Raw genomic sequence first — 45,952 nt, forward strand, 5'->3', positions numbered from 1 at the left:
AGGCCCAGCAGCACGGCGATGACCGACACCGAGGCCATGTAGGTGGCGGTGTTGCCCAGCGCCGTCCAGAAGCGTTCGTCAGCGAAGAGCTCGGCGTAGTTGCGCAGGCCGATCCAGTTGGGGGCGTCGGTGGCGTGGTAGTCCGTGAAGCTCAGCCAGGCCGAGCGCAGCACGGGCCAGACGCCGAACAGGCCGAACAGGGCGAAGAAGGGCGCGACGAGCAACATGTCACGGCCATGGCGGCGCCAGATCATGGCTGCGCTCCCAATGCGGCCAGTGCACGGTTCATGACATCGGCAGCGCGGCTCAGCTCCACCTGCGGGTCGCCGCCGGCCAGCACGACGCGCTGCACGGCGCGGGTGACGATGTAGTCCTGGCGCATCCATGCGGGGCAGGGCGGCGGGCCCTCGGCGTCGGCGAGCTGGGTCAGCAGGGCCTCGCGGTGGGGCAGGGGCAGGGTGGCGATCTGATCCTGCCGGCCGGAGGGCAGCCACATGCCGCCGTAGGCCAATGCGGCCTCGGCCATGCGGCGCGTGACCTCGGGCTGGTAGACGGTGCGCATGAAGTCCAATGCCAGCTCGCGATTGGGCGAGAAGCGTGTGATGGCCAGCACCGTGCCGCCCAGCACTGCGGTGCGCTTGCCCGTCGGGCCGATGGGCAGCGGCGCGGCGGCCCACCGCCCGACCAGGCCCTTGTGCACCATGTCCATGCGCGACAGCAGCCAGGTGCCGGACTGCATCAACCCGTAGGCGCCGCTTTCCAGGCCGYCGTCGGCGTCGGGCCAGCCATCGGTGGGTGCCTGCAGCTCGCGGTACAGGCGCGCGTAATAGGTCAGCGCGCGCACGGCCTCGGGGCTGTCGATGACGGCGTGTGCGCAGTTGGCGTCGTAGACCGCCCCGCCGGCCTGGCGCAGGTAGGGGTAGAAGCCCAGCCAGCTGGTATTGCCCCATTGCTGTGCAAAGCCGTGTCCCTGGGCGCGTTGCGTGCGGGCGACACGGATGAAGCTTTCCCAGTCTCCGGGTGCCTCGGCAGCCAAGTCGCTGCGGTAGTACTGCAGCTGCACATGCATGTCGAAGGGGGCGCCGTAGAGGCGGCCGTCCGGGCGGCGGATGGCGCGCAGCGCGCCGGGGTTGGCGTGCTGTTCGAGCTGGCGGGCGAGGTCGGGCGCAGCCTGGTTCAGGTCGACCAGCGCGCCCTTGGCGCCGAGCGCGATCGCGTAGGAGGTGCTGCCGGTGACGAGATCAGGCCCACGCCGGCTGGCCAGTGCCGCGGAGTACTTGGTCATCGCGTCAGCCCAGGGCACGTCGCGCACTTCCACGGCGACATCCGGATGGACGGCGCGGAAGGCGGCGACGGCCGGCTGCATGACCTGGGGCGTCTTGTCGTCGCCCACCATCCAGATGACCAGGCGGGCAGCGTGGGCGAGTGGCGCGCCGGCTGCGAGACCGAGAACCAGCGCCGCCTGGGTGAGCAGGGCTTTCATTGCGGGGGAAGCGCGTGGCCGGCTTGGCCACCTTGTCTCGTTGTTGTTTACTAAACGAACGGGATTATGTGCGGCAGTTGAGCGGCTGTGTTGACTGTCTCTTCCAGAAAACATCAGGAATATCCCCGAGTGCTAGCGTTGTCGTAGAGAAACAGAATGCGCAACAGAACAATGTTTAGCTTTGCTTGTGGCGAAGCAGGAGACAAGCCGCGGCCGCGTTGAGGCGCGGCGCAGAGGCTGAACGGCGAAGCGTGCCGTTCGGCTCGGGGTCTCCCGCCGCGGGCTGGTGTGCAACGCAACCGCAACGACTCCGACACGTGAGCCCTGAACGACTGATCGATCTGCACGACGGCTGGCTGCTGGCCGAGGCGCCCGAGGGCCTTGGCGGGCCGGCGCTGTCGGCTCTGCCCGCCGATGCCTGGCTGCCGGCCACTGTGCCCGGCACGGCCCATGGCGCGTTGCTGGCGGCCGGGCGCATTCCCGATCCCTTCTACGGCATGAACGAGGCCGAGGTGCGCTGGGTCGGCGAGCGCCGCTGGGCCTGGCGGCTGGGCTTCGAGGCCGGCGCGCTGGCCGACCACGAGGACCTGGTCTTCGAGGGTCTGGACACCTATTGCAGCGTCTGGCTCAACGGCGAGAAGCTGCTGGCATCGGACAACATGTTCGTGCCGCGCCGGGTCGACGTGCGCCGCCGCCTGCAGCCTGGGCGCAACGAACTGCTGCTGTGCTTCGAGCCGCCGCTGGGCCGTGCCCGCGAGGTGGAGGCCGTGCATGGCAAGCGTCAGCTTTGGAACGGCGACAGCGCCCGTCTGCATGCCCGCAAGGCGCAGTACCACTTTGGCTGGGACTGGGGTCCCGAGCTCCTCGTCAGCGGCCCTTGGCGCGCGGTGCGCCGGCACAGCTGGTCGGCGCGCCTGGACGATCTGCACTGCCGCAGCGAGGTTGACGTGGCCGGGCGGCGCGCGACGCTGCAGGTCTCGGCGCGGCCCGCCGGTGCCGCCGGCTTGCGCTGCGCCTTCGAGCTGCTGGACGCCGACGGCCGCAGCGTGGCCCGCCAGGTCGTGCCAGCCGATGCAGCGTGTGCGACGCTGAATGTCAGCGAGGCCCAGCTCTGGTGGCCCCGCGGCCTGGGCGGGCAACCGCTGTACACGCTGGTGGCCCACTTGCTGGACGGCGATCAGGTCGTGGCGCAGGACAGCCGCCGCATCGGCCTGCGCACGCTGCGCCTCGTGCAGGCCTCCGTGGAAGGCGAGGCGGGCAGCAGCTTCCATTTCGAGGTCAACGGCCAGGCCTTCTTTGCCGGTGGCGCGAACTGGATTCCCGACGACAACCTGCTGGAGCGCATCACGCCGGCGCGCTACCGCGAGCGCGTGGCCCAGGCGGCGGCGGCCAACATGAACATGCTGCGCGTCTGGGGCGGCGGCATCTATGAGCACGAGGCTTTCTATGAGGCCTGCGACGAGCTSGGCCTGCTGGTCTGGCAGGACTTCATGTTCGCCTGTGGTCTCTACCCCGCCAACGCCGACTACCTCGCCAGCGTGCGTGCGGAGGCTGAGAGCGCCGTGAAGCGTCTGCGCCACCACGCCTGCATGGCGCTCTGGTGCGGCAACAACGAGGACTACATGCTGGCCGAGTCCGTCGGCCTGGCCGGCCCGGGCGTGCCGGCCGAACGCTTCGAGGCGCGGGCGATCTACGAGGGCCTGCTGCCCGAGATCTGCGCGGCACTGGACCCGGACACCACCTACTGGCCGGGCAGCCCTTTCACCCCAGGCGACGGCGCCAAGTCCTCCGACGCGACCGTGGGCGACCGCCACAGCTGGGAGGTCTGGCACCAGCAGATGCTGCCCTACCAACGCTATGGCGACGTGCAGGCGCGCTTCGTCAGCGAATTCGGCATGCAGTCGCATCCCTCGCTGGCCTTGTTCGAATCGGTGCTGCCCAAAGCCGAGCGCTTCCCCGAGAGCCGCACGGTGCAGTGGCACAACAAGGCCGGCTCGGCGGCGGGGCCGGACGGGCATCGGCGCCTGTCGGTCTATCTGGCCGACAACCTGCGCGTGGGCGGCACGCTGGCGGATCACGTCTACGCGACGCAGTTCGTGCAGGCCGAGGCCATGCGGGTGGCCTACCAGGACTTCCGCCGCCGCTGGCAGCGGCCCGGCGCGCGCGCCGTGGGCGGTGCCCTGGTCTGGCAGCTCAACGATTGCTGGCCTGTGACGAGCTGGGCTCTCATCGACTCATCGGGCACCGTCAAGCCGGCCTGGCATGCCGTGCGCCGCGCCCTGGCGCCGCTGGCCGTAGCCGTGCGGCTGGAGGCAGGGCAGGCGCGGCTGTCCGTCATGAACGGCGAGGCTCAGGCCTGTGAACTGGCGTTGCAGCTGCGCCTGTTCGCGATGGATGGACGCCAGCTCGCCAGCACCCGCGTCTTGCAAGCGGTTCCAGCGTCGACCAGCGTCGAGACGACCCAGCCTCTGCCGGGCTTTGACGAGCCGGTCGTCGCCGAGTTGTGCGCCTTCGATGCGGACGGCCACGAGCTCGCGCGGGATTGCGCCTGGACCGAACCCTTCAAGTTCTACCGCCTGGCCGGCGCGCGCATCGCCATCCAGGCCGAGGGCCAGGCCTTGCGGCTGAGCTGCGATCGACCGGTCAAAGGCCTTTGGCTCCAGCACCCGGGCCTGGATCTGGCGGACAACTTCATCGATCTGGTGCCTGGCGCCGAGCGCCTCGTTGGCTCGAGGATAGCGCTACCAGAATCCCTGGAAACCGTGGCACTTGAGCTGCCAGCACAGCACATCCATCTGCGGAGAAAGGAGGGTTGAATGCAGGAGCCATGCGTATATCCCCTATCCCTAGTAGTCCGGATGTCCGATTGTTTGGACATTGTTAGCGTTACCAAATACCTGCGGCATAGAAACCAGCAGGACCGGCACGAGGCCCGCAAGGGCTGAGTGTTTCCCACCGAAGAGGAGCAAAGAGGATGAGACATTTCAAGAGGACAACGCTGTCCCTGGCGGCCGTACAGGCGCTGGTTTGGGCAGCCACACCGGCGCTGGCGCAGAACACGCCCGCGCCAGCTCCGGCGGCAGCACCCGCGGCTGACAAGGCGCCTCAGGCCCTGGAGACCGTCATTGTTTCTGGGCGCCGCGCCGCGCTTGCGTCGGCGCAGAAACTCAAACAGGAATCAGACGAGATCGTCGACTCGGTCGTCGCCGACGAGATCGGCAAGCTGCCCGACCGCTCGGTGTCCGAGGTGCTGCAGCGCATCGTCGGGGCCACGATGTCGCGGGTGTCGTCGTCCAACGACCCGGTGCACTTCTCGGTCGAAGGGTCGGGCGTCAACATCCGCGGCCTGACCTATGTCAGCTCAACGCTGAACGGCCGCGAGACCTTCAGCGCCAACCAGGGCCGCACGCTGGGCTTCGAGGACGTGCCGCCCGAGCTGATGGCCGGCGTGGACGTCTACAAGAATCCCTCGGCCGAGCAGATCGAGGGCGCCATCGGCGGCCTGGTGAACCTGCGCACGGCCCTGCCCTTCGACTTTCCCGGCTTCAAGGGCTCGATTTCGCTCGACGTCTCGCGCAACAGCCTGGCCAAGAAGAACAAGCCCAGCGTCTCGGGCCTGCTGTCCAACACCTGGAACACCGACGCGGGCAAGTTCGGCGCGCTGATCGACGTGGCGCATTCGCTCAGTTCCAACCGCACGGACGGCCTGGTGCTGGACCCGTTCTACAAGGCCACGCCGACCAGCCCGACCTGGTTCTCCCGCGACATGTCGTGGAAGCAGCAGTTCTACGACCGCACGCGCGACGGCATCTACGGCGCGCTGCAATGGAAGAAGGACGACGTCGAGTCCTCGCTGACCTTCTTCCGTTCCAAGTTCAAGTTCAACTGGAACGAGAACAACGTCAGCGCCCAGGTCGACCCCTACAACGTCGAGGTGCTGGACGGCACCTACGACGCCAACGGCGTGATGACCAAGGGCGTGCTGACCGGCAAGAAGGACGCCAACGGCAACTACACCGGCATCGAGGTCGAGAACCAGACGCGCTACTCCAAGCGCAACTCGCAGACCGATGAACTGGCCTGGAAGATTTCCGGCAAGGTCAACGAGCAGCTGACGCTGACGTCGGACTTCCAGTACATCCGCTCCAAGACCAACAACTTCGACTCCACGGTAGGCACCGCTGTGGCCCTGCCCAAGGAGACCGTGGACTACACCGGCTCGATGCCGCGCCTGGTGTTCGACGCCAGTGACATGGCCGTCCTCAACGACCCCAGCAAGTACTACTGGGCGATGATGATGGACCACCTGGACAAGGGCAAGGGCACGCAAAAAGCCTGGAAGGGTGATGCGCGCTGGGTCTTCCACGACAACAAGATCCTCAACGACCTGCGCGTGGGCGTGCGCATCGCCAAGCGCGACGCCGAGACCATCAACAGCAACCCGAGCTACAACTGGGCGACCATCACCCACGCCTGGCAGGTGGGCTGGAACATCGGCGACCTGGCCTACATCACCAAGGCGCCGGATATCCCCACCTACAAGAACAACTACGCCGACTTCATGGGCGGCGGCAAGGCCAACCTCCCGTCGCTGTATTTCCCGGCGGCTTCGGTGGCCTTCGACTGGCCCAACAGCTACAACAAGCTGCACCAGCTCTACCTGAACGAGTGCACGAACTTCAAGCCGGGCTGGGATGGTGCGGGCTGCCCGCAGCAGGCCAACAGCATCCAGGGCGGCGGCAAGTGGGCTCCTACTTCCTTCGGCACCGACCCGGCCGGCCGCAACACCCAGGCCGAGACCACCACGGCGGGGTATGCACAGCTGCGCTTTTCCTTCGATGAGGTGGGCCTGCCCATCGACGGCAACGTCGGCCTGCGCGCGGTCCACACCAAGAACCAGGCCGACGGCTACACCATCCTGACCACGCAGGCCGCGCCCCCCGGTGCGGTCGGCCTGGCCGTGCCGCAGCTGACGCCGTTCGCCAAGGAGCAGAACTTCAACCAGAGCTTCACGGACTACCTGCCCAGCCTGAACCTGAAGTGGAAGGCCACGGCGGACGGCGCGCTGCAGTTCCGCTTTGCTGCGTCCAAAGCCCTGGCGCGCCCGCAGTTCAGCCAGATGCAGGGTTTTCTGTCGATGTCGCAAACCATCGAGGTCGATGCGCAAAGCGTGCCGCCCAACGTCAAGAAGATCAACCTGACCGGCACGGCCAGCGGCAACCCCGAGCTCAAGCCCATCCGCTCCGACCAGGAGGACGTGACGGCCGAGTGGTACTTCGCGAAGAACGGCTCCGTGACTGCCGCCGTCTTCAACAAGAACCTCAAGGACATCATCGTCAACCAGGCCTTCAACCGCACGGTCAACGACGCCAACGGCAAGCCGGTCAACTTCGTGCTGAATGGCCCGGTCAACGGCGCCAAGGGTTATGCGCGGGGCTTCGAAGTGGCCTACCAGCAGTACTTCGAGGGGCTGCCCTCGCTGCTGCAGGGCATCGGCCTGCAGGCGAACTACACCTACGTGGACAGCAAGGTGAAGCGCTACAACGCGGTGTACACGGGCTATTGCTCGCCCGGTGCAGGCCAGGACAACCTGAACCTGTACATCAACGGTTGTGACACCGATGGTCGTTCCTTCGGCGACATGCCGCTGGACAACCTGTCGAAGAACACCTTCAACATCGCGCTGCTCTACGACCGTGGTCCGGTCTCTGCCCGCATTGCCTACAACTACCGCGGCAGATACCTCTACGGCGTGGCGCTGAACTCCGACAACACCGGCCCCAACCAGACCAATGCGCTGGACACCAACCCGGCGAGCGCCAACTTTGGTCAGCACAACCTGCCCGTGGGCCTGCCGCTATGGGCTGACGGCTATGGACAGGTCGACGCAGGTCTGCACCTGAAGATCGGCAACGATCTGTCCCTGGGTGTCGATGCCACCAACCTGACGAACAAGACATACAAGCAGATCATGCAGCAGCACATCGGCATGATCGGCCACAACTACTTCACGTCGGGCCGCGGCTATCGCGTCAGCATGCAGTACAGCTTCTGAGCTTGATGAAGGGCGGGCCGCCCGGCCCGCCCGCCACTCGCAAGACCCGGCACCGCGGTTGGCTCCGCGGTGCTTTTTTTATGCGCGTCGGCCACTGGGCCAGGATCAACGCGCCTGCTTCACCAGCATGGGCTCGCTTCTGAACCGTTCGCCGAAAAGCCGCTTCAGCGCCGCGATCTTGGGCAGGTCGTGGAACACGATGTAGGGGTCTCGCGGGTTGTCGACCAAGTAGTCCTGATGGAATTTCTCGGCGGGATAGAAGTTGCCCCTGTTCTCCACCTTGGTCACGATGGGCTTGCCGTAGAGCCCTGTCGCGTCCAATTGCGCGATGTAAGCCTGGGCCGTCTCGCGCTGCGCCGCGTCGGCGGGAAACAGGGCCGAGCGGTATTGGCGGCCGATGTCCGGTCCCTGGTGGTTCAGCTGCGTCGGGTTGTGTGCCACGGAGAAGAAGACCTGCAGCAAGGCGCCGTAGCTGACCTGCGATGGGTCGAACGTCACCTCGACCGCCTCTGCATGGCCGGTGCGGCCGCTGGTGACCTGCTTGTAGTTAGCCGTGCTCGCCGTGCCACCCGCGTAGCCGGAGACGGCCTGCTGTACGCCCTGCACATGCTGGAACACACCCTGTACGCCCCAGAAGCAACCACCGGCGAACACCGCGGTCTGCAGGCCGGTTGCCGTGGGTGCCGGATCCTGGGCCGGCGGCGGGATGCTCACCGACTCGCCGGCGGCAGCGCAGCCACCTGCCAGGCTGCCGAGCAGCAGCGCAGCGGTGAATCGGCGGCGGGACGGCAGTGAGGTCATGGCTTTCGATCCGAAGTGAAGCGGTTGGCTGGATGCGAAAGCGTAGGCCGACCCGGCGGGTTCAGGCAACCCGCCGTTCGGCCGTCACTTCCGGAACTTGCGGAGCAGGTCCTCGACGCAAGGCCCGTCGCTCCGACCTAAACGCCTCTTGCTGTCGTCCGGCGCGGCAGCCGTGGGTGGCGCTTCGTAGAGCGGGGCCAGTCCGTCGAGGCCGTCCGGGCGGTGCGGCGTGTTCTCGCACAGATAGTCGAACAGCCGCGAGTGGGCCGCCTGGAACGCCTCGGGCTGCTCCCGCTTCAACAGCGCCCCGAAGTACTCGCGGATCAGCGGGTGGGCGTCAATCGCGTCGGCCGAGACGGAGAGCAGTTCCACCTCACTCAGCCGTTTCGCGTGATCAGACTGGCATCGCTGGGCAGTAGCGCCGCACGAACTCCGCGTGATCGGGCATCACGGCCACGCATTGCGCGATGGTGTCGGACACGCCCTTGAAGTAGGCGGCCGTTTCCTCGACGCCTTGCAGCTCGGCGAGCGCCAGCCAGCCCTTGGGGCGCAGGTTCTGGCCTTCCATGACCTCCAGCCAACTCGGCTCGCGGAACAGGTCGCCGTCGACATTGGCCAGGCGGCCGCTGGAGGCATACAGCGCCATGCGCCAGCGCAGGGCCTCGGGAATGGCCATGGCCGCGCAGGCCTTCCAGAACTCGCTGTCGTCGCGCTGGTTCAGGTGATAGTGCAGCACGATGAAGTCGCGCACGTATTCGTAGCGCTCGCGGCTCTGGCGGTTGTACTCGGCGATCTCCAGGGCGTCGAAGCCACTGTGGGGGAAGGCCTCGATGAGCTTGGCCACACCCATCTGGATCAGGTGCAGGGCCGTCGACTCCAGCGGCTCGACGAAGCCGGCCGACATGCCGATGGCAACCACATTGCGCCGCCACGCCTCCTCACGCATGCCAGTGCGGAACTTGATGATCCGCGGGTCGGCGAGCGGCTGGCCATCGAGATTCTTCAGCAGCACGCCGGCCGCCTCGTCGTCGCTGACATGGCTGCTGGAATAGACATGGCCGTTGCCGACGCGGTGCTGCAACGGAATGCGCCATTGCCAGCCGGCCCGGTGCGCGGTCGAACGCGTATAGGGCAGCAGCGGGCTCGTGCTCTCGCTGGGCACCGCCACGGCGCGGTCGCAGGGCAGCCAGTGGCTCCAGTCCTCGAAACCGGTGCCGAGGGCCTTCTCGATCAGCAGGCTGGCAAAGCCGGAGCAGTCGAGGAAGAGGTCGCCCTCCACCAGTTCGCCGCTTTCCATCTGCACGGCGCGCACATGGCCTTCGGCTGGCCCCGGTTCTTCATTGAGCAGCACGCGCACGACCTTGCCTTCGGTGCGGCGCACGCCGCGCTGCTCGCTCAGGGCACGCAGGTGCTTCGCGTACAGCGACGCGTCGAAGTGATAGGCATAGCCGAGTGCGGCCATCGGCGAGTTCTGCATGTCCGGCCGCGGCAGCATGAAGCGATTCGCCTTGGCCGCCATGTTGGAGATGACGTAGGCGTCCAGCGGCAGCGCGCGGCCCAGCGCGCGCAGGCGCAGCCAGTATTGCGAGAAGTCCACCGGCCACAGCGCCTCGCGGCCGACGCCGCCGAAGCCGTGGAAATAGCGCTCGCCCTGGCGGCCCCAGTTGACGAATTCGATGCCGAGCTTGAACGTGCCTTGCGTGGCTTTGAGGAACTCCGCCTCGTCGATCTTGGCCAGGCCGTTGAACATGCGGATCGGCGGGATGGTCGCTTCGCCGACGCCGATGATGCCGATTTCGTCGGATTCGACGAGGCGGATTTCATACGGGGGCTTGAGCACCGCACTCAATGCGGCGGCCGACATCCAGCCGGCGGCGCCACCGCCGACGATCACGACCCGCCGCAGCGGCTTGTTCAGGTTTTCCATCGCGCCAGTCTAGGTAGGGGCTTCGGCTCTGAGCATGGGCGCTATCCCGCAGCACCGCTCAAGCGTGCACGCAGAAAGCTGTCGTGGTCAGGCATGCCGGCGGCCAGCGCGGCAATGGCCTGATGGCGCTCAGTGAGATAGCGGGCTGCCAACTCAGCCGGCATCTCGTCCGGCCAAGGGCTGCGGCGCCGCGGCCAGTCGCCCATGCCGGCGTGGATGGCCAGCCAGCTCGCCGTGTCGAAGGCCTCGTTGTCGTAGGCATGCAGGGTGCCGGTCTCGCGCCAGGCATGCAACTTGTAGTCCAGCGACTCGGGCAGCTCCATGCTCGTCAGCGTGCGCCAGAACTCGCTGTCGCGGCGCTCGCTCAGGGCGTAGTGCAGGATGATGAAGTCGCGGATGCGCTGGTACTGGCGCAGCTGCTGCACGTTGAAGCCGACCGCGGCCTGCGCATGGTCGGCCTCGCCGAGCAGCGGGATGAGGCGGCCCAGCGCGTTGTGCACCATGAAGATGGCGGTGGACTCCAGCGGCTCCAGGAAGCCGGCGGCCAGGCCGATGGCGACGACGTTCTTGACCCAGAAGCGCTCGCGGTGGCCGGTGCGAAAGCGCAGCAGCCGCGGCTCGGCCAGCATCGGCGCGTCGAGCTGGGCCAGCAGCTGTTCGCGCGCCCGTCCCTCGTCGATGAAGCGGCTGCTGAACACATGGCCGTTGCCGGTGCGGTCCTGCAGCGGGATGCGCCAGGCCCAGCCGGCCTCCAGCGCCGTCGAGCGCGTGAAGGGCGCGAGATCGCCCGGTGCGCGCTCGGTGGGCACGGCCCAGGCGCGGTCCACTGGCAGCCAGTGGCCGTAGTCAATGAAACGCTGCTCGAGCGTCTGGCCGATCAGCAGGGACGCCAGGCCCGAGCAGTCGATGAAGAGATCGCCCTCGACCTGGCGCCCGTCGGCCAGGTGCAGCGCACGCACGCGGCCGTCCTCGTGGCGCTCCACGCTGACGACGCGGCCTTCGGTACGCCGCGCGCCGCGGCTCTCGGCCAGGCGGCGCAGGAAGGCGGCGTAGAGCGTCGCGTCGAAGTGGTAGGCGTAGGTGTAGCGCGAGGCCAGGCTGTCCTCGCCTTCTGCAGGCCTGCAGAATCGGCCTTGGCGCGCCATCACCGTCGGCAGGCAGAACTCGCCCAGCGGCGTGCCGGGGCCTGTCTGCAGGCGGCGCAGTTGGCCCCACAACRCCATCGGGCCGTCCAGTGGGCCGAAGTCACCGAAGGTGTGGAAGTAGTGCTCGCCGCGCTGCTTCCAGTCGCAGAACTGGATGCCGAGCTTGTAGCTGCCGCGCGTGGCGGCGAGAAACTCAGCCTCGTCAATGCCGAGGATGTCGTTGAAGCTGCGGATCGACGGAAAAGTGGCTTCGCCGACGCCGATGATGCCGATCTCCTCGGACTCGACCAGCTCAACGGCGACGCCGCGCAGCCCCGTCGTCAGTGCGGCGGCCGACATCCAGCCAGCAGAGCCGCCGCCGAGGATGACGACGCGCCGGATATCCATGCTCAACGCGCCGCGGCGCGCTCCTTCAGGAAGTCCGCATACGCCAGCGCACTGCGCTTGAGCGTGCGCTGCTGCGTCTCGAAGTCGACATGCACGAGGCCGAAGCGGCGCTCGTAGCCGAAGGCCCATTCGAAGTTGTCCAGCAGCGACCAGATGAAATAGCCGCGCACGTCCACGCCGTTGTCCATGGCACGTGAGCATGCCGCGAAATGCTGCTTGATGTAGGCCTGGCGTTGCAGGTCGTCGATCTCGCCGGCGCTGACCTGGTCGTCGCTCGACATGCCGTTTTCGGTGATGTAGAGGGGCGGCAGATTGGCGTAGTCGCGCTTGAAGGCTTCGAACAGGTCCTGCAGGCCTTGCGGGTAGACCTCCCAGTCCATCGTCGTGCGCTCGACCTCGGGGCGGCGCACCCAGTCGATGGTGTCGGGGCCCTTGGAGCGCAGCACGGCGCGGCTGTAGAAGTTGATGCCCAGGTAGTCGATGGGCTGCTTGATGAGGTCCATGTCGCCGGGCAGCACCAGGGGCTCGCAGCCTTTCCACAGGCGCCACAGGTCAGCCGGGTACTCGCCCTTGAGCAGCGGGTCCAGCACCCAGCGGTTCTGGTAGGTCTCGAACAGCGAAGCGGCATCGCGGTCTTCGGCTGTGTCGGTGTCGGCATAGCCCGGCGCGCAGTTGGCGACGATGCCGTGCAAAGCCGTCGGGTCGTTGGCGCGCAGGATGGGCAGCGCCAGGCCGTGCCCCAGCAGCAGATGGTGCATGGCCTGGGCGGCCCAGCGGTTGGACTTGAGGCCGGGCGCGTGGTGCCCGTCGCCGTAGCCGAGATAGGCCGAGCACCAGGGCTCGTTGTGCGTCGTCCAGGCCGCCACGCGGCCGCCCCCGAGTTCGCGGCTCATCAGGTCAGCGTATTCGGCAAAGCGGTAGGCCGTCTCGCGGTTCAGCCAGCCACCGCRGTCTTCGAGGTGCTGGGGCAGGTCCCAGTGATACAGCGTGACGAAGGCGCGGATGCCGCGTTCGGCCAAGCCGTCGAGCAGGCGCTTGTAGAAGTCGATGCCCTTCGCATTCGGGCGGCCGGCCTCGTCCATCACGCGCGGCCAGGCGATGGAGAAGCGGTAGGCGTCCACACCCAGGCGCTGCAGGATGTCCAGGTCTTCTTCAAAGCGGTGGTAGTGGTCGCAGGCCACGTCGCCGTTCTCGCCGCGCAGCACCTTGCCGGGAGTCGCGCAAAAGCGGTCCCAGATGGATTCGAGGCGGCCGTCCTCGTGTGCGGCGCCTTCGATCTGGTACGACGAGGTGCCGGCGCCGAATATGAAGCCGGGGCGGCGCATGGCCGAGCCGGCGGGCGGCGCGACGAGGTCGGCCAGGGAGGTGGGAGGCGGGGTCAGGTCCATGTCGGGCAGTCGTTCAGGCAGAGGTCGGCAGCGCATGCAGGGCGGTGCGCCAGGGTTGCAGGGCAAGGGGTTCGGCGGGCAGCGGGCCGCGCACGCCACAGATGAAGGAGGCGTAGCGATTGGCCAGGGCCAGCGTGGCGGGCAGGTCACGGCCCAGCGACAGGCCGGCCAGCAGCAGGGCGGTGAAAGCATCGCCGGCGCCGACGGTGTCGACCATGTGCGGCTGGGTGACGCCAGCACCCTGCGCCAGCAGCAGGCCGCCCGGCGCGTAGAAGCGCCAGCCTCTGGCGCCGCAGGTCAGCACCAGGCGTTGCAGCGCAAAGCGTGCCATCAATGCGCTGGCCCGGCCGGCGTCGTCGGGCGCGGCGGCATCGAACCAGCCGGCCAACTGGGCCAGTTCCTCGTCGTTGACCTTGACCCAATCGGCCAGCATCAGCGACTCGGCGGCCAGCAGCCGAGTCTCGTTGCCTGCACGTAGGTTCAAGTCCAGGAAGCGCGTGCCGGTGAAAGGCTTGAGGAGGGCGCGCAGAGCCGCGCGCGAGGCGGGCTGGCGTTGGGCCAGGCTGCCGAAGTAGAGCCACGCTGGCGCCGTTTCAGCGAGGTGAGGGCGGGCGGCCGCGGCGTCGATATGGTCCCAGGCGGCGTCGCCATGAATCTCGAAGTGGTGGCCTCCGGCGTCCTCGTGCACGCTGACGCGGCCGGTGGCGTGCTGCGGATCGCGCTGCACGCCGGCGCTGTCCAGGCCGTAGCGGCGCGCACTGTCGAGCACGAGGCGGCCGTTGTCATCGTCCGCGCCGACGCGGCTGATGAACAGGGCCGGCGCGCCCATGGCGGCGAGCGAGCGCGCCACGTTGAAGGGCGCGCCACCCGCGACGGGTCCGTCATGGAATTCGTCGACCAGGGCTTCGCCGAGGACGGCGATGGGGCAGGGGAGCATGTCGGCGGCGCTTGGCGCGCTTCGTCGGTGGTTCGGAAATATTCTATGCAACAGCGATTGTTTAGTGAACAATATCCAGCCTAGGTTTTGCCCCCGGTATAGGGTGTACCCGGGGCCGCTGGGGTGCCGATGCACAATCGCGCCCGATGCGACGTGCTAAACAACAGCGGGAGCTCGGGTGATGGCCGACAAGGGAGTGACGATTCGCGAATTGGCCGAGGCCGCGGGCGTGTCCATCGGCACGGTGTCGCGCGCGCTGAAGGGCCAGCCCGGCCTGTCGGAGCAGACCCGCGCCCAGGTGCTCGGCGTGGCCCAGCAGATGGGTTATGACGTCGGCAAGCTGCGCACCGGCAAGCCACGCCGCATGCTCTTCCTGTACAGCCGCAGCCTCGGCTCGCTGGCCAACAACCCCTTCTATTCCTATGTGCTGCACGGCGCCGAGACGGCCTGCCGCGAGGCAGGCGTGCCGCTGAGCATCATGTCGGTGCTGGCAGGTGACGACGTGGCCGGCCAGGTACGCCGCCATGAGGCCGAGGCGCTGCTGGGTGCAGGCTATTTCGACCCGGAGGCCATGGAATCCATTCGCCGCTGCGAGCTGCCGCTGGTGCTCGTGGACCACTTCTACCCGGGCGTGCGTTGCGTCAATGACGACAACCAGCTCGGCGCCTGGCTGGCGACTCGCCACCTGCTGGAAGGCAGTTCCCAGCGCATCGCTGCCATCTTCGGGCCGCTGGCGCATTACTCGACGTCGCTGCGCGCCAAGGGCTTCCGCCGCGCCTTGTTCGAGGCCGGCCGCCTATTTGACCCCGACTACGAAGTCACGCTGGACCCGGCGCTGGAATATGGCGACGCCGGCCGCGATGCAATGAGCCGCCTGCTGACCCTGCCCAACCCCCCGGACGCGGTCTTTGCCTACAACGACTCGACGGCCATGTTCGCCATCGAGGTCTGCCTTGAGCGTGGCCTGCGGGTGCCCGAGGACATCCGCTTCATCGGCTACGACGACATCGAGGAGGCTGCCCGCAACAAGCCGCCCCTGTCCACTGTGAAGATGGACAAGGAGGCACTTGGCAACGTCGCCGCGCGGGCGCTCATCGAGGGCGATGTCGCGCCCAATGACGCGTCGCTGCCGGTGGAGCTGGTCGTGCGCGAGAGTTCCCGTTTCGTCGCGGCGCCTGAAGCTGAGGCCGCGCCGCGCAAGGCCAGGCGCAAGACCGCAGCTGTCTAGGTGGCTGCCTAGGTAGTTGCACCGCCTTTCGTTCGTGCGATCAACGAACGAAAATAGGACTGTTTACTAAAAATACCGCCTCGCTCAGCGCCAGGCGAAGGAGACAGTCTTGATCGCCGATCCCGAAGGGGCCGCCATGCCGCCCGTGCAGCGCCCGACCGCCTCCGTGCCGCCAGCGCCAACACTTGCGGCCGACCGCGTGCCCGCGCGGCAGAAGATCGGCTTCGGCCTGGGCTCCTTCCTCGACATGTGGGGCCACTGGCTGTACCAGTCGCTGGCCTTTCACGTCTTCAACATCTTCCTCGGCGTGGCGCCGGGGCTGATCTCCACGGTCATCTTCCTGAAGATCGCGGTCGATGCCGTTTCGGACGCGCTGTTCGGCTGGCTCTCCGACAACGCCCGCACGCGCTGGGGGCGCCGCCGCCCCTTCATCCTGGTGGGCGGCATCCTCGCCGGCATCGGCCTGCCGCTGATGTTCGCCGTCGGCCGCGGTTGGAGCGACAACGAGTACTTCATCTTCATGCTGGTCTCGACCTGCCTGTACGTGCCGGTCATGAGCTGCTTCAACATGCCCTGGAACAGCCTGGGCGCCGAGATGACGCCCGACTACCACGAGCGCACGCGCGTGATGTCATGGAAGAACGCGATCCAGAAGCTCCCCGAGCTGGCGATGTTCGTGGCGGCCCAGTTCACGACGCTGGCCTTCTTCAATGATGCGAAGGGCAATCCGGACATCCTGCTGGGTGCCCAGGTCTACACCAGCATCCTCGGCGGCATCATGGTGGTGGTCTCCATTGCCATTTTCCTGCTGACCCGCGAACGCTACTACCAGAAGGTCGTGGCGCAGACCCGGCAGCGCGTGCCCTTCAAGGACACCCTGTACCGCACACTGAAGAACAAGCCCTTCCGCCAGATGCTGGGCACGATGATGGCCTACAACATGGCCACCTCCATGGTGGGCATGCTGGGCTACTACGCCACCGTCTACTACGTCTGCGCCGGCAACGTCGTTGAAGCCACCAAGTGGAACTCGATGATGGGCATCGCCGGTCTGGTCTGCGGCCTCGTTGGCATCGCCTTCGCCGGGTGGGTGGCCAGGCACTGGGGCAAGCGCAATGCGCTGATGACGGTGCTGGTGCTGGGCATCCTCGCCTTCGTCGGCGACTGGTTCTTCTACAACCCGCAGCTGCCCTGGCTGCAGTTGTTTGCCAGCGGCGGCGTGGCCTTCGTCGGTGCCGGGTTCTGGACGATCTACGGCTCGGCGATGGCCGACGTCATCGACCATGACGAGCTCGGCAGCCGACAGCGCCGCGAGGGTTCGTTCGCCGCCTGCGGCTCCTGGATCTCCAAGGTCGGCCTCGCCTTGGGCAACGGCGCCTCCGGCTGGGTGCTGATGTTCACCGGCTTCAACGCTAAGCTGCCGGTGCAGGGCGAGGATGCGCTGTTCATGATCCGGGTCGCCCTGTCGGGCATTCCCATCCTCGGGCTGCTTATCGCCCTCTACATCGTGTCCCGCTACTTCCTGACCGAGCGGCGCATGAACGAGATCCGCGCCGAGCTGGAAGCGCGCCGCGGCACCGTCTGACTTTTTTCGGAGTTTTCCCCATGACTTCAACCTGGCTCGGCCGCGCATTGCTGGCCCTGTCGACCTGCGTCTTCATTGCCGGCGCCCCGGCCGCTCCGCACGAGACGCTCAAGCTCGACGCCCCCAAGCCCAATCTCGCGCCTACGCCGCCGATGGGCTGGAACTCCTGGAACAAGTTCGCCTGCAACGTCAGCGAGACGCTGATCCGCCAGCAGGCCGACGCGATGGTCGCCTCCGGCATGAAAGACGCGGGCTACCGCTACATCGTCATCGACGACTGCTGGCAGAAGAGCCGCGACGCGGACGGCAACATCCAGGCCGACCCCGAGCGCTTCCCATCGGGCATCAAGGCACTGGCCGACTACGTTCATTCCAAGGGCCTGAAGTTCGGCCTTTATTCCGATGCCGGCGCCGCAACCTGCGGTGGCCGCCCCGGCAGCGCTGGCCACGAGTTCCAGGATGCGCGCCAGTATGCGAAGTGGGGCGTGGACTGGCTGAAATACGACTGGTGCTACACCGGCCCGCGCACCCCCGAAGCGGCCTACACCATCATGGCCAAGGCGCTGCGCGAATCGGGCCGTGACATCGTGCTGTCCATCTGCGAATGGGGCGGCAGCCAGCCCGGCCGCTGGGCCCATCCCGTCGGCCATCTGTGGCGCACCACGGGCGACATCTGGGATGCCTGGAAGGGCAAGAAGGAGTGGTCGCACGGCCTGCTGGACATCATCGACATGAATGCCGACCTGTGGGCCGACGCCGCGCCCAACGGCTGGAACGACCCTGACATGCTCGAGGTCGGCAACGGCGGCATGACGACGACGGAGTACGAGAGCCACTTCTCGATCTGGGCCATGCTGGCCGCGCCGCTGGTGGCGGGCAACGACATGGCGAAGATGGATGCGGACACCCGCCGCATCCTGACCAATGCCGAAGTCATCAAGGTTGACCAGGACCCGCTGGGCCGGCAGGGCCGTCGCGTCTGGCGCCAGGGCAACCTGGAGGTCTGGGTGCGCACGCTGGCCGGTGGCGAACGTGCGGCCGTGCTGTTCAACCGCGGCGAAACGGCGGCCGACATCAAGGTGACGTGGGAGCAGCTGGACCTCGCGCCGCGCATCAAGGCTGAGGTCCACGACCTGTGGTCGGGCAAGAAGACCCGCGGCGTCTCGGGCGAGGTCGGCGGCAGCGTGAAGCCTCACGGCGTGATGATGGTGCGTATCAGCCCGACACCCTGAGCGTCTCGATCAGCATCCGCCGCAGGCTGTCCACCGCCTTGTTGCCCTTGGACGTCTTGCTGCGGTAGACGGCTACCTGCATCGGCTCCAGCGGTCCCAGGCCCTGTTCGGCGCCCAGAAGTTGCAGATGCGCCGGCGCGCTGCACTGCGTCAGCACGGCCACGGCCAGGCCGCTCTCGACGGCTGCGATCTGCCCTGCCAGGCTGGAGCTGTTGTAGACGATCTTGTAGGGCCGGCCCTGCAGGGCGAGGGCGTTGATGGCGCTGCGCCGGCCCAGGCTGGCCTCCTCGTAGACTGCAATGGGCAGCGGGTCGCGCCGCCAGATCTCAAACTGCGGGGAGCCGACCCAGACCATGGGCTCGTGGAAGAGCAGGGTGCCGCGCCGTGCGTGGTCGCGCGAAACCAGGGCCAGGTCGAGATCGCCACGCGCCACGCGCGGGATCAGCGAGGTCGACTGCTCGCAGTCCAGCTGAATCTCAACGCCGCCATGGCGCGGCGCAAAGCGCTTGAGGACCGGTGTCAGGTATCTGCGGGCGTAGTCATCCGGTACGCCCAGGCGCACGACACCTGAGACATCGTCCTCGCGCAGCGCCGCCTGGGCCTCGGCCTGAAGGTCCAGTATGCGTCGCGCATAGCCCAGCAGGGTCTGGCCCTCATGCGTCAGTTCCAACTGGCGCGCATCGCGCCGAAGCAGGCGGTGGCCGACGGCCGCCTCCAGCTTCTTGAGCTGCATGCTGACGGCTGACTGCGAGCGGTGGATCTCGGCCGCGGCGCTGGACAGGGAGCCAGCGTCGACGGTAGCCACAAAGCATTTCAGCCAGTCGATCTGCAGATCGCGCATGAATTCGAAAAGCGGATGATTTGGAAGCGAATTATGTGCTTTTCGGATTCGCGGCCGACCGGCACATTGGCGGCCATGAAGTACCTCAATCCCGCCCCAACCGCATTACCCGCCAAGCTTGCCCGGCCGCCCGGCATCACGGCCGGCCCGCTCGACGCCCGCGCCGGCGGCGTCATGCTCCTGCTGTGCTGCCTCTGGGGCCTGCAGCAGGTGTCGCTGAAGGCGGTGACGGCGCAGGCCGGCCCGATGCTGATGATCGGCCTGCGCTCCGGCATCGCCCTGTTGCTGCTCGCCGGTCTGATGCGCTGGCGCGGCGAGGCGCTGGATCGCCGCCGCTGGGCAGCCGGTGCCGCGGCGGGCTCGCTGTTCGCGCTGGAATTCCTGCTCGTGGCCCTGGCGCTGCAGTTGACCCAGGCTTCCCACGTCGTCGTCTTCCTCTACACCTCGCCGCTGTTCACGGCCCTGGGCCTGCATTGGCGGCTGCCGGCCGAGCGCCTCGACCGGCGTCGCTGGGCGGGCATAGGCCTGGCATTCGGAGGCATCGCGCTGGCTTTCCTGCGCGGCGGTCTGGCCCCTGACGGCTCTGCGCTGCTGGGAGATCTGCTCGCGGTGCTGGCCGGCCTGGCCATGGGCGCTACGACGGTCACCATCCGGTGTACGCGCTTGGCCGCCGCACCGGCGACCGAGACGCTGTGCTACCAGCTGCTCGGCGCCTTCGTGCTGCTGCTGCCGGGTGCCTGGGCGACGGGTCAGTGGCGCTTCGAGCCGACTGCCGCCGTCTGGGCCCACCTCGCCTTCCAGAGCCTGGTCGTGTCCTTCGTCAGCTTCCTGGCCTGGTTCTGGTTGCTGCGTCGCTACCTAGCCTCGCGCCTGGGCGCCTTCACCTTTATGACGCCACTGTTTGGCGTGCTGCTGGGTGTCTGGTTGCTGGGCGAGGCGTTGTCGCCCAGTTTCGTGGCCGGCAGCCTGCTGGTGCTGGCCGGCGTCGCCCTGGCTAGCAAGCCTTAGGTCGCCACCCGCTCGGCCACGAAGGCCTGGTAGGTCCGCAGCGGGCGGCCCAGCATCTTCTCCAGCGTGCGCGTTGCGCCGGCGGCCGGAATCTGCCCGAGCTGCTGGATGCGGCTCATCATCAGGCGCAGGTCGTAGGCCATCCAGGCGGGCACATGCTGCGCGGCCAGTTGTGCCTCGAAGGCCTGCACGTCGTCGCCGCCGTAGCGGATCTCGCGATTCAGCGCCTGGGCCCAGACGGCGGCAGCCGCCTGGCCGGTGAAGACCTCGTTGCCGGCCACTTCCAGCGTCAGGCGGGGCAGGGGTTCCGGCGACCGGTCGCGACGCAGCAGCTCGGCCACGGCGATGTCGGCGATGTCGCGCACGTCCACCATCGCGCAGCCCTTGGCGCCGATGGGCATGGGGAAGACGCCGTAGCCTTCGATGACGGACTGGATGGCGGCATCGTTCTGCATGAAATAGGCCGGGCGCAGGATGGTCGCCGGCAGATCCAGGCTTTCGATCATGCGCTCCACGGTGTGCTTGCCGGTGAAGTGGGGCACATCGGTGTAGAGGTCGGCGTGGATGACCGACAGATAGACGATGCGCTGAATGCCCGCTTCGCGCGCGACGCTGAGGGCCTGCAGCGACTGCGTGACCTCGTCGGGGGCGAGGGCGTTCAGCAGGAACAGCGTGCGCACGCCGCTCATCGCCAGGCGCAGGGAGTTCACGTCGCCGAGGTCGGCGACGACGCCGTCGACGCCGGCGGGCAGGGACAGGGTGCCGGTGCGGCGGACCATCGCCTTGACCTGGGCGCCTTGCTTGGCCAGGCCTTGGACGAMGAGGGAACCGACGGTGCCGGTGGAACCGATGACGAGGATGCTCATGATGGACTCTCTTGAAAGCTGATTAAGGGGAAGGACCAAGGCCAGGCGATTTGTTTCGCTGGCTTGGACGAAAGATAGGCCGTTGCAATCCATAAACACAGACGCCAAAATCAGGACAATGTGTCTTTGAATTGAGACGATATGGACCTGAACGCCCTGACCGACTTCAACCTCGTGGCCACGCACGGTGGCTTTGGCCGAGCCAGCCGGGCCAGCCGGCGCTCCAAGGCCACGCTGTCCAGGCGCGTGGCGGACCTGGAGGAGCAACTGGGCGTGCGCCTCATCGAGCGCGGCGGCAAGGGACTGGAGCTGACCGAGGCCGGCCAGCTGCTGCTCAGCCGTACCGAAGGGCCCATGCACGAGGTGGCCGATGCGATCGGCGCGGCGCGGGAAGGCAGCGGCAAGGTGGCCGGGCGCCTGCGCGTGGCGGCACCCATCCTGTTTTCACAGCTGGCGATGGGGCGGCTGTGCGCGGAGTTCCGCGGGCTCTATCCCGACGTCACTCTGGAGGTGGTGGCGGAAGACCGCGTGGTGGATCTCGTCGACGAGCAGTTCGACGTCGCCATCCGCCCCAACCCGCGGGTGGACACGGCGCTGGTGGGCCGCTGTTTTGCGAAGGACCGCCTCGTGGTCGTCGCCGCGCCGTCCATCGCCAGGCCCGCGCCTGGCGCTGCGGCCGTGCGCGTGCCCGCCGTCGTCAGCGCCTATCGGGACGGCGAGACCTGGTCTGTCGACGAGGGCCGCCTGCTGATCGAGCCCGTGCCGGTGCTCAGGCTCTCGTCGATGCTGATGCTCAGGGACGCCGCGCTGGCCGGCGCCGGTGCCGCGCTGGTGCCGCGGTCCATCGTCGGGCAGCAAGTCGATGACGGCGAACTGGTGCAGTGGGGCAGCCTGGATGGCAAAGAGGTCGAGCTGTGGGTGCTGCACACCTCCCGGCGCCTGGCCAGCCCGAAGGTGAAGGCCTTCGTGGACTTCATGAGCACCCGCTTTCCGGAGGGTGCGCTGGTGCTCCCGCTCAGGACCTCAAGTCAAAGCAGGTCGCCGCTGTAGCGGTCGGCCTTGGCCACGACAAAGAAAAAGCCGCTCAGGCAAGCTGAGCGGCTTTCGGGGCTGAGCCCGTTGGGAGCTTAGAACGAGTAGGTGCCGCGCACGTAGTAGGTGCGGCCCGCTGCGTTTGCGTAGCGCGAATCCCAGCCGCCAGACTGGAACAGGTCGGCCTGGTTGGTGAACGGCGGGTCGCGGTCGAACAGGTTGCGAACGCCCAGCACCAGGGAAGCGCCCTTGATCGGCGACCAGCTGCCGTACAGGTCGGTCGTCGTGAACGCCGAGACGTGGTTGGTCGGCGTGAAGTCCACGTAGCCGGACTTGTAGTGCACCGCCGTACCCAGAGCGAAGCTGCTGTAGGCCCAGTTGGCCGTCAGGTTGTGCTGCCACTTGAAGATCGGGCCGGCACCGGAGTAGATGCCAACGTTCTGGTTCCACGGGCCCGACGGGTAGTCCTGGTACTCGTACTTGTTGACGAAGGTGCTGTTCAACGCGAAGTCGAACTGGCCGACGTTGGAACGCAGGCGGTACTGGGCGCTCAGGTCGATACCGTTGGTGTTGGTGCCGCCCAGGTTCTGGTTCAGCTGTTCAACGTAACCGCACTTCGGACCCGGGCAGTTGCTGGTGATGGACAGCAGGTTGCCGGGCTGGGCGAAGTGGAAGTACTGCTGCCACTGCGTGTAGTTCTGGAACAGCGTCGACTGCGGCAGCACGGCGATCGCGTTCTTGATCTTGATCGCCCAGAAATCGATGCCCAGGCTCAGGTCGGCCATGGGTTCGAACACGGCGCCCAGGGTGTAGTTCTTGGCCTTCTCAGGCTTCAGGTTGGGGTTGCCGCCGTTCTGGACCTGGAACTGACCATTGCAGTTGGCCTGCGATGCGCCGGGGATGGGGGTGCCGCCCGGGCAGTTGATCGGGTTGTTGAAGTTGCCGGCCGTGTTGGTGAACGAAGTCGAGCTATAGAGCTCGAACAGCGTCGGTGCGCGGAAACCCGTCGATGCCGAGCCGCGGAACAGCATTTCCTTGCTGGGCTGGAAGCGGAACGACAGCTTGGGATTGGTGCTGTCGCCGAAGTCGCTGTACTTGTCGTAGCGCACCGAGCCGGTCAGCTCAAGCATCTTGTTCACCGGCACGTTGACTTCGGTGTACAGGGCGCCGACCTTGCGCGTGCCCTTGGAAGTCGCCTCCGGATCGACGCCGGTCGACGCCGAGACGAGTTGGGCAAATTCCTTGACCGGGTGGGAATCGAAGTTTTCCTTGCGGTACTCGCCACCCACGGCGATCTGCGCCGGGCGGCCAGCGCCCAACCAGTCACCCAGTTCGCGGCTCGCCGTGATCTTGAAGATGTTGACCTTGCCGGTGGCGGTCTGCAGCTTGCCGTTCAGGGCCGCCTTTTCCAGCAGGGCGGTACCGGCGGCGCTCTGGGCGCCGAAGGGGTTGATGACGCCTTCGAGCAGGCCTTCACCGATCATGTCGCCGTCGCCGTAGCCACCCGTGAGGTTCTGGTCGACCGTGTTCTTGTTGGCCGAGAACTTGACCGAGTAGTCCCAGTTGAGGGCGTTACCCTCGGCCGACAGCACGATGCGGCTTTGCTTGTTCTCGTTCATCTGGGCGCGCGAACCGTTGGGGAAGTCGCGCCAGAAGACGTAGGCGAAGCCCGGCTGCACGGCCACCGGGTTGGCGAAGGCAGCAGAGGGGTTGAAGATGGTAAGGCCGGCCGTGCCGTCATCGAAGGTCGGGTCGATGTGCGCCGTGGGGAAATAGGGGTTCTTTTGACCATTGGGCATGGTCGGGTTCATGTAATAGCCGCCGTAGGGCACGGGGGCGATGCGCGTCGTGACCCGGTTGCGGGTCAGGAAGCCTTCTGCACCCAGTTCCAGCGAATCATTGACGCGCAGCGTGCCCTTGAGCATGCCGGACGCCGTGTCCGACTTGGGCGCGAAGTCGACGAAGTTGGGCGTGACGATCTTGCACTGCGTGCCGCCAGCAATCGGGATCAGGGCGGTGCCCGCGCAGGCCGGAGCGGCCGGGTTGTAGAGCGCGCTGAAATCCTGGGTGTAGTTGGCGGGATCGGTGCTGTTGGACAGGCCGCCGACGATGCGCTTGTTGAAGTCGCGCTCGTTGCCGGCGATCGGGTCTTCCTTCTTCATGCTGAGGAAGCCGGAGAGGTTGAAGCCCTGCTTGTCCAGCTCGCCGAAGCCGAAGCCGACGTTGGCGCTCTTGGCGCGGCCACCTGCATGCTTGGGCCTGTCATAGCCCAGCGTGATGGTGCCGCCGTTGTAGCTCTTCTTCGTGATGAAGTTGATCACGCCGCCGATGGCGTCCGTGCCGTACAGGGCCGAGGCGCCGTCGCGCAGCACTTCGATGCGGTCGATCGCAGCGAAGGGGATCATGTTCAGGTCGGGCGCCGAGCCGTCGACCGCGTTGTTGGCGATGCGCTCGCCGTTCAACAGCACCAGGGTCTTGTCGGCACCGATGCCGCGCAGGTCGGCGAAGGATGCGCCGCCGCTGCCCGAGCCGATGGACTGCGCCGCATTGGTCGACTGCTGGACGCCCACCAGGTTGGCCATCACCTGTTCGACGGAGGTCACGCCGGCACTGCGCAGGTCAGCCATCTTGACGATGGTGACAGGCACGCTGGATTCGGCGTCGATGCGCTTGATCGCCGAACCGGTGACGGTCACTCGCTCGATCTGCTGCGGTTCCGCGGGGGCTTGTTGGGCCCAAGCGCTGAGACCGCCGACGGTCATCAGGACCGCGGCGGCGATTTTGGTTTGCTTATGCATCACTGCTCCAGAAAGGAATGGCAAGCGGGTGTGTTGCCAGACGGTTCAGCCAAGAGACAAACCGCCCGATCGGGCGGCGGCTGAAGCAAATTCTCGGAGCGCGCGAAATTCAGACCGGCTTGGGAAAACCCCTAGCCATTCTTCAAATGCAGCTGATGCAGGGCCGTTTTGGAGCGCAAGTCATTGATCGCAATGAGATTTATCGCGCCCCCCAAGCATGCGCGGGTGTGGCTGGAATGCTGCAGTTTGCCAACCAGCAATCCATCTTCACGTTCCGCCATGGTTCGGCAGCATGTGAAGATCAAATGTGACCATCTATCTCTATATTTGATCAGATATGACGTTAAGAGATATGTTTTGAATCACAAGTTGCCAACTGAGTCGAAAGATTCTTGAACTCGTGTTCCAGGTCGCAAAAATAGTTTGCTTGGTTTTCAGCAAAACTTGCTGTCGCCTGCCTGTCGTGGCGGCTGAGATGTTTCATCGGCCCAGGCGCCGTGACAACAGCGCTGCAGCATCCCGCAACGCGGCGGCCAGCGGTGCTTGAAGACTGATGTCCAAGCCGGCAGTGGGCCCGATGGCTGTCAAGGCCAACACCAGGCGCCCGGAGGCGTCGAAGACGGGTGCGGCCGCAGCGCTGACCCCGGCGACGACGCTGTCCCGCGACGTGGCCAGGCCCGCCGCGCGCACGGCGGCGATGACCGCCTCTTCCGGCAGGGTCTGCGCCAGCGCCGCCGCTTCCTCAGTGCGATAGGCCGCGAACAGGCGCCCCGACGCCGTGCCCGCCAGGCTCATCACCGTGCCATGGCGCATGCTGATGTGCACGGGCGTCGGCCCCTCGGCCACGCGCACGATGGTGGGGCCGTGTGTGCCCCAGACGGCAATGGCGACCGTGTGGCCGATCTTTTGGGCCAGTTCCTCGATGACAGGCGTGGCCAGCCTCACGGGGTCGTACTGCTGCAGGCTGATGAGGCCGAGCTGCAGTGCCAGCGGCCCGAGGCCATAGGGCCCGCTGCCGCCCTCCTGTTCCACGAGGCCGAGCTTGATGAAGCTGACGAGGTAGGGATGGGCCTTGGCCGGCGTCATGCCAGCCTCTCGGGCCAGGTCCTTCAATGCCATGGGTCTGCCGCGGTGGGCCAGTGCCAGCAGCAATTGACCACCCACTTCGATGCTCTGGATGCCTCGCGGGGCCTTGGGCTCAACCATGCTGAAAATTCTATATTGGTGAATTGATTTGTAATAGGATAAATTTCGGCTTCGATGTTGGAGACCCGCATGACGACCAAAGCCTTTGCCTCGCAAGCCGACCTGGAAGAGAAAAAGGTCACCTTCGAACGCCTGTCCGAGCACGCCTGGGCCTACACCGCCGAGGGTGACCCCAACACCGGCATCGTCATCGGCCGCGATGCGGTCATGGTGGTGGACACCCAGGCCACGCCCGTCATGGCGGCCGACGTGATCCGTCGCATCCGCGAAGTGACGGCCGCACCGATCAAGTACGTGCTGCTCAGCCACTACCACGCGGTGCGCGTGCTGGGCGCGTCGGCCTTCAAGGCCGAGGGCCTGGAGCAGGTCATTGCCAGCGACGCGACGCTGGCGCTCATCAAGGAGCGCGGCGAGCAGGACAAGGCCAGCGAGATCGGCCGCTTCCCGCGGCTGTTCCGCAACGTCGAGTCCGTGCCGGCAGGGCTGACCTGGCCGACGCTGACGTTCAGCGGCCGGCTCACGCTGGACCTGGGCGGCGTCAAGGTCGAGATGTTCTCGCCCGGCCGCGGCCACACGGCGGGCGACACGGTGGCCTGGCTGCCCGAGGAGCGGGCGCTGTTCAGCGGCGATCTCGTCGAATTCGACGCGACGCCTTACTGCGGCGACGCGCACTTTGCCGACTGGCCGGCAACGCTGGATGCCATCGCCGCGCTCAACGCCAACACCCTCGTGCCAGGGCGTGGACCGGCGTTGAAAGGTGCCGAGCAGGTTGCTGCAGGCTTGTCCGGCACGCGCGCTTTCGTCAGTGAGCTGTTCGCAGCCGTGCAAGCGGGCGTGAATGCCAACGAGGAATTGAAGGCGGTGTACCAGCGCACCCTGGCCGCGCTGCGGCCCAGGTACGGCCATTGGGTCATCTTCGACCACTGCATGCCCTTCGACGTGACCCGCGCCTACGACGAGGCCGGTGGCACATCGCATCCGCGCATCTGGACCGCCGAGCGCGACGTGGAAATGTGGAAGGCCTTGGAAGGGGCCTGACGCGGTATGGATCTGCCGCAGTACCCGTATCACCAGAGTTTGGAGCAGCGCAGCGCCCAGCCGCAGCGCCGCCCGGTCGTTATCGTCGGCGCCGGACCTGTCGGCCTGACGCTGGCGCTCGATCTCGCCAGGCGCGATGTGCCCGTCGTCGTCATCGACGACAGCGACCGCATCGGTGAGGGCTCGCGCGCCGTCTGCTGGGCCAAGAAGACGCTGGAGGTGTTCGACCGTCTCGGCATCGGGGAGGCCATCGCGCGCGAAGGCGTGCGCTGGCAGCGCGGCCGCGTCTTCCACGGCGAGCGCGAGGCGTATGCCTTCGACCTGCTGCCACAGAGCCATCACAAGATGCCGGCGATGGTGAACCTGCAACAGGACGTGGTCGAGGCCAAGCTCGTGCGCGCGGTACAACTGGATGGGCGGATCGAGCTGCGTGGCAAGCATGAGTTGATCGGGCTGGAGCAGGACGAGGCCGGTGTCACGCTGAATGTGCGCACGCCCGACGGCCTGTTCGACATGCGGGCCGACTGGGTCGTTGGCTGCGACGGCGCGCGCAGCCCCACGCGCACGCTGCTGGGCTTGGGCTTTCAAGGACAGGTGTTCGAGGACCGTTTCCTGATCGCCGACGTGCGCCTCGCCCCCGGCGTGCAGCCGCGTGGGCTGGACCCCGCCAAGCCCGAGCGCTGGTTCTGGTTCGATCCGCCTTTCCACCGCGGCCAGTCCGTGCTGCTGCATGCGCAGGCTGATGGCTTGTGGCGCATCGACTTCCAGCTCGGCCGCGATGCGAATGTTGAGGCGGAGCGCGAAACCGAGCGCATCAAGGCTCGCGTTGCCGCCATGCTGGGCACCGACGGTTTCGAGCTGGCTTGGTCATCGATCTACCAATTCTGTTGCCGCCGCGCCGAGCGCTTCCGTGTGGGCCGTGTGCTGCTGGCCGGCGACGCGGCCCACCAGGTCTCTCCCTTTGGCGCGCGCGGCGCCAACAGCGGTGTGCAGGACGCCGACAACCTGGGCTGGAAGCTGGCCGCCGTGCTGAAGGGCGAAGGGGGCGACATGCTGCTGGACGCCTATGAGTTCGAGCGCATCGAGGCGGCGGACGACAACATCGGCCACTCCACGCGCGCGACCGACTTCATCAGCCCCAAGAGCGCGCTCAGCTTGCGGCTGCGCAAGGCGGCGCTGGACCTGGCCGCACGCACCGACTTCGCCAAACCCTTGGTCAACAGCGGCCGTCTGTCCGCGCCGACCGAGCATGTCGACTCGCCGCTGAGCACGCCGGACACCGAGGCCTGGGCGGGTGGCCCTGCACCGGGTTGCCCGGCGCCGGACGCACCGTTGGACGAGGGCTGGCTCAGCGAACTGTTCGGCTCGGAGTTCGTGCTGCTGGCCTTCGGCTGGCCGGTGCCAGCGGCCGGTGTGCGTGTGGTCACGCTGCCGGCTGAGGGCGTTGCGGCCACGCGCTACGGCGCACGGCCCGGCAGCGTTCATCTGATCCGTCCCGACGCCATCGTGGCTGCGCGCTGGCACCGCTTCGATGCCGACGTGCTGCGCGCCGCGCTGGCCCGAGCTCAAGGGAAGCCCGATGCATAAATTGACACTGACCCCAAATTTCGGGGGCGAGGCGGATGTTTTCTACGCCGAGCTCATTGCCGCCCAGGCCGGCCTCACCGACGCCGCCGCGGCCGACTGGCTGGCGCGGCTTGCGTTGATCCTGTGCAACCACATTGGCGACCGTGAGGTGCTTCGGCAAGCCTTCGCGTTGGCGCACGAACACCATGACTGAACTGAGCTCCATGAAGTACCTGACGGGCTTTGGCAACCAGCACACCAGCGAAGCCGTGCCCGGCGCACTGCCCATCGGGCGCAACAGCCCGCAGCGCGCGCCGCACGGGCTGTATGCCGAGCTGCTGTCCGGCAGCGCCTTCACCGCACCGCGGGCCGACAACCAGCGCACCTGGATGTACCGTCGCCGGCCGTCGGTCGTCGTCGGGGGCTACGAGGCGTTGTCGCAGGCGCTCTGGAAAAGCGGTGCGGCGGAGGGCGAATGCGCCTCGCCCGATCCGTTGCGCTGGGGGCCGACGCCCATGCAAGGCGACGGCGACTTCGTCGACGGCCTGCGCAGCTATGCCGTCAACGGCGAGGTCGGCATGACGGGCATGGGTGCCCACGCCTATGTCGCCACGCGCTCCATGGGTCGCCGCGCCCTGGTGAACGCCGATGCCGAGATGCTGCTCGTGCCGCAGCAAGGCCGCCTGCTGGTGACCACCGAACTGGGCCGGCTGGAAGTGGTACCCGGCTCCATCGCGCTGCTGCCGCGCGGCATGGCCTTCAAGGTCGACCCGCTCGACGTGCCCGCCCGCGGCTATGTCTGCGAGAACTTCGGCGCGGCGATGCGGCTGCCCGAACTCGGCCCCATCGGCTCCAACGGCCTCGCCAACGCGCGGGACTTCGAGGCGCCGGTGGCCTGGCATGAGCTGGAGGAGGGCGAATACGAGATCGTCAAGCGCTACGGCGGCAAGCTCTGGCGCGCGAAGCAGGCGCACAGCCCCTTCAACGTCGTGGCCTGGCACGGCAACCTCACTCCCTATCGGTACGACACGTCGCGCTTCATGACGATCAACACCGTCAGCTTCGACCACCCGGACCCCAGCATCTTCACGGTGCTGACCAGCCCCAGCGACACGCCCGGCTGGGCCAATGTCGATTTCGTCATCTTCCCGCCGCGCTGGATGGTGGCCGAGGACACGTTCAGGCCCCCCTGGTACCACCGCAATGTGATGAGCGAGTTCATGGGCCTGGTGCTGGGCCAGTACGACGCCAAGCCCGAGGGCTTCAAGCCCGGTGGCGCCAGCCTGCACAACAGCTATGTGCCGCACGGCCCCGACACCGAGGCCTTCGACAAGGCCAGCGGCGCCGACTTGAAGCCGCACAAGCTGGACGCCACATTGGCCTTCATGTTCGAGACGCGCTGGCCATTGAAGCCCACGAGCTGGGCGCTACGTGACGCGCCGCTGGAGGCGACCTACGCCAACTGCTGGCAAGGTCTGAAAGACGAGTTCAAAGCATGATTGATCACACGCACGACCAAGCCGCTCTCTCCTGGGTCGCCTCGGCCAACGACCCGGCCACCGACTTCCCGCTGCAGAACCTGCCGTTCTGCTCTTTCCGCCGCACCGGCACGTTGGAGCCCTGGCGTGTGGGCGTCGGCATCGGCGACCAGATCCTCGACCTGACCGGCTGGGGCATCACCGATCTCAACGCCCTGATGGCTCGACCCAGCGGCGAGCGCCGCGCGCTTCGCCATCGCCTGTTTGATACCTTGAAGGCCGGCTCGCCTGAACTCGAACTCGTGCCGCAGCCCGAGGCCGAGTACACGTTGCCCTGCCGCATCGGCGACTACACCGATTTCTACACCGGCATCCACCACGCCCGTGCCATCGGCAAGCTGTTCCGCCCGGACAACCCGTTGTTGCCCAACTACCAGTGGGTGCCCATCGGCTATCACGGCCGCAGCTCCTCCATCGTCGTCAGCGGCACGCCGCTGCGCCGGCCCAAGGGCCAGGTCAAGCCACCGGACGCCGAGGTGCCCGTCTTCAAGCCCAGCGCGCGCGTCGACTGCGAACTGGAGCTGGGCCTTTTCGTCGGGCCCGGCAACGCACTGGGCGAACCTTTCGGCATCGATGAAGCGGACGAGCACGCCTTCGGCCTCACGCTGCTCAACGACTGGTCGGCCCGCGACATCCAGCCCTGGGAGTACCAGCCGCTCGGGCCCTTCCTGGCCAAGAACTTCGGCACGACGATCTCGCCGTGGATCGTGACGATGGAGGCGTTGGCGCCCTTCCGCATCCCATTCACGCGGCCCGACGGCGACCCGCAGCCGCTGCCCTATCTCGACTCGCCGGCGCATCGCGCGAACGCGAGCTTCGATATCGAGCTGGAGGTCTGGTTCAAGACACCGGCCATGAGCGAGGCGACACGGCTGTCACGCTCCAACCTGCGCCACGCCTACTGGTCGCTGGCGCAGATGTTGACCCACCATGCGAGCAATGGCTGCAACCTGCAGCCGGGTGATCTGCTGGGCACTGGCACCATCAGCGGGCCTGCGCCGGAAGAGGCTGGCTCGTTGCTGGAGTTGACTGCAGGTGGCAAGCAGCCGATCACGCTGCCCAATGGCGAGACACGCACCTTCGTGCTCGACGGCGACACTCTCGGCCTGCGCGCCTTTGCGGAAAAACCCGGATACCGGCGCATCGGTTTCGGCGCCTGCGACGGGCAAATCACGGCCGCGACCTGACCCTGTCTTGCGCCAACGTAACGTCGGCGCAATGAAGTCCAACAAAGCGCAACGCCTTGCTCCAGGTGTGAGCGCCGCCGCTAGATTGCGGGCACTGGCCAGGGTCTGACGACAAGAGACAACGCAGCCCTGGCCTTCTGAGTTGAGCCCCACCCGATGGCACATCCGCCATGGGCGAGGCCCCTTGTTGTCCAACAAAACTCGTTGCCCAGGAGCACCTACGTGGCCAAGCCTCACTTCAAGCCCCTTCTCTTGCCCCGACTCATCGGCCTGGCACTCGGCGCGACAGCGCTTGGCGCCATGGCCCAGGACGCCGCCCAGCAGCTCGACACCGTCGAGATCCGCGGCGTGCGGGCCACGCTGAAGAAGAACCTCGCCGAGAAGCGCGAGTCGCAGAACATCGTCGACTCCATCAGCGCCGAGGACGTCGGCAAGTTCCCCGACAAGAACGTGGCCGACTCGCTGCAGCGCGTGCCCGGCATCTCGGTGGACCGCATCTGGGGCGAGGGCAAGGCCATCTTCGTGCGCGGCACGGACAAGAACCTCAACATGACGCAGCTCAACGGCCAGGCTGTCGCGTCGTCGGAGTGGTGGCTGAACGAGCCGCAGACGCGCAGCTTCAACTACGACGTGCTGCCGTCGGAGATCGTCGGTAGCCTGGATGTGTTCAAGAGCCCGTCGGCCGACCTGGATGAAGGCAGCATCGGCGGCCTCGTCATCGTCAAGACCCGCAAGCCGCTGGCCTTCAAGGACCAGCTCACGCTGCAGGCCTCCGCCGAGGCCATGTACAGCAAGCTGCCCGGCAAGACCGACCCGCAGGTGTCGGGCCTGTTGAACTGGAAGAGCGACGACAAGACCTTCGGCGTGTTGCTGGCCATCAGCAGCCAGAAGCGCCACATGCGCCGCGACGGCCTGGAGCAGTTCTCCGACGGCAAGTACGACGTGAAGGACCAAAACGGTGCTGTCACCAACGCCTATGCCTCCTGGGGTGGTGGCTCGGCCATCTTCCGCCAGGAGCGCGAACGCACGACGACCAACCTCGCGCTGCAGTTTCAGCCCAACCCGGCCACTGACATCGTCCTGAATCTGATGGATTCGGACATGAAGATGAACAACAACAACCAGAACTACCTCTGGCAGGCCGGCGGCCTGGCGGTGGGCGGCGTCATCAGCGCTGTCGACCCGAAGTTCATCACCGTGGCCGATGGCAGCAAGGCGCTGGTTGGCGGCACGGTCGGTCCCAAGACCGGCGTGTCCTTCGAGCCCATCTATCGCGAGAGCTACATCAAGAGCCGCGTGGCGGACCTGGACGGTACTTACCAAGGCGGCAACTGGCAGCTGCACGGCCAGGTCGGCACCACCAACAGCTCGGGCGGCAGCTCGCATGACCGCCACTTCTGGATGGAGGGCGACACGCGCACGACGATCTCGCTCGGGCCGGATCACTACGGCGTGAAGTACCTCGACATCAACCCGCTCGACCCCAAGGTTTTGACGCTCAAGGCCGGCGACGATCGCATCCGCCGCATGGAGGCCAAGGAGAACTACGCCCAGGGCGACGTGACCTTCGATCTCGACAGTGGCGTCATCAAGGCCGTGAAGCTGGGACTCAAGCTGCGCGACAACACGCTGAAGAACACCCGCATCCAGGGCACCGCCGGCCCAGGCTCCACGGGCTGGCAATCGTTCAGCCTGTCTGACCTGTCCACCGGCCCCTCGCCGCTGCTGAGCCAGGCGGCGGCCACGTCCGACGCGCTGACCCAATACGCCTGGTATGACGACGCGCTGGTTGCGAGCAAGGGCATCCCGATGTTCGACAAGGCCATGACGTACAAGGACGTGCTCAACGAGAACTACCAGATCAAGGAGCGCATCAGCGCCGTCTACGCCAAGGCCGACTATGCGATGGGGCAGTTGCGCGGTGATTTCGGCCTGCGCTTCGTGCGCACGCAGCAGACCTCTGACGGCTACCTCGGCAACGCCAGCGGCGGCTTCTCGCCCACCAGCGTCGGCAACAACTACACCGATGCGCTGCCCAGCCTGAACGTCGTCTACGACCTCAGCAAGCAGCTCATCCTGCGCGGTTCGGTCTCGCGCGCCATGGCCCGCCAGACCTTCGACCTGCTCAGCCCAGGCATGCGTCGCGACGGCACCGTGCTGTCCAAGGGCTATGCCGGCAACCCGCTGCTCAAGCCGGTGCACGCCAACCAGGCCGAGATCGGCGCCGAGTGGTACTACGCCGATGCGGCGCTGATCTCGGGCACCTTCTTCATCAAGAAGCTTGACACCTTCACCTACAAGGCTTCCAAGTCCGAGCAGGTGGGCAGCGAGACCTTGACCATCGAGCGCCCCTACAACGCCGACAACGGCGCCGACATCAAGGGCTTCGAACTGCAGTGGCAGCAGCCCTTCGGCAACACAGGTTTCGGCACCGTCGTGAACTACACCTTCACCGACGCCAAGGCCGGCGCCGTGGCCGGCCAGCCGCGCCTGAAGGTGCTGGGCAACTCGCGTGACCAGTTCAACTTCAGCGGCTACTACGAGCAGGGGCCCATCACGCTGCGCGTCTCGTACAACTACCGCTCCAAGAGCTATGGCAACGTGGAGATGGGCGGCCAGGTCGTCAACAGCGCCTACGGCCAGTGGGATGCGTCGGCCAGCTGGGACGTGACGCCGAAGATCGCGTTGTATGCGAGTGCGGTGAACCTCAACAACGAGGTCATCAAGTCCAACACGGTCGATGGCATCCCGGTGGGCGTGTACGAAAACGGCGCTCGCTACAGCGTCGGCGTGCGAGCCAAGTTCTAAGGTTCGACCTCTGTTGCGGTTCCTGGCGGCGGTGTACACCCACCGCTGCCAGCCCTTGCCTGACGCCTTCTCAAATGCACACCAAAACCCTCACACCCACGGCAGGCCAGGGCGTGCTGCTGCCGATGATCTTCATCGGGCTGATGTTCTTCATCCTCGGCTTCGTCACCTGGTTGAACGGCTCGCTGATTCCCTTCCTCAAGATCGTCTGCGAACTGAACAACTTCCAGGCGCTGTGGGTGGCGTTTGCCTTCTACATCGCCTACACGGTCATGGCACTGCCGAGCGCGGCCATCCTGGCGCGCATCGGCTACAAGAAAGGCATGACGGCTGCATTGGGCGTCATGGCCATCGGCGCACTGGCCTTCATTCCGGCGGCGCGCTCAGGCGCCTACCCAGTCTTCCTGCTGGCGCTGTTCACGTTGGCCAGCGGCATGACCTTGATGCAGACGGCCATCAACCCCTACATCGTCTGCATCGGTTCGCGCGAGAGCGCGGCCATGCGTATCTCGATCATGGGCTTGTTCAACAAGGGCGCCGGCATCGTCGTGCCGCTGGTGTTCTCGGCGCTGATCCTGTCCGGCATGGAGCGCTTCTCCGAGTCGGCGCTTGCGGCGGTCGATGCGGCGGGGCGGGAAGCGCTGCGCAACGAGCTGTCGCAGCGCCTGGTCTTTCCCTATGCGGTGATGGCCGTGGGGTTGGTCATCTTCATGGCGCTCATCCACTTCTCGTCGCTGCGCGAGCCCGAGCTGGAAGCGGCTGATGCACCCACCGGTGCCGTGAAGCGCTGGGGCGTCTTCCAGCATCCGCAGGTGGTGCTCGGTGCGATGGCCTTGTTCGGCTATGTCGGTGTGGAAGTCATCGCCGGCGACACCATCGGCCTGTATGGCCGTGAACTTGGCGTGGCCCACTACGGCGTGTTGACGTCCTACACCATGGGCTTCATGGTGCTGGGCTATCTGCTCGGCGTGGCGCTGATTCCGCGCTGGATGTCACAGCGTCTGGCCCTGATCTTCTCGGCCGTCAGCGGCATCGCCTTCGTGCTCGGCGTGGCCATGTCGTCGCCGACGGAGTCGGGCATCTCGCAGGCCCTGCTGGGTTGGGCCGGCGTGCCGTCGGTCCCGAACACCGTGTTCTTCCTGGCCATGCTAGGCCTGTCCAACGCGCTGGTCTGGCCGTCCATCTGGCCGCTGGCGCTCGAAGGCCTGGGCAAGTACACGGCGGCCGGTTCGGCCCTGCTCATCATGGGCATCGCGGGCGGTGCGTTGATCCCCATGCTCTACGGCCACTTCGCCGATGCGTGGACGCCGCAGCGGGGCTATTGGGTCATGCTGCCCTGGTACGGGCTCATCCTGTTCTACGCGCTGTTCGGCAGCCGGCTCAGGAAATGGTGAGGCTGTCGTCCGGGGCTCGCCGCGGCTGCTGATGCAGCCCTCGTCGGGGGTGCGAGGGCAGGGCAGCGGACCTACGCTGTCGCGATCGCCTGCTCGGCCAAGTTGCGAATGACGTCCGTGAACGCTTGAACCGCGGTGCTGGGGGGCTCGTCTCGCAATGTGATCAGGCCGAAGTCGGGCATGCGATCGGGCAGGTCGGCGGCAATTCGCGTCAGCAGACCACGCCGCACGTACTTGTCCACCAGCGCAGCAGGCTGCAGCGACAGCATGTGGGTGCTCTGCATCAGCTCAATCGCAAACAGGAACGACGGCGTCTCGACAATGCCCGAGGTGAGCGACAGGCCCGTGCTGCTGAAGATGTCGTCCGACACCTTGCGCAGCGCCGTGGACGTCGGATAGAGGATCCACGGCCAGCGCGAGAGTTCCAAAAGCCCCGGTGCCTGAACGCCGCGCAGCGGATGGTGAACGCCGGCAGTGATCTGCAATCCTTCGCCGGCGAGCCTTTCGTACTGGAACTGGTCGCTTTGCGATTTGTCGGTGAAACGGCCGATCATCACGTCGATCTTGCGCTCGGCCAGCCAGATGATCAGCTGGTCGCTGCTCTGTTCCAGGATCTTCAACACCAGCAACGGACGCAGGCGCTGCAGCTCGGCCACCGCCGCAATCAGCAGGTGCGCCGCCGAGCCCGAGATGGCGCCGATCGTCAAATGGCCGTGCCCACCCTGCTTCAGGGTGCTGAACTCGTCGACGAACTTGCGATGGCTGTCCAGCGCCGCGTGGGCGTAGCGCAAGGTGAACAGGCCTAGCTCATTCGGCCGCATGCCACGCGGCAGACGATCGAACAGGCGTGACTCCAGCATCTCCTCGATGTCCATGAGCACCTTGGTGGCCGCCGGCTGGGTGATGTGCATCTGTTCGGCAGTCAGCCGCAGATTGCGTGTCCGTCCCAGGATGTCGAGGAAGTGCAGATGCCTGAAACGCAGCCGGGCCAGTTGCGCCACAGCCAAGGGTTTCCCAGGGGGCTTGTCGGAACTCATCAGCATTTGGAATGGATGCTAGCTAAAAAATTCAGTGGACTGGGCTCCTGGGCTCACCTAGCCTCCAGCTCCACCAAGAACCGCCCCAGAGGGGCCGGCAGGTCGGAGCAAGGTCGCACGCTCCGAACTTCACGATCCTGGAGACATCATGCAAATCAGATCACTTGGCCTCGCCGCGGCCCTGCTCGCCGCCCTCGCCGGCCCCGCTTCGGCGCAAATCAAGGAGCACGTGTTCAAGGTCGGCATCGGCCTCAGCGACGACCATCCTCAGGCGAAGGCGCTGAAGTTCTTCGCCGAACAGCTGGCAGCCAAGAGCGGCGGCAAGCTGGTGGCGCGTGTCTTCGCCAGCGGCGCGCTGGGCAACGACATCAGCATGACGTCGGCGCTGCGGGGCGGCACCCTTGAGATGACCGTCCCCGACAGCTCGACGCTCGTGTCCCTCGTCAAGCCCTTCGGCGTGATCAACCTGCCTTTGACCTTCAACAACGAGCAGGAAGCCGATGCGGTGCTGGACGGCCCCTTTGGCCAGAAGCTGCTGGCCACGCTGCCCGAGAAAGGCCTGATTGGCCTGGGCTTCTGGGAAAACGGCTTCCGCCACGTCACCAACTCGCGCCGCCCCGTGCAGCGCGCGGACGACCTGAGCGGCCTGAAGCTTCGCGTCATCCAGAGTCCACTGTTCCTGGACACCTTCAACGCATTGGGTGCGAACGCCACGCCGATGCCCTTCACCGAGTTGTACACGGCGATGGAGCAGTCGGCGGTGGATGGCCAGGAGAACCCCGCCGCCACCATCCTGGCCAGCAAGTTCTACGAGGTGCAGAAGCACATGGTGCTGTCGCGGCACATGTACAGCGCCTGGGTGTTGCTGATGTCCAAGAAGACCTGGGACGGCCTCTCGGCGGACGAACGAAAGATCGTGCAGGACGCCGCACGCGAAGCCACGCTGTACGAGCGCAAGACCATCCGCGCGTTCTCCGAGACGGCCCTGGCCGAGCTCAAGAAGGCCGGCATGCAGATCACCGACCTGCCGGCGGCCGAGCAGGCCAAGATGCGCAGCAAGCTGCAGCCGGTGCTGGCCAAGTTCAGCAAGGAGTTCGGCGAGGACACGACGGCGGAGTTGAATGCCGAACTGGCCAAGGTGCGCAGCGGCACGGCAGCCGCCAAGTAGTTTGTTCCACAGGGAGGCGCAGCCATCCGCCTGGCGCCCTCCTTGGTTCGGCACGGCCTGCCGGCATGGCGCATCGCCACGCGCTCCGCGTCCCACCTTTCACAACATCCGAGAAGCCTGAATGACCGCGACAACGACCGCCCTGCCTGCGCGCGCCGAGGGCGTGCACCCCCTGCTGCCGCAAGACGGCCTGGCCGGCACGCTGGTGGGCCGCGTCTGGCGCGCTGGCACGCCCGGTGGCCCGTCCGTGGTGGTGCTGCGCCCGGAGGGCGTGTTCGACGTCAGCCGGCACTTCGCCACCATGAGCACCTTGCTCGAGACAGACGATCCGGCGTCGGCCGCGCGCTCGGTGACCGGCGAGTTCTTGTGCACCGTCGACGCATTGCTGGACAACAGCAAGGCCGAAGGCCGCGACCCGGCTTTGCCGTGGCTGCTGGCGCCATGCGACCTGCAAGTGGTCAAAGCCGCTGGCGTCACCTTTGCCTCGAGCTTGATCGAGCGTGTGATCGAGGAGCAGGCGCGCGGCGACGCCGGTCGTGCCCAAGCGCTGCGCAGCCAGGTCCTGGCGCTGATCGGCGACAGCCTGGCCGACATCCGCCCTGGGTCGCCTCAGGCGCAGGCGCTGAAGACGCTGCTGCAGCAGAAGAACCTGTGGTCGCAGTACCTGGAGGTCGGCATCGGGCCGGATGCCGAGGTCTTCACCAAGGCGCCGGTGCTCGCGGCCGTGGGGCATGGCCAGGACATCGGCATCCGCGCCGATTCCGCCTGGAACAACCCCGAGCCCGAGGTCGTGCTGGCTGTCAACAGCCGGGGCGTCATCGTCGGCGCAGCACTGGGCAACGACGTGAACCTGCGCGACATCGAAGGTCGCAGCGCGCTGCTGCTCGGCAAGGCCAAGGACAACAACGCCTCCTGTGCCATCGGCCCCTTCATCCGCCTGTTCGACGACCCGTTCGGCCTGAGCGAGGTGCGCCGCGAGACCGTGCACCTGCACGTGAGCGGGGACGACGGCTACGCGCTGCGCGGCATCAACACCATGGCCAAGATCAGCCGCGACCCGGTCGACCTCGTGGCCCAGACGATGGCCAGCCATCAATACCCCGACGGCTTCATGCTGTTCCTGGGCACGCTGTTCGCGCCCACCGAAGACCGTGACGAGCCCGGCAGCGGCTTCACCCACAAGCTGGGCGACGTGGTCACCATCCACAGCCACTGGCTGGGCAGCCTGCAAAACCGCGTGACGCATTGCGAGACGGCGCCGCCGTGGCGCTTCGGCCTGCGCGCCCTCATAGGCAACCTGGCTGAACGCGGCCTGCTGCAGGGGGCGCGGCTGTGACAGCCGGGCGTCTCGTGGGGAAGGCGCCTTGATCGACGTCGCCATCCAGCGGCTGTGCCGCGCCATCGACTTGGCTGTCGGCGCTGCACTCGCCGTGATGGTGGTGCTGGTGTTCGGCAACGTCGTGCTGCGCTATGCCTTCAACTCCGGCATCGCCGTCAGTGAAGAAGTCTCGCGCTGGCTGTTCGTCTGGCTGTGCTTCATGGGCGCCGTGGTGGCGATGAAGGACGGCGCACACCTGGGCACCGACATGCTCGTGTCGCGCTTGCCGGTGGCGGGCAAGAAGGCCTGCATGGTGTTGGGCCACCTGCTCATGCTGTACCTGACCTGGCTGTTCCTTCAGGGCAGTTGGCAGCAGGCTCGCATCAACCTGGACGTGGCAGCGCCGGTGACCGGCGCATCCATGGCCATCTTCTATGCGCCGGGCGTGGTCTTCTCTGTCTGCGCCGGTATCCTGCTGCTGTTGCAGCTCGCACGGCTGCTGACCGGCAACCTCGAGGAGAGCGACCTCGTGATGGTCACGGAGTCCGAAGAGCAGGCCGAGCTCGAAGCCCTGCAGGCCGAGTTGGCGCGCAGCGAACCGCAGCGTGATCAAGCACCTGCCCACGGCGCCAGCGACACACCCGGTCGCCCACGTCAATGACGGTCCTCATCTTCCTCGGCAGCCTGCTCGGCGCCATGGCGCTGGGCATTCCCATCGCCTATGCCTTGCTGGCGAGCGGTGTCGCGTTGATGTGGCATCTGGACCTGTTCGACGCGCAGATCCTGGCGCAGAACTTCATCAACGGTGCGGACAGTTTCCCGCTGCTCGCCGTGCCGTTCTTCATGCTGGCCGGCGAGATCATGAACGTCGGCGGGCTGTCGCAGCGCATCGTCAACTTCGCGCTGGCGCTCGTGGGCCACGTCAAGGGTGGCTTGGGCTACGTTGTGATCCTCGCGGCCTGCCTGCTGTCGGCACTGTCGGGTTCCGCGGTGGCGGATGCCGCCGCGCTGACGGCGCTGCTGCTACCGATGATGATCAAGGCCGGGCACAAGCGCGAAGTGTCCGGCGGGCTGATCGCAGCGGCGGGTGTCATCGGTCCCATCATTCCGCCGAGCATCGGCTTCGTCATCTTCGGCGTCGCCGCCAATGTGTCGATCAGCAAGCTGTTCATCGCCGGCATCGTCCCCGGCATCATGATCGGCATCGGCCTGGCGCTGACCTGGTGGTGGGTCGGCCGCAAGGAGGCGCTGGCCCTGCCTCAGCGCAAGACGCGCGCCGAAGTCTGGGCCGCGGCACGCGAGTCGGTGTGGGCGCTCATGCTGCCGGTCTTCATCCTGGTGGGGCTGCGGATGGGTGTGTTCACGCCCACCGAAGCAGCGGTCGTGGCCGCCGTCTACGCACTGTTCGTCAGCACCGTGCTGTACCGCGAGCTGAAGCTGCAGGCGCTGATGCGCATCTTCATCACGGCCGCGCGCACCACGGCGGTGGTCATGTTCCTGGTGGCTTCGGCCATGGTGTCTGCATGGCTGGTCACGGTGGCCAATTTGCCGGTGCAGATGGTGGACCTGCTTCGTCCGCTGCTGGACAACCAGACGCTGCTCCTGACCGCCATCATGGTGCTCGTGATGCTCGTGGGCACGGCCATGGACATGACGCCCACCATCCTGATCCTGACGCCGGTGCTGATGCCGTTGATCAAGGCGGCCGGCATCGACCCGGTCTATTTCGGCGTGCTCTTCATCGTCAACAACTCCATCGGCCTGATCACGCCGCCGGTCGGCACCGTCCTCAACGTGGTGGCCGGTGTTGGCCGCATGAAGATGGACGAGGTCACGCGCGGGGTTCTGCCCTTCATGGCCGCCCAGTTCGCGGTGATGTTCGTGATGGTCCTGTTCCCTCAGACCGTGCTCGCACCGCTGCGCTGGTTCTATTGAAGCCTCGGCTGCTTCCAGCTTGAAGGCGCCGGTCGCCTTTGCGGCGGTGCTGCCGGTCGAGATGATGGCCACGGAGGTTAGGTCTCGGCCAGGAGCCGTCACTCGCGGGCGGTTGGTATGCGGAGACCAGCACAGCCGAGCTGCACTGCTCCGGTTGCCAGCGTCTGGGTCTTTTGCGCCGATACGCCTGGGAGAGTGGCTGGAAAGACGGCGGTTAGGGGGCGTATCGTGATGCAAGCAGCACTGCGTTTCAGCGCTTGACCGGGTCCAGCGTCAGCAAGGTGATGTCGTTGCTGCGCATTGGCACGGTGAAGTTCAGCAGGCCGTCCTTGCCGATGTTGACGGTGCGCTTTACTTCGGGAAGGTCGCGGGTCAGTGACTGCAGCTTGGCAAGCTGCGCCGCGTCGAGGTTGATGGGCGAACCCATCTCGAGGTAAGCGGTGTAGGCGTCGTTGGCCTTGTAGCCGGCGCGACGCAGCTCGAGCCGATAGGCGCCCGGCTTCAGGTTTCGCAGCGCGAGCTTGAGCGCTGGCGCCGGGCCGTTGGGCACCGGCTTGGCGAAGAACACGCCGTTAGCGGTGCTCTTTTGATCAGGATGCTGCCAGTCCCATGCCACGACGGCAGTCTTGTCGCCATCGACCGCAGCCAGCACCTTGTCGTCCGCGCTCGGGATCTCATTGCCGCGTAGCGCGTTGAGGTACTTGTAGGCGAACCAGGTCGTCTTGCGCAGGCCATCGCGAGTCATCAGGCCGAAGCCGCCATGGAAGGCGCGGGGCGGCGGGCCCGGCTCCTCGAACAGGTCGCTGTAGGTCCAGTAGCTCATCGCCTGCGCATAGCCTCGCGTGGCGCGCAGCTTGGTCAGGATCCACGGCGCGCTGATGTAGCTGTCGTGCACCTTGTCGTACGGGTTGTAGCTGGTGCTCCACTCGGTGAGGTACAGCGGAATGCCGGGGAACGGCGAGGCTTCGATCTCTTTGCGATTGCGGCGCACGTCGCCGACGATGGCGTCGGGGTTAGGGTCCAGGATGCGGTCCGACTTGCCGAACTCGTCGAGGTAGCCTTCCGTGACGCCGTAGGTATGGGTGGTGACGAAGTCGACCGGCACGCCTTCCTGCTTGGCATAAGCCAGCAACTCGGGCACCCAGAAAGCGCCGGCCGTCGCGGGGCCGCCCACCTTCAGTTGGGCGTCCACCTTCTTGAGCGTGCGCGCGGTGTTGGCGTACAGCTCGAAATAGGCCTTCTGGTCGGCCTTTTCCCAGAAGCCGTCGAGGTTGGGCTCGTTCCACACTTCGAACGGCCACTTGCGCACCTCTTCGATGCCATAGCGCTGGATGAGGTGGCGCGCGAACGCGTCGATCAGCTCGGCCCAGGGCCCCGGTTGCGGGTGCGAGGTGTTGCCCTTCCAGTAGAAGATCTTCAGGTCGGAGGTCTTCATCACGGCGGGTGTGAAGCCCAGCTCGATGAAGGGCTTGACGCCACTGGCCAGCATGCCGTCGTACAGCTTGTCGATGCCGGTCCAGTCGAACACCAGCTTGTCGCCGTCCTTCTTCACCGTGCCGTAGACGTCGTGAAAGATGTCGTGGAAGCGCACATAGCGAAAGCCCAGCTCGTCCGCCGCCGTCTTGAGCTGGGCGAGGTTTTCGGGGCGGCCGGTGGTGCCCGGGTAGTCCGCGCCGACCGAGAGATCGAAGAAGCGGTCCATGGGCTGGGTCGCAGCAGCGCGGTCCAGCGTCACCACGCGAGCGGCGGGAGTGGCCGCAGGGGTCGCGGTGCACAGGCCAAGTGAAAGGAGCGTCGCCGCGAGGCTGATAACGCTTCGGGGCAGGGACAGGGATGTGTTCATTGGAGGATTTCGGAGGACTTCGGAAGAGAGGGCGGCAGGCCCGGCGCCAGAAGCTGGACGCCAGGCCGCCGAACCATTGGCTCAGTTGCTGTAGAGGAAACCGCGGCCGTTCCCGCTGTCGTAGATACGTCCGGAATCGGCCAAGGAATTCAAAAGAAGGTCCGCCATGCGGCGGACCTTCGGACAAACTCCCAGGGAATTACAGACCCGGAATCGGAGCAATATCGGAAGTGCCAAGCATGGAGCCAAGCAGGTTCCAGTCCAGGACTTCACCGGTCGTCTCGTGGAAAATGTCGTGTTGGGTTACCCAGCCCGTGCCACTGAACCCAAGGCTGGCGATCTTGTTCTGCACGTACTTGTTCCAGTGCGTGGCTGCCCGGTAGTTCTGGTCCTTGTATGAGCCGGTCAGGCCGAGGCTCGCCGGCTTTACCCCCGCGCGATATTCGCCGATCAGCACGGGGATACCCCGGTCCGTGAAATACTTCATCTTGGCGAGCTGAGCATCAATGGAGCTTTCGTTATATCCCCCCTTGACATTGCGATTCGTAAACTGATTGCTCACGTTATAACTTCCCCAGAAGGCACTCCAAGTCCCCCACGACTCATCTGTTTCCATCAAGGTGAAGTCGAAGGGATCATAAAAGTGCACTTCGACCATCCGCTTATTCGCCGGATCCGAAGGTAGATTCTTTCCATAGTTAATCGTGTTATCGATATTGGTGTTCGGCCCTTGGACGATCAGCCAGCGAACGGCATTGCCGCCGCCGTTGGCGCGCATCGCGGTAATCCAATTTTGCTGGTATTGGTAAAGCACATCGGTCTTGGCCTGGGTTGGCGCGTCAGGTTCGTTGGCGACAGCGAAGGCCAATTTGTCGCTGTCATACCATTTGAAAGTATTCGCAACCTGGGTCCACATGTTGATCAACTTGGCATTGATCGCAGGGTCGTAGGAATTGAAGCCGTTGCGTTCGAACCAGCCAAGGTCATAGTGGTCGTTGATGATGACGTACAGGCCGTCGGCGAGGGCCCAGTCGACCGTCTGCTTGACCTGGGCCATGAACGCGGGATCGATCGTTCCGTTGGTGGAATGAAAATCCCACGCAACGGGTATGCGCAGGGTCTTGAACCCCCTATCCCTGATGGAGTCGATCAGCGCTTTGGTCGGCGCCGCCGCTCCTGGCCAGAATGCTTCGAGGGTGTTTCCCAGGTTGATACCGGGATTCGGAAAGACTTGGGTCTGCGCGCTGGGCACGGTGATCGCGAACGCCTGGGTGGTCTTGGCGCCGCAGGTGTTGGTGTAGGTGGCGGTGGCCGTGCAGCTGGCAGTGGGCGTGATGGTCTGCTGGCGTGCCGAGCCCGACGTACCGCAGCCGCTCCACCCCCACGAGCCGCCAGTCACGGGCTGCGGGCCGAGGATGGCCGAGTTGCCAGCGGTGACCGTGGCTGAGGACGTCTGCGTCCAGGAGCCGTTGGCGCTGATGTAGGGCGTGATGGCTGTCGGCGCGCAGCTGGTGCCGCGTGTGGCGCTGGCCGAGCCGGAGTTGTAGCTGCCGGCGTTGGTCGTGAACTTGACCCAGTACCAGTACGGCGTGCCGGTGTTGGCCGAGCCGTCGGCGTAGCTCCGGGCGCTGCTGCCCGGCACGGCGATGCGGGTGCGGCCGGCGGGGTCGGCGTCGATGTCGCGGTAGACCTCCAGTGACGTGACGGTGCCGCTGACGGTCCAACTGAGCTGGTTGTTGTTGGCCGTTCCGCTGGCTGTGAGGCAGACGGTGGCGCCGCCGCCACTGCCGCAGCTTTGCGCCTGCGCGAGGCTGCCTGCGCTTGCTCCGAATGCAAGCAGCAGTGCTGGTATCAAGGTTCTCATGTTCTACCTTTCAAGGTTGAAAGTGCTCGGCCGGTTGTCTCCTCCGGACTCGAGCGTTATGGAAGGACGCAGCTCAGTACATGGGCTTACATCCCGACAACTCCGAGGGATTGGGGTGGCAGCTCCAGCACCAGGGGCCTTGCGGGCCGGGCTTCGCGGAGAACGGTGCCGGCACGACGGCCTGCGGCTGCTGGAATGTGTTGTGGGTGAGGCGCACGGCGAAGATCAGCGGGAGTCGCCGGTTGGTCCGATGCGGTAGTAGTCAAAGTCCACATGGCCGCCGGCGGTCTTGGTCGAATAGAAGAAGAGGCCGTAGCGATAACCCATGAAGTGCTTTGGGTAGGAATAGGTCAGGCGCGAGGGACGTCCGATGGCAGTCCAGGATTTGCCGTCGAGGCTGTAGGAGAAGCGAGCGACCTCGGGCGCGGGCTCAAATTCGCTTTCGACCTTGAGGTGAACGGTTTTGCCAGCGAGGGGAATGGAGGCGATCTCCTCGGGCTTGTCGGAATCGGCGCTCACCATGACGAGCGATCTGACGCCACCGGTCATCTTGACGCCGACAAAACCGTACTGTTTCTGGAAGACCGTGAGGCCGGCCACATCGCCGTCTTTCATGCCGCTCACATCGATGCTTGTCGTGGCGGAACTGGCAGGGCCAAAGGTGCGCTGGGTGAGGGTGTTCGTGGCCTCCGGCAACGTGGCAACGACCCGGCTGGTGACGAGGCTCAGATGGCCCGCGCGCTTGGTGAGCGACCAGTCATTGGGCCTCGGGTTGTGATTCCATTGCCAGGCCAGGGGCAGGGCAGGGTCGCCGGGCTGGCGGTTGAATTCGTCGGAGGCGACGATGCCGGAGGCGCCGGAGACGCCCTGTGCGCCGGCCGGGATGTCGAGCGTCATGGGCACCTTGCCGTTTTCGCCGAGCACGGGCCAACCGTCCTTCCAGGTCACGGGCACGAGGTAGGGAATGCGACCGACGGCGCCGTTGCCCTTGAAGAGATAGGCGTACCACTTGCCGTCGGGCGTGTCGATGAGGCCGCCCTGGGCGATACCGCGGTCATCGAGCACGATGCGACCCTCGTAGGGCCCGTCGATGCTGTCGGCGCGGTGGACGATGACGGTGGGCGCCCAGCGGCTTGCGGGCGAGGCGATGTTGAAGAGGTAGTAGCGGCCGTTGATCTTGGAAAGATGCGAACCCTCGCCATTGAGCCCGCCCAGGTCGGTGCCGAAGACGGTGTTGACGTTCTCGATGAGAAGTCAAGCCATCGACATCCGCCCCAGCGCTGGCGACCCCGACGGCGCGCGAACGGTGGCGCTGTTCAAGTCACGCGACCTGGAAG

At 66.2% G+C, this 45,952-nt stretch carries 35 protein-coding genes (1 of these 35 cut by a window edge); 19 read left to right on the forward strand and 16 right to left on the reverse strand.

Annotation, left to right across the window (positions count from 1 at the left end; translation table 11 throughout):
* Both ACXJKJ_RS15005 and ACXJKJ_RS15010 read right to left on the reverse strand, forming a co-directional pair.
* On the reverse strand, positions 1 to 254 hold the start of the coding sequence (locus tag ACXJKJ_RS15005; protein ID WP_457390722.1) for a carbohydrate ABC transporter permease. It extends 631 nt beyond the left edge of the window; the window shows 254 of its 885 coding nt (coding positions 1-254); it begins with the start codon at positions 252 to 254; its stop codon lies beyond the left edge, outside the window.
* Complete coding sequence (locus tag ACXJKJ_RS15010) at positions 251 to 1,483, reverse strand: extracellular solute-binding protein (protein ID WP_457390724.1); 1,233 nt, start codon at positions 1,481 to 1,483, stop codon at positions 251 to 253. Before ACXJKJ_RS15010 ends, ACXJKJ_RS15005 begins: the two co-directional genes overlap by 4 nt.
* 317 nt (positions 1,484 to 1,800) lie before the next feature.
* Between ACXJKJ_RS15010 and ACXJKJ_RS15015 the strand changes: the two genes are divergently transcribed.
* A complete protein-coding gene (locus ACXJKJ_RS15015; RefSeq protein WP_457390725.1) occupies positions 1,801 to 4,299 on the forward strand; it encodes a glycosyl hydrolase 2 galactose-binding domain-containing protein in 2,499 nt (832 codons plus the stop codon).
* A 158-nt stretch (positions 4,300 to 4,457) separates the two neighbouring features.
* Positions 4,458 to 7,538 (forward strand): TonB-dependent receptor, encoded by a 3,081-nt coding sequence (locus tag ACXJKJ_RS15020; protein ID WP_056203880.1) that lies wholly within the window; start codon positions 4,458 to 4,460, stop codon positions 7,536 to 7,538.
* A 105-nt stretch (positions 7,539 to 7,643) separates the two neighbouring features.
* On the opposite strand, the gene msrA is transcribed toward ACXJKJ_RS15020, so the two are convergent.
* The 6 genes from msrA to ACXJKJ_RS15050 all read right to left on the reverse strand — a co-directional run bounded on the left by msrA (position 7,644) and on the right by ACXJKJ_RS15050 (position 14,123).
* Complete coding sequence (msrA, locus tag ACXJKJ_RS15025) at positions 7,644 to 8,339, reverse strand: peptide-methionine (S)-S-oxide reductase MsrA (RefSeq protein ID WP_457390727.1); 696 nt, start codon at positions 8,337 to 8,339, stop codon at positions 7,644 to 7,646.
* Between the two features lie 84 nt (positions 8,340 to 8,423).
* A complete protein-coding gene (locus ACXJKJ_RS15030; protein WP_457390729.1) occupies positions 8,424 to 8,711 on the reverse strand; it encodes a hypothetical protein in 288 nt (95 codons plus the stop codon).
* A gap of 22 nt (positions 8,712 to 8,733) precedes the next feature.
* The gene (locus tag ACXJKJ_RS15035) at positions 8,734 to 10,266 is read right to left on the reverse strand and encodes a tryptophan halogenase family protein (RefSeq protein ID WP_457390731.1); all 1,533 of its coding nucleotides are present in this window, start codon (positions 10,264 to 10,266) and stop codon (positions 8,734 to 8,736) included.
* 41 nt (positions 10,267 to 10,307) lie between these two features.
* Entirely contained in the window at positions 10,308 to 11,798 is a 1,491-nt protein-coding gene (locus tag ACXJKJ_RS15040) for a tryptophan halogenase family protein (protein ID WP_457390733.1), read from the reverse strand.
* Between the two features lie 2 nt (positions 11,799 to 11,800).
* Entirely contained in the window at positions 11,801 to 13,186 is a 1,386-nt protein-coding gene (locus tag ACXJKJ_RS15045; protein WP_457390735.1) for a GH1 family beta-glucosidase, read from the reverse strand.
* A 13-nt stretch (positions 13,187 to 13,199) separates the two neighbouring features.
* On the reverse strand, positions 13,200 to 14,123 hold the full coding sequence (locus ACXJKJ_RS15050; RefSeq protein ID WP_457390737.1) for a PfkB family carbohydrate kinase: 924 nt from the start codon (positions 14,121 to 14,123) through the stop codon (positions 13,200 to 13,202).
* 181 nt (positions 14,124 to 14,304) lie between these two features.
* Here ACXJKJ_RS15050 and ACXJKJ_RS15055 point away from each other — a divergent pair, with 181 nt between their 5' ends.
* The 3 genes from ACXJKJ_RS15055 to ACXJKJ_RS15065 all read left to right on the forward strand — a co-directional run bounded on the left by ACXJKJ_RS15055 (position 14,305) and on the right by ACXJKJ_RS15065 (position 18,168).
* Positions 14,305 to 15,351 carry a LacI family DNA-binding transcriptional regulator gene (locus tag ACXJKJ_RS15055; RefSeq protein ID WP_457390739.1) on the forward strand — a complete coding sequence of 349 codons (1,047 nt, stop codon included), beginning with the start codon at positions 14,305 to 14,307 and terminating at the stop codon, positions 15,349 to 15,351.
* A 109-nt stretch (positions 15,352 to 15,460) separates the two neighbouring features.
* On the forward strand, positions 15,461 to 16,936 hold the full coding sequence (locus ACXJKJ_RS15060; protein WP_457390741.1) for an MFS transporter: 1,476 nt from the start codon (positions 15,461 to 15,463) through the stop codon (positions 16,934 to 16,936).
* Between the two features lie 20 nt (positions 16,937 to 16,956).
* Positions 16,957 to 18,168: a glycoside hydrolase family 27 protein gene (locus tag ACXJKJ_RS15065; protein ID WP_457390743.1), complete on the forward strand. Its 1,212-nt coding sequence runs from the start codon at positions 16,957 to 16,959 to the stop codon at positions 18,166 to 18,168.
* On the opposite strand, the gene ACXJKJ_RS15070 is transcribed toward ACXJKJ_RS15065, so the two are convergent.
* Positions 18,152 to 19,009 (reverse strand): LysR family transcriptional regulator, encoded by an 858-nt coding sequence (locus ACXJKJ_RS15070; RefSeq protein ID WP_457390745.1) that lies wholly within the window; start codon positions 19,007 to 19,009, stop codon positions 18,152 to 18,154. The two genes, ACXJKJ_RS15065 and ACXJKJ_RS15070, sit on opposite strands and share 17 nt — an antisense overlap.
* A 174-nt stretch (positions 19,010 to 19,183) precedes the next feature.
* On the opposite strand from ACXJKJ_RS15070, the gene ACXJKJ_RS15075 reads away from it, so the two are divergent.
* Positions 19,184 to 20,017 carry a DMT family transporter gene (locus ACXJKJ_RS15075; RefSeq protein WP_457390762.1) on the forward strand — a complete coding sequence of 278 codons (834 nt, stop codon included), beginning with the start codon at positions 19,184 to 19,186 and terminating at the stop codon, positions 20,015 to 20,017.
* Here ACXJKJ_RS15075 and ACXJKJ_RS15080 read toward each other — a convergent pair.
* On the reverse strand, positions 20,014 to 20,883 hold the full coding sequence (locus tag ACXJKJ_RS15080; protein ID WP_457390747.1) for an SDR family oxidoreductase: 870 nt from the start codon (positions 20,881 to 20,883) through the stop codon (positions 20,014 to 20,016). The genes ACXJKJ_RS15075 and ACXJKJ_RS15080 overlap by 4 nt on opposite strands.
* Positions 20,884 to 21,024: 141 nt before the next feature.
* On the opposite strand from ACXJKJ_RS15080, the gene ACXJKJ_RS15085 reads away from it, so the two are divergent.
* Positions 21,025 to 21,933: a LysR family transcriptional regulator gene (locus tag ACXJKJ_RS15085; RefSeq protein WP_457390749.1), complete on the forward strand. Its 909-nt coding sequence runs from the start codon at positions 21,025 to 21,027 to the stop codon at positions 21,931 to 21,933.
* Positions 21,934 to 22,010: 77 nt separating this feature from the next.
* Here the strand turns inward: ACXJKJ_RS15085 and ACXJKJ_RS15090 are convergent, their stop codons facing one another.
* Positions 22,011 to 24,713: a TonB-dependent receptor gene (locus tag ACXJKJ_RS15090; RefSeq protein WP_457353692.1), complete on the reverse strand. Its 2,703-nt coding sequence runs from the start codon at positions 24,711 to 24,713 to the stop codon at positions 22,011 to 22,013.
* A gap of 146 nt (positions 24,714 to 24,859) precedes the next feature.
* On the opposite strand from ACXJKJ_RS15090, the gene ACXJKJ_RS15095 reads away from it, so the two are divergent.
* Positions 24,860 to 25,024: a hypothetical protein gene (locus tag ACXJKJ_RS15095; RefSeq protein ID WP_457353690.1), complete on the forward strand. Its 165-nt coding sequence runs from the start codon at positions 24,860 to 24,862 to the stop codon at positions 25,022 to 25,024.
* Between the two features lie 169 nt (positions 25,025 to 25,193).
* Here the strand turns inward: ACXJKJ_RS15095 and ACXJKJ_RS15100 are convergent, their stop codons facing one another.
* Positions 25,194 to 25,919: an IclR family transcriptional regulator gene (locus ACXJKJ_RS15100; RefSeq protein WP_056203845.1), complete on the reverse strand. Its 726-nt coding sequence runs from the start codon at positions 25,917 to 25,919 to the stop codon at positions 25,194 to 25,196.
* Between the two features lie 69 nt (positions 25,920 to 25,988).
* Between ACXJKJ_RS15100 and ACXJKJ_RS15105 the strand changes: the two genes are divergently transcribed.
* The 7 genes from ACXJKJ_RS15105 (at position 25,989) to ACXJKJ_RS15135 (ending at position 35,450) form a co-directional block, all read left to right on the forward strand.
* The gene (locus tag ACXJKJ_RS15105) at positions 25,989 to 26,957 is read left to right on the forward strand and encodes an MBL fold metallo-hydrolase (RefSeq protein ID WP_457322270.1); all 969 of its coding nucleotides are present in this window, start codon (positions 25,989 to 25,991) and stop codon (positions 26,955 to 26,957) included.
* Between the two features lie 6 nt (positions 26,958 to 26,963).
* Positions 26,964 to 28,544 carry an FAD-dependent oxidoreductase gene (locus ACXJKJ_RS15110; protein WP_457322268.1) on the forward strand — a complete coding sequence of 527 codons (1,581 nt, stop codon included), beginning with the start codon at positions 26,964 to 26,966 and terminating at the stop codon, positions 28,542 to 28,544.
* Positions 28,537 to 28,737, forward strand: coding sequence for a DUF2783 domain-containing protein (locus ACXJKJ_RS15115; RefSeq protein WP_056203839.1), 201 nt, complete (start codon positions 28,537 to 28,539; stop codon positions 28,735 to 28,737). Before ACXJKJ_RS15110 ends, ACXJKJ_RS15115 begins: the two co-directional genes overlap by 8 nt.
* Entirely contained in the window at positions 28,730 to 30,022 is a 1,293-nt protein-coding gene (hmgA, locus tag ACXJKJ_RS15120) for a homogentisate 1,2-dioxygenase (RefSeq protein ID WP_457322265.1), read from the forward strand. The genes ACXJKJ_RS15115 and hmgA overlap by 8 nt, the downstream gene beginning before the upstream one ends.
* Complete coding sequence (gene fahA / locus ACXJKJ_RS15125; protein WP_457322263.1) at positions 30,019 to 31,248, forward strand: fumarylacetoacetase; 1,230 nt, start codon at positions 30,019 to 30,021, stop codon at positions 31,246 to 31,248. Before hmgA ends, fahA begins: the two co-directional genes overlap by 4 nt.
* Positions 31,249 to 31,500: 252 nt before the next feature.
* Positions 31,501 to 34,056 (forward strand): TonB-dependent receptor, encoded by a 2,556-nt coding sequence (locus ACXJKJ_RS15130; protein WP_457390751.1) that lies wholly within the window; start codon positions 31,501 to 31,503, stop codon positions 34,054 to 34,056.
* A 74-nt stretch (positions 34,057 to 34,130) separates the two neighbouring features.
* Positions 34,131 to 35,450, forward strand: coding sequence for a sugar MFS transporter (locus ACXJKJ_RS15135; RefSeq protein WP_457390752.1), 1,320 nt, complete (start codon positions 34,131 to 34,133; stop codon positions 35,448 to 35,450).
* 71 nt (positions 35,451 to 35,521) lie between these two features.
* Here the strand turns inward: ACXJKJ_RS15135 and ACXJKJ_RS15140 are convergent, their stop codons facing one another.
* Positions 35,522 to 36,487: a LysR substrate-binding domain-containing protein gene (locus tag ACXJKJ_RS15140; protein ID WP_457390754.1), complete on the reverse strand. Its 966-nt coding sequence runs from the start codon at positions 36,485 to 36,487 to the stop codon at positions 35,522 to 35,524.
* Positions 36,488 to 36,635: 148 nt separating this feature from the next.
* Between ACXJKJ_RS15140 and ACXJKJ_RS15145 the strand changes: the two genes are divergently transcribed.
* From ACXJKJ_RS15145 to ACXJKJ_RS15160, 4 genes are all read left to right on the forward strand, one after another.
* The gene (locus ACXJKJ_RS15145; RefSeq protein ID WP_457322255.1) at positions 36,636 to 37,655 is read left to right on the forward strand and encodes a TRAP transporter substrate-binding protein; all 1,020 of its coding nucleotides are present in this window, start codon (positions 36,636 to 36,638) and stop codon (positions 37,653 to 37,655) included.
* A 121-nt stretch (positions 37,656 to 37,776) separates the two neighbouring features.
* Positions 37,777 to 38,991 carry a fumarylacetoacetate hydrolase family protein gene (locus ACXJKJ_RS15150; RefSeq protein WP_457322254.1) on the forward strand — a complete coding sequence of 405 codons (1,215 nt, stop codon included), beginning with the start codon at positions 37,777 to 37,779 and terminating at the stop codon, positions 38,989 to 38,991.
* Between the two features lie 28 nt (positions 38,992 to 39,019).
* Complete coding sequence (locus ACXJKJ_RS15155; protein WP_457390756.1) at positions 39,020 to 39,634, forward strand: TRAP transporter small permease; 615 nt, start codon at positions 39,020 to 39,022, stop codon at positions 39,632 to 39,634.
* Positions 39,631 to 40,908, forward strand: a complete 1,278-nt coding sequence (locus ACXJKJ_RS15160; protein WP_457390758.1) for a TRAP transporter large permease subunit — start codon at positions 39,631 to 39,633, stop codon at positions 40,906 to 40,908. The genes ACXJKJ_RS15155 and ACXJKJ_RS15160 overlap by 4 nt, the downstream gene beginning before the upstream one ends.
* A 250-nt stretch (positions 40,909 to 41,158) precedes the next feature.
* On the opposite strand, the gene ACXJKJ_RS15165 is transcribed toward ACXJKJ_RS15160, so the two are convergent.
* From ACXJKJ_RS15165 to ACXJKJ_RS15175, 3 genes are all read right to left on the reverse strand, one after another.
* The gene (locus tag ACXJKJ_RS15165) at positions 41,159 to 42,751 is read right to left on the reverse strand and encodes a GH39 family glycosyl hydrolase (protein WP_082533000.1); all 1,593 of its coding nucleotides are present in this window, start codon (positions 42,749 to 42,751) and stop codon (positions 41,159 to 41,161) included.
* Positions 42,752 to 42,950: 199 nt separating this feature from the next.
* On the reverse strand, positions 42,951 to 44,615 hold the full coding sequence (locus ACXJKJ_RS15170) for a cellulase family glycosylhydrolase (RefSeq protein WP_457390760.1): 1,665 nt from the start codon (positions 44,613 to 44,615) through the stop codon (positions 42,951 to 42,953).
* Positions 44,616 to 44,840: 225 nt separating this feature from the next.
* Complete coding sequence (locus ACXJKJ_RS15175; protein WP_457390764.1) at positions 44,841 to 45,863, reverse strand: beta-xylosidase family glycoside hydrolase; 1,023 nt, start codon at positions 45,861 to 45,863, stop codon at positions 44,841 to 44,843.
* Between the last annotated feature and the right edge of the window lie 89 nt (positions 45,864 to 45,952).

The organism is Roseateles sp. P5_E1, assembly GCF_054049335.1.

Coding starts and splice junctions, on each gene's coding strand:
- ACXJKJ_RS15020 (WP_056203880.1), top strand. CDS start 4,458: ATGAGACATTTCAAGAGGACAACGCTGTCCCTGGCGGCCGTACAGGCG.
- msrA (WP_457390727.1), bottom strand. CDS start 8,339: ATGACCTCACTGCCGTCCCGCCGCCGATTCACCGCTGCGCTGCTGCTC.
- ACXJKJ_RS15035 (WP_457390731.1), bottom strand. CDS start 10,266: ATGGAAAACCTGAACAAGCCGCTGCGGCGGGTCGTGATCGTCGGCGGT.
- ACXJKJ_RS15050 (WP_457390737.1), bottom strand. CDS start 14,123: ATGCTCCCCTGCCCCATCGCCGTCCTCGGCGAAGCCCTGGTCGACGAA.
- ACXJKJ_RS15055 (WP_457390739.1), top strand. CDS start 14,305: ATGGCCGACAAGGGAGTGACGATTCGCGAATTGGCCGAGGCCGCGGGC.
- ACXJKJ_RS15065 (WP_457390743.1), top strand. CDS start 16,957: ATGACTTCAACCTGGCTCGGCCGCGCATTGCTGGCCCTGTCGACCTGC.
- ACXJKJ_RS15070 (WP_457390745.1), bottom strand. CDS start 19,009: ATGCGCGATCTGCAGATCGACTGGCTGAAATGCTTTGTGGCTACCGTC.
- ACXJKJ_RS15075 (WP_457390762.1), top strand. CDS start 19,184: ATGCTCCTGCTGTGCTGCCTCTGGGGCCTGCAGCAGGTGTCGCTGAAG.
- ACXJKJ_RS15085 (WP_457390749.1), top strand. CDS start 21,025: ATGGACCTGAACGCCCTGACCGACTTCAACCTCGTGGCCACGCACGGT.
- ACXJKJ_RS15090 (WP_457353692.1), bottom strand. CDS start 24,713: ATGCATAAGCAAACCAAAATCGCCGCCGCGGTCCTGATGACCGTCGGC.
- ACXJKJ_RS15095 (WP_457353690.1), top strand. CDS start 24,860: ATGCAGCTGATGCAGGGCCGTTTTGGAGCGCAAGTCATTGATCGCAAT.
- ACXJKJ_RS15100 (WP_056203845.1), bottom strand. CDS start 25,919: ATGGTTGAGCCCAAGGCCCCGCGAGGCATCCAGAGCATCGAAGTGGGT.
- ACXJKJ_RS15105 (WP_457322270.1), top strand. CDS start 25,989: ATGACGACCAAAGCCTTTGCCTCGCAAGCCGACCTGGAAGAGAAAAAG.
- ACXJKJ_RS15110 (WP_457322268.1), top strand. CDS start 26,964: ATGGATCTGCCGCAGTACCCGTATCACCAGAGTTTGGAGCAGCGCAGC.
- ACXJKJ_RS15115 (WP_056203839.1), top strand. CDS start 28,537: ATGCATAAATTGACACTGACCCCAAATTTCGGGGGCGAGGCGGATGTT.
- hmgA (WP_457322265.1), top strand. CDS start 28,730: ATGACTGAACTGAGCTCCATGAAGTACCTGACGGGCTTTGGCAACCAG.
- fahA (WP_457322263.1), top strand. CDS start 30,019: ATGATTGATCACACGCACGACCAAGCCGCTCTCTCCTGGGTCGCCTCG.
- ACXJKJ_RS15135 (WP_457390752.1), top strand. CDS start 34,131: ATGCACACCAAAACCCTCACACCCACGGCAGGCCAGGGCGTGCTGCTG.
- ACXJKJ_RS15140 (WP_457390754.1), bottom strand. CDS start 36,487: ATGAGTTCCGACAAGCCCCCTGGGAAACCCTTGGCTGTGGCGCAACTG.
- ACXJKJ_RS15145 (WP_457322255.1), top strand. CDS start 36,636: ATGCAAATCAGATCACTTGGCCTCGCCGCGGCCCTGCTCGCCGCCCTC.
- ACXJKJ_RS15150 (WP_457322254.1), top strand. CDS start 37,777: ATGACCGCGACAACGACCGCCCTGCCTGCGCGCGCCGAGGGCGTGCAC.
- ACXJKJ_RS15160 (WP_457390758.1), top strand. CDS start 39,631: ATGACGGTCCTCATCTTCCTCGGCAGCCTGCTCGGCGCCATGGCGCTG.
- ACXJKJ_RS15165 (WP_082533000.1), bottom strand. CDS start 42,751: ATGAACACATCCCTGTCCCTGCCCCGAAGCGTTATCAGCCTCGCGGCG.
- ACXJKJ_RS15170 (WP_457390760.1), bottom strand. CDS start 44,615: ATGAGAACCTTGATACCAGCACTGCTGCTTGCATTCGGAGCAAGCGCA.